Annotated in this window: 57 protein-coding genes, 1 rRNA gene, 2 pseudogenes and 1 other annotated feature (1 of these 61 only partly in view); of the genes and pseudogenes, 8 read left to right on the forward strand and 52 right to left on the reverse strand. The window is 57.4% G+C overall.

The annotated features are described in order from the left end of the window. The 8 genes from ACKXF7_RS00005 to ACKXF7_RS00040 all read right to left on the reverse strand — a co-directional run bounded on the left by ACKXF7_RS00005 (position 1) and on the right by ACKXF7_RS00040 (position 10,076). Positions 1 to 1,223, reverse strand: a 16S ribosomal RNA gene (locus ACKXF7_RS00005). Between the two features lie 439 nt (positions 1,224 to 1,662). Next, positions 1,663 to 2,337: a sigma-70 family RNA polymerase sigma factor gene (locus ACKXF7_RS00010; RefSeq protein ID WP_249238206.1), complete on the reverse strand. Its 675-nt coding sequence runs from the start codon at positions 2,335 to 2,337 to the stop codon at positions 1,663 to 1,665. Between the two features lie 28 nt (positions 2,338 to 2,365). Continuing rightward, positions 2,366 to 2,800 (reverse strand): anti-sigma F factor, encoded by a 435-nt coding sequence (gene spoIIAB / locus ACKXF7_RS00015; RefSeq protein WP_339395299.1) that lies wholly within the window; start codon positions 2,798 to 2,800, stop codon positions 2,366 to 2,368. A 4-nt stretch (positions 2,801 to 2,804) separates the two neighbouring features. Then, entirely contained in the window at positions 2,805 to 3,122 is a 318-nt protein-coding gene (locus ACKXF7_RS00020) for an STAS domain-containing protein (RefSeq protein WP_249238204.1), read from the reverse strand. Between the two features lie 93 nt (positions 3,123 to 3,215). Next, positions 3,216 to 4,481 (reverse strand): folylpolyglutamate synthase, encoded by a 1,266-nt coding sequence (locus ACKXF7_RS00025; protein WP_423741806.1) that lies wholly within the window; start codon positions 4,479 to 4,481, stop codon positions 3,216 to 3,218. Positions 4,482 to 4,484: 3 nt separating this feature from the next. Beyond that, positions 4,485 to 4,997, reverse strand: coding sequence for a VanZ family protein (locus tag ACKXF7_RS00030; RefSeq protein WP_423741807.1), 513 nt, complete (start codon positions 4,995 to 4,997; stop codon positions 4,485 to 4,487). A gap of 1 nt (position 4,998) precedes the next feature. Beyond that, positions 4,999 to 7,704: a valine--tRNA ligase gene (locus tag ACKXF7_RS00035; RefSeq protein WP_423741808.1), complete on the reverse strand. Its 2,706-nt coding sequence runs from the start codon at positions 7,702 to 7,704 to the stop codon at positions 4,999 to 5,001. A 60-nt stretch (positions 7,705 to 7,764) separates the two neighbouring features. After that, positions 7,765 to 7,986: a binding site (T-box leader), on the reverse strand. A gap of 302 nt (positions 7,987 to 8,288) precedes the next feature. Further along, positions 8,289 to 10,076 carry a bifunctional homocysteine S-methyltransferase/methylenetetrahydrofolate reductase gene (locus ACKXF7_RS00040; RefSeq protein ID WP_423741809.1) on the reverse strand — a complete coding sequence of 596 codons (1,788 nt, stop codon included), beginning with the start codon at positions 10,074 to 10,076 and terminating at the stop codon, positions 8,289 to 8,291. A gap of 149 nt (positions 10,077 to 10,225) precedes the next feature. Between ACKXF7_RS00040 and ACKXF7_RS00045 the strand changes: the two genes are divergently transcribed. The 5 genes from ACKXF7_RS00045 to ACKXF7_RS00065 all read left to right on the forward strand — a co-directional run bounded on the left by ACKXF7_RS00045 (position 10,226) and on the right by ACKXF7_RS00065 (position 14,959). Then, positions 10,226 to 10,825, forward strand: coding sequence for a GNAT family N-acetyltransferase (locus ACKXF7_RS00045; RefSeq protein WP_423741810.1), 600 nt, complete (start codon positions 10,226 to 10,228; stop codon positions 10,823 to 10,825). 89 nt (positions 10,826 to 10,914) lie between these two features. Continuing rightward, entirely contained in the window at positions 10,915 to 12,180 is a 1,266-nt protein-coding gene (hflX, locus tag ACKXF7_RS00050) for a GTPase HflX (protein ID WP_423741811.1), read from the forward strand. 529 nt (positions 12,181 to 12,709) lie between these two features. Continuing rightward, positions 12,710 to 13,150: an Lrp/AsnC family transcriptional regulator gene (locus ACKXF7_RS00055; RefSeq protein WP_249238197.1), complete on the forward strand. Its 441-nt coding sequence runs from the start codon at positions 12,710 to 12,712 to the stop codon at positions 13,148 to 13,150. A gap of 147 nt (positions 13,151 to 13,297) precedes the next feature. Continuing rightward, the gene (locus tag ACKXF7_RS00060) at positions 13,298 to 13,855 is read left to right on the forward strand and encodes a DUF4358 domain-containing protein (protein WP_423741812.1); all 558 of its coding nucleotides are present in this window, start codon (positions 13,298 to 13,300) and stop codon (positions 13,853 to 13,855) included. A 102-nt stretch (positions 13,856 to 13,957) separates the two neighbouring features. Next, positions 13,958 to 14,959, forward strand: a complete 1,002-nt coding sequence (locus tag ACKXF7_RS00065; protein WP_423741813.1) for a glycosyltransferase family 2 protein — start codon at positions 13,958 to 13,960, stop codon at positions 14,957 to 14,959. A 174-nt stretch (positions 14,960 to 15,133) separates the two neighbouring features. Here the strand turns inward: ACKXF7_RS00065 and ACKXF7_RS00070 are convergent, their stop codons facing one another. Together ACKXF7_RS00070 and ACKXF7_RS00075 are read right to left on the reverse strand one after the other, a co-directional pair. Continuing rightward, on the reverse strand, positions 15,134 to 16,039 hold the full coding sequence (locus ACKXF7_RS00070; protein WP_423741814.1) for an Ice-structuring protein: 906 nt from the start codon (positions 16,037 to 16,039) through the stop codon (positions 15,134 to 15,136). A 131-nt stretch (positions 16,040 to 16,170) separates the two neighbouring features. Next, positions 16,171 to 16,512 (reverse strand): arsenate reductase family protein, encoded by a 342-nt coding sequence (locus tag ACKXF7_RS00075; RefSeq protein WP_249238193.1) that lies wholly within the window; start codon positions 16,510 to 16,512, stop codon positions 16,171 to 16,173. Positions 16,513 to 16,627: 115 nt separating this feature from the next. Here ACKXF7_RS00075 and ACKXF7_RS00080 point away from each other — a divergent pair, with 115 nt between their 5' ends. From ACKXF7_RS00080 to tsaD, 3 genes and pseudogenes are all read left to right on the forward strand, one after another. Continuing rightward, the gene (locus ACKXF7_RS00080; protein WP_423741815.1) at positions 16,628 to 16,792 is read left to right on the forward strand and encodes a ferredoxin; all 165 of its coding nucleotides are present in this window, start codon (positions 16,628 to 16,630) and stop codon (positions 16,790 to 16,792) included. Positions 16,793 to 17,068: 276 nt separating this feature from the next. Then, positions 17,069 to 19,643, forward strand: a pseudogene (gene polA / locus ACKXF7_RS00085) (DNA polymerase I). A gap of 3 nt (positions 19,644 to 19,646) precedes the next feature. Continuing rightward, positions 19,647 to 20,654: a tRNA (adenosine(37)-N6)-threonylcarbamoyltransferase complex transferase subunit TsaD gene (tsaD, locus tag ACKXF7_RS00090; RefSeq protein ID WP_418265612.1), complete on the forward strand. Its 1,008-nt coding sequence runs from the start codon at positions 19,647 to 19,649 to the stop codon at positions 20,652 to 20,654. A gap of 63 nt (positions 20,655 to 20,717) precedes the next feature. Here tsaD and ribF read toward each other — a convergent pair whose 3' ends face one another. The 42 genes and pseudogenes from ribF to ACKXF7_RS00300 all read right to left on the reverse strand — a co-directional run. Then, positions 20,718 to 21,635 carry a bifunctional riboflavin kinase/FMN adenylyltransferase gene (gene ribF, locus ACKXF7_RS00095; protein WP_423741816.1) on the reverse strand — a complete coding sequence of 306 codons (918 nt, stop codon included), beginning with the start codon at positions 21,633 to 21,635 and terminating at the stop codon, positions 20,718 to 20,720. Between the two features lie 67 nt (positions 21,636 to 21,702). Further along, the gene (truB, locus tag ACKXF7_RS00100; protein ID WP_423741817.1) at positions 21,703 to 22,587 is read right to left on the reverse strand and encodes a tRNA pseudouridine(55) synthase TruB; all 885 of its coding nucleotides are present in this window, start codon (positions 22,585 to 22,587) and stop codon (positions 21,703 to 21,705) included. Continuing rightward, positions 22,588 to 23,577, reverse strand: a complete 990-nt coding sequence (locus tag ACKXF7_RS00105; RefSeq protein WP_423741818.1) for a DHH family phosphoesterase — start codon at positions 23,575 to 23,577, stop codon at positions 22,588 to 22,590. It abuts the gene before it with no gap. Between the two features lie 19 nt (positions 23,578 to 23,596). Beyond that, positions 23,597 to 23,989, reverse strand: a complete 393-nt coding sequence (gene rbfA, locus ACKXF7_RS00110) for a 30S ribosome-binding factor RbfA (RefSeq protein ID WP_249238187.1) — start codon at positions 23,987 to 23,989, stop codon at positions 23,597 to 23,599. A 168-nt stretch (positions 23,990 to 24,157) separates the two neighbouring features. After that, positions 24,158 to 26,620, reverse strand: coding sequence for a translation initiation factor IF-2 (infB, locus tag ACKXF7_RS00115; RefSeq protein WP_423741819.1), 2,463 nt, complete (start codon positions 26,618 to 26,620; stop codon positions 24,158 to 24,160). Continuing rightward, positions 26,617 to 26,994, reverse strand: coding sequence for a L7Ae/L30e/S12e/Gadd45 family ribosomal protein (locus ACKXF7_RS00120; RefSeq protein WP_249238185.1), 378 nt, complete (start codon positions 26,992 to 26,994; stop codon positions 26,617 to 26,619). Before ACKXF7_RS00120 ends, infB begins: the two co-directional genes overlap by 4 nt. Continuing rightward, positions 26,978 to 27,278 (reverse strand): annotated as a pseudogene (gene rnpM, locus ACKXF7_RS00125) (RNase P modulator RnpM). Before rnpM ends, ACKXF7_RS00120 begins: the two are co-directional and overlap by 17 nt. 33 nt (positions 27,279 to 27,311) lie before the next feature. Beyond that, positions 27,312 to 28,418: a transcription termination factor NusA gene (nusA, locus tag ACKXF7_RS00130; protein ID WP_249238183.1), complete on the reverse strand. Its 1,107-nt coding sequence runs from the start codon at positions 28,416 to 28,418 to the stop codon at positions 27,312 to 27,314. 38 nt (positions 28,419 to 28,456) lie between these two features. Continuing rightward, a complete protein-coding gene (gene rimP / locus ACKXF7_RS00135) occupies positions 28,457 to 28,942 on the reverse strand; it encodes a ribosome maturation factor RimP (protein WP_339395314.1) in 486 nt (161 codons plus the stop codon). 137 nt (positions 28,943 to 29,079) lie between these two features. Then, positions 29,080 to 30,321, reverse strand: a complete 1,242-nt coding sequence (locus ACKXF7_RS00140; RefSeq protein ID WP_423741820.1) for an aminopeptidase — start codon at positions 30,319 to 30,321, stop codon at positions 29,080 to 29,082. A gap of 506 nt (positions 30,322 to 30,827) precedes the next feature. Further along, positions 30,828 to 32,249, reverse strand: coding sequence for a glycine--tRNA ligase (locus tag ACKXF7_RS00145; protein WP_097773884.1), 1,422 nt, complete (start codon positions 32,247 to 32,249; stop codon positions 30,828 to 30,830). Between the two features lie 310 nt (positions 32,250 to 32,559). Continuing rightward, the gene (locus ACKXF7_RS00150) at positions 32,560 to 33,618 is read right to left on the reverse strand and encodes an IS30 family transposase (RefSeq protein WP_112148824.1); all 1,059 of its coding nucleotides are present in this window, start codon (positions 33,616 to 33,618) and stop codon (positions 32,560 to 32,562) included. Positions 33,619 to 33,796: 178 nt separating this feature from the next. After that, positions 33,797 to 34,114 carry a hypothetical protein gene (locus tag ACKXF7_RS00155; RefSeq protein WP_005940900.1) on the reverse strand — a complete coding sequence of 106 codons (318 nt, stop codon included), beginning with the start codon at positions 34,112 to 34,114 and terminating at the stop codon, positions 33,797 to 33,799. Next, entirely contained in the window at positions 34,107 to 34,502 is a 396-nt protein-coding gene (locus ACKXF7_RS00160; RefSeq protein WP_112148822.1) for a hypothetical protein, read from the reverse strand. The genes ACKXF7_RS00155 and ACKXF7_RS00160 overlap by 8 nt, the downstream gene beginning before the upstream one ends. A gap of 18 nt (positions 34,503 to 34,520) precedes the next feature. Further along, positions 34,521 to 34,934, reverse strand: coding sequence for a YcbK family protein (locus ACKXF7_RS00165; protein WP_112148821.1), 414 nt, complete (start codon positions 34,932 to 34,934; stop codon positions 34,521 to 34,523). Then, the gene (locus ACKXF7_RS00170) at positions 34,924 to 35,088 is read right to left on the reverse strand and encodes a hypothetical protein (protein WP_165852605.1); all 165 of its coding nucleotides are present in this window, start codon (positions 35,086 to 35,088) and stop codon (positions 34,924 to 34,926) included. The genes ACKXF7_RS00165 and ACKXF7_RS00170 overlap by 11 nt, the downstream gene beginning before the upstream one ends. Then, positions 35,075 to 35,245: an XkdX family protein gene (locus tag ACKXF7_RS00175; protein WP_158401313.1), complete on the reverse strand. Its 171-nt coding sequence runs from the start codon at positions 35,243 to 35,245 to the stop codon at positions 35,075 to 35,077. Before ACKXF7_RS00175 ends, ACKXF7_RS00170 begins: the two co-directional genes overlap by 14 nt. 12 nt (positions 35,246 to 35,257) lie before the next feature. Beyond that, positions 35,258 to 35,461 (reverse strand): hypothetical protein, encoded by a 204-nt coding sequence (locus ACKXF7_RS00180; protein ID WP_423741821.1) that lies wholly within the window; start codon positions 35,459 to 35,461, stop codon positions 35,258 to 35,260. A gap of 14 nt (positions 35,462 to 35,475) precedes the next feature. Next, positions 35,476 to 36,735 carry a DUF6273 domain-containing protein gene (locus ACKXF7_RS00185; RefSeq protein ID WP_423741822.1) on the reverse strand — a complete coding sequence of 420 codons (1,260 nt, stop codon included), beginning with the start codon at positions 36,733 to 36,735 and terminating at the stop codon, positions 35,476 to 35,478. A 20-nt stretch (positions 36,736 to 36,755) separates the two neighbouring features. Beyond that, on the reverse strand, positions 36,756 to 37,985 hold the full coding sequence (locus ACKXF7_RS00190; RefSeq protein WP_423741823.1) for a reverse transcriptase/maturase family protein: 1,230 nt from the start codon (positions 37,983 to 37,985) through the stop codon (positions 36,756 to 36,758). Positions 37,986 to 38,132: 147 nt separating this feature from the next. Continuing rightward, positions 38,133 to 38,285 (reverse strand): DUF6273 domain-containing protein, encoded by a 153-nt coding sequence (locus ACKXF7_RS00195; RefSeq protein ID WP_005940875.1) that lies wholly within the window; start codon positions 38,283 to 38,285, stop codon positions 38,133 to 38,135. Between the two features lie 42 nt (positions 38,286 to 38,327). Then, positions 38,328 to 38,903 (reverse strand): hypothetical protein, encoded by a 576-nt coding sequence (locus tag ACKXF7_RS00200; protein ID WP_097777979.1) that lies wholly within the window; start codon positions 38,901 to 38,903, stop codon positions 38,328 to 38,330. Positions 38,904 to 38,905: 2 nt separating this feature from the next. Next, the gene (locus ACKXF7_RS00205; protein WP_423741824.1) at positions 38,906 to 39,292 is read right to left on the reverse strand and encodes a hypothetical protein; all 387 of its coding nucleotides are present in this window, start codon (positions 39,290 to 39,292) and stop codon (positions 38,906 to 38,908) included. Next, positions 39,293 to 39,742 carry a hypothetical protein gene (locus ACKXF7_RS00210; RefSeq protein ID WP_097777981.1) on the reverse strand — a complete coding sequence of 150 codons (450 nt, stop codon included), beginning with the start codon at positions 39,740 to 39,742 and terminating at the stop codon, positions 39,293 to 39,295. A gap of 20 nt (positions 39,743 to 39,762) precedes the next feature. Beyond that, entirely contained in the window at positions 39,763 to 40,632 is an 870-nt protein-coding gene (locus ACKXF7_RS00215; protein ID WP_423741825.1) for a hypothetical protein, read from the reverse strand. A gap of 18 nt (positions 40,633 to 40,650) precedes the next feature. Next, a complete protein-coding gene (locus ACKXF7_RS00220; protein WP_423741826.1) occupies positions 40,651 to 41,778 on the reverse strand; it encodes a hypothetical protein in 1,128 nt (375 codons plus the stop codon). Further along, positions 41,775 to 42,542 (reverse strand): phage tail protein I, encoded by a 768-nt coding sequence (locus tag ACKXF7_RS00225; RefSeq protein WP_112148814.1) that lies wholly within the window; start codon positions 42,540 to 42,542, stop codon positions 41,775 to 41,777. The genes ACKXF7_RS00220 and ACKXF7_RS00225 overlap by 4 nt, the downstream gene beginning before the upstream one ends. Continuing rightward, a complete protein-coding gene (locus ACKXF7_RS00230) occupies positions 42,535 to 43,680 on the reverse strand; it encodes a baseplate J/gp47 family protein (protein WP_112148813.1) in 1,146 nt (381 codons plus the stop codon). Before ACKXF7_RS00230 ends, ACKXF7_RS00225 begins: the two co-directional genes overlap by 8 nt. Further along, positions 43,673 to 43,990, reverse strand: a complete 318-nt coding sequence (locus ACKXF7_RS00235) for a hypothetical protein (protein ID WP_112148812.1) — start codon at positions 43,988 to 43,990, stop codon at positions 43,673 to 43,675. Before ACKXF7_RS00235 ends, ACKXF7_RS00230 begins: the two co-directional genes overlap by 8 nt. Further along, complete coding sequence (locus ACKXF7_RS00240) at positions 43,987 to 44,379, reverse strand: phage tail protein (RefSeq protein WP_112148811.1); 393 nt, start codon at positions 44,377 to 44,379, stop codon at positions 43,987 to 43,989. The genes ACKXF7_RS00235 and ACKXF7_RS00240 overlap by 4 nt, the downstream gene beginning before the upstream one ends. A 12-nt stretch (positions 44,380 to 44,391) precedes the next feature. Beyond that, positions 44,392 to 45,000, reverse strand: coding sequence for a phage baseplate protein (locus tag ACKXF7_RS00245; protein ID WP_112148810.1), 609 nt, complete (start codon positions 44,998 to 45,000; stop codon positions 44,392 to 44,394). Next, positions 44,997 to 46,070, reverse strand: a complete 1,074-nt coding sequence (locus ACKXF7_RS00250; RefSeq protein WP_423741827.1) for a phage late control D family protein — start codon at positions 46,068 to 46,070, stop codon at positions 44,997 to 44,999. Before ACKXF7_RS00250 ends, ACKXF7_RS00245 begins: the two co-directional genes overlap by 4 nt. Further along, complete coding sequence (locus ACKXF7_RS00255; RefSeq protein WP_112148809.1) at positions 46,067 to 46,276, reverse strand: tail protein X; 210 nt, start codon at positions 46,274 to 46,276, stop codon at positions 46,067 to 46,069. The genes ACKXF7_RS00250 and ACKXF7_RS00255 overlap by 4 nt, the downstream gene beginning before the upstream one ends. Continuing rightward, positions 46,266 to 50,258, reverse strand: a complete 3,993-nt coding sequence (locus ACKXF7_RS00260; RefSeq protein ID WP_423741828.1) for a phage tail tape measure protein — start codon at positions 50,256 to 50,258, stop codon at positions 46,266 to 46,268. Before ACKXF7_RS00260 ends, ACKXF7_RS00255 begins: the two co-directional genes overlap by 11 nt. Positions 50,259 to 50,385: 127 nt before the next feature. Continuing rightward, complete coding sequence (locus ACKXF7_RS00265; protein ID WP_112148807.1) at positions 50,386 to 51,009, reverse strand: phage tail assembly protein; 624 nt, start codon at positions 51,007 to 51,009, stop codon at positions 50,386 to 50,388. Positions 51,010 to 51,080: 71 nt separating this feature from the next. Beyond that, on the reverse strand, positions 51,081 to 51,614 hold the full coding sequence (locus tag ACKXF7_RS00270) for a phage major tail tube protein (protein ID WP_423741829.1): 534 nt from the start codon (positions 51,612 to 51,614) through the stop codon (positions 51,081 to 51,083). A 16-nt stretch (positions 51,615 to 51,630) separates the two neighbouring features. Next, the gene (locus tag ACKXF7_RS00275; protein WP_423741830.1) at positions 51,631 to 53,088 is read right to left on the reverse strand and encodes a phage tail sheath family protein; all 1,458 of its coding nucleotides are present in this window, start codon (positions 53,086 to 53,088) and stop codon (positions 51,631 to 51,633) included. A 14-nt stretch (positions 53,089 to 53,102) separates the two neighbouring features. After that, positions 53,103 to 53,396 carry a hypothetical protein gene (locus ACKXF7_RS00280; protein ID WP_112148804.1) on the reverse strand — a complete coding sequence of 98 codons (294 nt, stop codon included), beginning with the start codon at positions 53,394 to 53,396 and terminating at the stop codon, positions 53,103 to 53,105. Then, positions 53,393 to 53,899, reverse strand: a complete 507-nt coding sequence (locus ACKXF7_RS00285; protein WP_112148803.1) for a hypothetical protein — start codon at positions 53,897 to 53,899, stop codon at positions 53,393 to 53,395. Before ACKXF7_RS00285 ends, ACKXF7_RS00280 begins: the two co-directional genes overlap by 4 nt. A 1-nt stretch (position 53,900) precedes the next feature. Then, positions 53,901 to 54,605, reverse strand: coding sequence for a hypothetical protein (locus tag ACKXF7_RS00290; RefSeq protein WP_117504305.1), 705 nt, complete (start codon positions 54,603 to 54,605; stop codon positions 53,901 to 53,903). Position 54,606: 1 nt separating this feature from the next. After that, positions 54,607 to 54,996, reverse strand: coding sequence for a hypothetical protein (locus ACKXF7_RS00295; RefSeq protein ID WP_117504307.1), 390 nt, complete (start codon positions 54,994 to 54,996; stop codon positions 54,607 to 54,609). 19 nt (positions 54,997 to 55,015) lie between these two features. Beyond that, positions 55,016 to 55,566, reverse strand: the 3' portion of a protein-coding gene (locus tag ACKXF7_RS00300) for a major capsid protein (RefSeq protein ID WP_417966721.1). Its footprint extends 499 nt past the window's final position; the window shows 551 of its 1,050 coding nt (coding positions 500-1,050); its start codon lies off the right edge, out of view — the gene reads right to left on this strand; its stop codon occupies positions 55,016 to 55,018.

Raw genomic sequence — 55,566 nt, forward strand, 5'->3', positions numbered from 1 at the left:
TCTTTGTTTAACGCCATTGTAGTACGTGTGTAGCCCAAGTCATAAAGGGCATGATGATTTGACGTCATCCCCACCTTCCTCCGTTTTGTCAACGGCAGTCTGGCCAGAGTCCTCTTGCGTAGTAACTGACCATAAGGGTTGCGCTCGTTGCGGGACTTAACCCAACATCTCACGACACGAGCTGACGACAACCATGCACCACCTGTCTCCTTGCTCCGAAGAGAAAACATATTTCTATGCCTGTCAAGGGATGTCAAGACTTGGTAAGGTTCTTCGCGTTGCGTCGAATTAAACCACATACTCCACTGCTTGTGCGGGCCCCCGTCAATTCCTTTGAGTTTCAACCTTGCGGTCGTACTCCCCAGGTGGATTACTTATTGTGTTAACTGCGGCACTGAAGGGGTCAATCCTCCAACACCTAGTAATCATCGTTTACGGTGTGGACTACCAGGGTATCTAATCCTGTTTGCTACCCACACTTTCGAGCCTCAGCGTCAGTTGGTGCCCAGTAGGCCGCCTTCGCCACTGGTGTTCCTCCCGATATCTACGCATTCCACCGCTACACCGGGAATTCCGCCTACCTCTGCACTACTCAAGAAAAACAGTTTTGAAAGCAGTTTATGGGTTGAGCCCATAGATTTCACTTCCAACTTGTCTTCCCGCCTGCGCTCCCTTTACACCCAGTAATTCCGGACAACGCTTGTGACCTACGTTTTACCGCGGCTGCTGGCACGTAGTTAGCCGTCACTTCCTTGTTGGGTACCGTCATTATCTTCCCCAACAACAGGAGTTTACAATCCGAAGACCTTCTTCCTCCACGCGGCGTCGCTGCATCAGGGTTTCCCCCATTGTGCAATATTCCCCACTGCTGCCTCCCGTAGGAGTCTGGGCCGTGTCTCAGTCCCAATGTGGCCGTTCAACCTCTCAGTCCGGCTACCGATCGTCGCCTTGGTGGGCCGTTACCTCACCAACTAGCTAATCGGACGCGAGGCCATCTCAAAGCGGATTGCTCCTTTTCCCTCTGCTCGATGCCGAGCCGTGGGCTTATGCGGTATTAGCAGTCGTTTCCAACTGTTGTCCCCCTCTTTGAGGCAGGTTCCTCACGCGTTACTCACCCGTTCGCCACTCGCTCGAGAAAGCAAGCTCTCTCTCGCTCGTTCGACTTGCATGTGTTAGGCGCGCCGCCAGCGTTCGTCCTGAGCCAGGATCAAACTCTTTATAAATGATATTTATCACTTAAAAGTGTTAAATCTTGTTCGCTCAGCACGCAATCGCTTGCGTCCTGTGTGAATTACTTTTGGAATTGTTTTAAGTGTTTTTCCAAACACATAAAGGTTCCTTACAAGTTTTTCGATATTGTTCAATTTTCAAGGTCCTGTAGCGCCTCAGCCTTGCGGCTGATAGCTTATTTATTTTATCACTTTCGTGATAAGTTGTCAAGCACTTTTTTGAATTATTTTTGAGTTTCTTGTCGAAGCTCATCGATTCTTCACGTTAGGACGTCTGTTCTAAACTGTTTCATTCTGTCGGACGTCCGCCTGACAGTAATGTATTTTAGCACAGCCCTTTACAAAAAGCAAGCTTTTTCTTCATATTTTTTTGAAAAATCCGGCTTTTTATATTTTGCCCAGTTTTTTCCTTTCAATCTGGAAATTATGACACCTAATCTTCCAAAAGGCGGCGCCGGAGCAGGGATAATATCCTGCGCTCCCGCCGGGAGATCTGCACCTGCGTGGTATGCAGCACCTTTGCGGTCTCGCTCTGAGTCTTATTGCCATAAAAGCGCAGCCGGATCAGCTGCTGGTCCTGTTCCGGCAGAGCCCTGAGCACCTCTTCCAGACTGATGCGCTCGGCCAGTGCTTCTTCCGGAGAATCCACCGGGATATCCAGCTGTCGGTCTCCATCCTCTGTATTTTCCGGGGTCAGGCTCATGGCAGGCTGTGCCGCCTGAATGGCAAGGGTGATGTTCTCCACCGGTTCATCCAGTTCTTCTGCCAGCTGTGAGAGAGTTGGTTCTGTGCCGCAGAGCTTCATGTGATGTTCCCGTGCCGCCTGCACCCGCATGCCAAGCTCCTTGAGAGACCGGCTCACCTTGACGGTGCCGCCGTCCCGGAACAGCTTTTTGATCTCGCCCAGGATCACCGGCACCGCATAGGTGGAAAAGCAGACACCGCGGTTTTCGTCGAAGTGATCGCAGGCTTTGACAAGACCCATGCATCCGGCACTGTACAGATCATCGTATTCCATGCCGCGCCCACGGAAGCGCCCCGCGCAGGCGTGTACCAGTCCAAGGTTCTGTTCAATGAATGCGTCCCTCCGGGTCTTATCGGATACCATGCTTCTGCCCGCCTTTCCTGTTTATGTATCATTCCCGCTGGGCCAGACGCTTGATGAGCAGCACCTTTGTTCCTTTGCCGGGTCTGGATGTCACCTTGACCTTATCCATAAAGCTCTGCATCACCGCAAAGCCCAGCCCGGAGCGTTCCTCCGGGTTGCCGGTGGTGAACAGCGGTTCCATGGCCTGCGGGATATCCGGGATGCCCACTCCCTTGTCCGACACCGTGATATGCACCTCCCGGCCGGGATAGACCGCGATGCTCATGACCACCGGCCCGATGTGATCCGGGTAGGCATGGACGATGCAGTTGGTCACCGCTTCGGACACTGCCGTTTTGATGTCGGCCAGCTGCGGCACGGTGGGGTCGTATCGGGCAAGAAAGGCTGCCGCAGCGCCCCGGGCGTAGCTTTCGTTCACGCTGAGGGAGTCGAACTGGAGCTTTGTCGTATTTTCCGCTTTCATAGAGTCATTCCTCCTTCTGTTCTGTGTCCGTACAGGGGATGCGGGCCAGCTGCAGCACCTTTGCCATCTGGGACGGCGTGTGCTGCACCCGCAGGGCCGTGCCCAGCGTGCGGGCAATGCGCTGACGGCCCAGGATCAGCCCCACGCCGGATGAATCCATAAATCCCACCCCGCCAAAGTCCAGGATCATGGTCTGCGGGGTACGGCTGACCAGTGCATCATCCAGCTGGATGCGCAGGCTCTGCGCTGCATCGTGGTCGATCTCGCCTGCAAGATAGGCGTAAAGCACTTCGCCCGCCGGGCTGAAGCTTACCGTTGCCATGGTTTGTCCATCTCCTTTGCAAAATAAAAGATCCCGTACACATAGTTCCAGTGTACGGGATCTTTCGTTTATTTTTTAGGGAAGCGTGTCGGCTCAGCTGTTTGCCAGCAGTTCGGCAGCTTCCAGTGCGGCAGCCTCACTGCCGCAGACCAGCAGTCCGCGGCGGGTGTTGGCATGCGCCAGTCTGACCGCTTCGGCCAGAGTGGCACACAGCTCCGCATCAAAGTGATACTTTGCCTTCTCGGTCAGACGCTCGGTAAGAGCAGTATCCGTGCCCTGCGGCGTGACGAGATACACCTTATCAAAGGGATTCTCGCTCATGCCGGGCATGGTGGACTTATCCTTCTTCTGTTCCTCCGGGGTCAGGCCGGTCTCCAGCGCGGAGAAGAATGCTTCGGCGCCTTCTTCTTCGGTCAGGCCGATGATGGCACTCATATGGCGCACCTTGGCCATGTTGAGCACCCGCAGCAGAGCTGCTGCCTGCTGCGGAGTGCGGCAGGCATCCAGAATGACCAGCGGGCGCTGCGAGACCACCCGGATGCTGCTGCGGTTTTCCACCGCCGCCAGACCCTCCAGAATGGCTTCATCTGTAATGTCGAAGTCCTTGCGGCAGAGCGCCAGCGAAAGCTCCACAGCCACAGCGGCGTTGCCTGCCGCGTGACGGCCCAGAAAGGCCAGCGGCACAGTGTACCCGCCGTAGTCCACCTTGCTGGCAAACTTTTCCGCTTCCAGAAAGGTGATATCCTCCGGGTCCGGCACCACCAGCTCACAGCCGCACTTTCCTGCGGCTACAATGAGCTCGCTCAGCACTGCCTTAGGCTGCTCCGGCGCGGTGACGCAGATACTGCCCTTGCGCATGACGCCTGCCGCCAGTGCGGCAAGGCGCTCCACCGAGCGGCTCACGCCGTCCGGGCCGACCGAGGTGACGGCGCACACCGGCATACCGGGCAGCGCTTCGGCAAGGCCCGCATCCGGCAGCTCCACCACGGCCAGCGTGCAGCCCGCTGCGCCAAAGCAGTTGGCCGCTGCTGCCAGCTCTGCTGCGTCCCGGGGCAGAGCCTCGGCGGCGGAAAAGGCTTCTGCCGTCAAGGCCAGCAGGCCCTCGTCCACCGGAGCGTCATCGATGCAGATACGCTCCGACAGCGGGCGGGAACCCGCATGATACAGGCCCGCATGGATGCCCTGTGCGTGCAGGATGGCCGCCAGCAGGCGGGCCACCACAGTCTTGCCCGCCGTGCCCGCCACGCCCACAAACTGCACCTTCTGCACCGGCGCGGTGAACGCGGTGCGCAGCTGTTCGGTAGAGGCAAAGCCGTCCGGCAGGGCGGCAAAATACTGATTTGCCTGTTCGATGGTCATTGGTTACTCCTTATTACGATGATGAAACAGCAGCCCGCACAACGCCATGAGCACCAGCGCTGCAAGGATGCCTGCCAGCACACCGGCAGAGTCCAGCCACACATCCGTGACCTGACTGCTGCGGCCCGGCGAGTAGATCTGGATGGTCTCATCAGCCAGTGCGGTGAGCACGCCGCCCAGCAGCGGCACGCTGATGTGCCAGATGTAGTTCCGGGTGTACACCTGCATGCACAGCATGAGCAGGAAGCCTTCCAGCGTATACTCGCAGAAATGCGCCAGCTTGCGCACGATGTGATCCGTCAGGCGCTGGGCAAGGGCCGGATGGCCCAGACGGCGCAGCACTCCCTGCAGCAGGGCAAGCACCCGACCGCTGGAGCCCTGAGAGACCTCGCCGATCTTCATGGAATTGGAAAAGATGAACACGATGCAGCCAAGGAGGGCAAGAGTAAAGAGTACCCGCCCTGCAGCGACCCACGGAAAAGCGCGCTGTGCGCTGCTATGACGACCCCCGCTCAAATCAGCCCAGAGCCTTGATGCTCTGTTCAATGTTGGCGAGCTTGTCCTGACTCTTGGCGTATTTATTGCGGATCTCCTCCACCAGTGCCGCCGGAGCGCGCTCCACAAACTTGGGGTTGTCCAGCTGATTTGCGAACATGGCCATTTCCTTTTCGGCCTTGGCCTTTTCCTTGTTCAGACGTGCCAGCTCCTTGTCGCGGTCGATGAGCTCCATCATGGGGATGAAGCCGCGTGCAGCGTGGGTGGACACCTGCACCATGCCGTCGGTGCTGCCCTCATACTTCTCGGTAAAGGTCACGTCGGTGGCAAAGGCGAACTTTGCCAGATAGACCTGTGCCTTCTGGAAGGGTGCTGCATCGGCAGTCTCGATGATCATGCTGGTCTTTTTGGCGGGGTGGACATTCATCTCGGTGCGCATGGTACGCACGGCCTTGATGTAGTCCATGACCTTTTCAAAGGCTTCCTCTTCGTCAGCCCAGTTGTGAGCTTCATCGAAGGTGGGCCAGCTCTGGGTCATGATGGTCTCGGCAGAGCCGGGCAGCGCCTGATACAGCTCCTCGGTGATGAAGGGCATGAAGGGATGCAGCAGCTTGAGGGCCTTATCCAGCACATACACCAGCACGCGGCGGGCAGTGTCGGCCTGCTGTGCGTCGCCGGAATTCAGGCGGGGCTTTGCGATCTCAATGAACCAGTCGCAGTAGACGTCCCAGATGAAGCTGTTGATCTTGGCAGCGGCCAGACCCATCTCGTAGTGGTCGAGGTTGTCGGTCATGGCACCGGCCACCTGATTCAGCTTGGTGAGCACCCACTTGTCGCTCATGTCCAGCATCTCCTCGCTGGGCAGGCCCGGCTCAAAGTCCTCGGGCAGGTTCATCAGCACAAAGCGGGTAGCGTTCCACAGCTTATTGGCAAAGTTGCGGGCAGCCTCCACCTTCTTTTCGATATAGCGCATGTCGTTGCCCGGGGTGGAGCCGTCCACCAGCATAAAGCGCAGGGCGTCTGCGCCGTACTGGGCAATGACCTCCAGCGGGTCGATGCCGTTGCCAAGGCTCTTGGACATCTTGCGGCCCTGACTGTCGCGCACGATGCCGTGGATGCAGACAGTGCTGAAGGGTGCCTTGCCGGTGTAGGCCAGACCGGAGAAGATCATGCGGCTGACCCAGAAGCCGATGATGTCGTAGCCGGTGACGAGGGTGTTGGTGGGGTAGAAATACTTGAGGTCTTCGCTCTCCTCATTGGGCCAGCCCAGCGTGCTGAAGGGCCACAGAGCGGAGGAGAACCAGGTATCCAGCGTATCGGGGTCCTGGGTCAGCTTTGCGCTGCCGCACTTGGGGCAGGCACAGGGAGCAGACTTTGCCACCACGGTCTCGCCGCAGTTGTCGCAGTACCATGCCGGGATCTGATGGCCCCACCACAGCTGACGGCTGATGCACCAGTCGCGGGTGTTCTTCATCCAGTTCATATAGTTCTTGGTGAAGCGCTCGGGCACGAACTTGATCTCGCCCTTCTCCACGCTCTCGATGGCGGGCTTTGCCAGCGGCTCCATCTTGACGAACCACTGCTTGGACACCATGGGCTCGATGGTGGAGTGGCAGCGGTAGCAGGTGCCCACCTCGTGCTTGAGGGGCTCGATCTCCTTCAGGAAGCCGCCTGCTTCCAGATCGGCCAGAATGGCCTTGCGGGCCTCGAGGGTGGTCATGCCGGCGTACTTGCCGCAGTCCAGCACCTCAGGCTCGTTGATGGTGTTCTTGCCGGCGGCGAACAGAGCATCGGCAGCAGCCTTGTCGGCAGCGCCGGTCATGTGACCGTCATAGGTGAACACACGCACGATGGGCAGGTTGTGGCGCAGGCCCACCTCAAAGTCGTTGGGGTCGTGGGCGGGGGCGATCTTGACCACACCGGTGCCCTTGGTCATGTCGGCGTGCTCATCGCAGACAATGGGGATCTCCTTGTTCAGCAGGGGCAGCACCACATGGCAGCCGTGCAGATGGGCATAGCGGGGGTCGTCACCGTTGATGGCAACAGCGGTATCGCCCAGCATGGTCTCGGGACGGGTGGTAGCCAGCTCCAGCATCTCGCCGGTCTCCTTGACCGGATACAGCAGGTGCCAGAAGCTGCCGTCCTTCTCCTCGTACTCCACCTCGGCGTCAGAAATGGAAGTGTTGCAGTGGGGGCACCAGTTGACCATGCGGTTGCCGCGGTAGATCAGGCCCTTGTCGTACAGGCGCACGAACACTTCCTTGACGGCTTCAGAGCAGCCCTCGTCCATGGTAAAGCGCTCGCGCTCCCAGTCGCAGCTGCTGCCCAGCTTCTTCAGCTGGCTGACGATGCGGTTGCCGAACTTGGTCTTCCATGCCCATGCACGGTCCAGAAAACCATCGCGGCCCACCATCTCCTTGGTCAGGCCCTCGGCACGCATGGCCTCCACCACCTTGGCCTCGGTGGCAATCGAGGCGTGGTCGGTACCGGGCACCCACAGGGCGGCATAGCCCTGCATCCGCTTGGTGCGGATGAGGATGTCCTGCATGGTGTTATCCACCGCATGGCCCATGTGCAGCTGACCGGTGACGTTCGGGGGCGGCATGACGATGGTGTAGGGTTTCTTGTCGGGGTCTGCCTTCGTGTGGAAGTAGCCGCCGTCCAGCCAGAACTGGTAGATGCGGTCTTCCACCTGGCTGGGATCGTACTGTTTTGCAAGTTCTTTCATAGGGTCCTCCCAGTAAAAAATGATGAAGTGGGACGAAAAAAAGCCGTCCCACGGAACGTTCCATGGGACGGCTGTAATAACCGCGGTACCACCCAAATTGCGCAGAACATCCTGCGCCCCTTGATGCCCCGGTAACGTGGGACAGCTCCGAGAGCGGCTTGCTCTTCAGCTCACCGCTCCTGCTCCAAAGTGACAGCACACCGCCCGACCGTACCGGATTCGCAGCATTCTCCGGCTCTCTGAACGGCAAATGCAGTGCGCACTCTTCTTCAACGCATTTATAAAAAGAATATAGCGTTTTTTGTGCGATTTGTCAATTACTTTTTCTTCAAAAGAATTTATCCTGCTGCCTCTTGCGGTTTGGGCCTTATTCGTGAAAACGCGTTTGGAGTGGCCCGCAGGCCACGACAAACGCAAATATAAAAAATATTTTTCCGCTGAAGATGCAACGACGACGACCGCTGCCTGTGGCAGAAACAGAGAGGAGTTGTTGGGGCCGTGGCCAGCAGAATGCAAGGCCCGCTCAAGGGCCGTAGCATACGCTGGGAGCCACAACCCGTCCCAGAGCGAACGCGTCGGCCATTTTAATCTGCAATTCCTTCCTCTTTCAGCCGGGCAATGAGCCGTTCCATCAGGGCGATGCGGTTGAAGGGGGTCATCAGGTAGAAGCCATCTGCATAGGGCGCTGCGGCCTGTGCAGCCTTTACCGAGACTTCCAGTCCCAGCTCTTCGCCCTGCGCACGGTCCAGCCCGGCAAAGCGCTCGATGATCTCAGCGTCCACATGGATGCCGTTGACCTCGTTCTCCATAAAGATGGCGTTGCGCTGGCTCACCACCGGCATGATACCCGCCAGGATCTTTGCCCTGCTGCCCAGCGCTTCCCGGGTCTTTTTCAGGTTTTCCACCGCCTGTGCCGAGAGCACCGGCTGGGTGAGGAAGCCGCTCATGCCATTCTCCAGCTTTTCCTGTGCACGGCGCAGCTCCACATCAAAGTTGCGGGCGTTCAGGTTCAGCGCACCGAACACGGTGAGGGGCGAGGGCATTTCCCGACCCTCGCCTGCCAGCGAGACGATGTACTGCGCCAGCTTGCGGGAGTTGAACTGGTACACGTTCTTCACCTCGTCCCGCTCTGCGGTGGGGATGGGGTCGCCGGTGATGGCCAGCACCTCCCGCACGCCCTCGGCATACAGGCCCAGCAGCAGGGCCTTGGTGGCGTTCAGGTTGCGGTCGCGGCAGGTCATGTGGGGCAGCACGTTCAGCCCCAGCTCCCGGTGCACCCGGCAGGCCACCAGCGAGGAATCCATCCGTGCCCGGGCAATGGGGCAGTCTGCAATGGTCAAAAGATCGGCTCCGGCAGCCTGCAGGCGGCGGGCCCCCTCCAGATAGTCCGTCAGGTCGGCGTCCTTGGGGGAGTCCAGCTCAATGGCAATCACCTTTTTGCCCGCGTTCAGCTTGCGCAGAAAGGCATCGTCCGTTTCCACTTTCGGCTTTACGGCAGCGGGTACCGGCGCTGCCGCTGCCTCCGGCAGCTGCTCCGGCAGCGCATCCAGCGCCGTGCGCAGGGCCGCAATGTGGGCGGGCGTAGTGCCGCAGCAGCCGCCCAGAATGCGCACACCCTCGGCAGCAAGGCCGACCAGCTCCCGGGCAAAATATTCCGGCCTGCCCTGATACTGTACCCGGGTGCGGGTGACCACCGGGTAGCCCGCATTGGGCATGACAGACAGGGGCAGCTCTGTTCTGCCCAGCTGCTGCACCAGTGTGCGCATGGCACCGGGAGCAGAAACACAGTTCAGGCCCACGGCATCCACTGCACCGCAGGCGGTCATGCTGCGCACCAGCTGGGTGCAGTGCCGTCCCTCACGGGTGTAACCGTCCGGCAGCACCGCAAAAGACACCAGCACAAAGGCGTCCGGCACTGCTTCTTTGATCTGCTTCGCGGCTTCGGCCACACCGGCGTCGCTGCTCAGCGTCTCAAACAAAAAGTTCTTTGCACCCAATGCGGCAAACCGCTCGGCAAGGGCCGTATAGATCTGTGCCGCCGGGAGCGATTCCGTATCCGGGGCCGGACCAAGATCGGCAAACACGGCAGCGCCGGTCTTTGCAGCGGCCTGTGCGGCCAGCCTCCATCCCTCGTCTGTCAGGGCCTCCCACAACGGATTTCCCGCCGCCGCCATCCGCGGCAGACCAAAGGTGTTGGTCTTGATGGCATCGGCGCCTGCTTCCAGATACGCACCATGCACGGCCAGAACTCCTTCCGGGTCCAGCAGGTTCGCCTGCTCACACTCCTGCCCGGGCTTTGCTTTATAATAGGTGCCCATGCCGCCATCGAACAGCAGCGGACGCTTTTTCAAGATCTCACGCACATCACTCATGGAGCGTTCTCCTTTTCCCACAAAAACACTTGGCTTTTAGTTTAATGCACAAAAGCAGTCTGGTCAAGCGTTTTTTCGCGGCGGCGCTTGCAGGAACGCCAAATTTGTGCTATCCTATGCATACTTTATAAAATAGGGAGGTGTGTGCCATGCGCCACGCCGGAACGCAGGAGCTTGAGACTGACCGGCTTTTTCTGCGCCGCCTGCTGCCGGAGGATGCCGGCATGATGTACGCAAACTGGGCGTCCGACCCGCAGGTGACCCGTTTTCTGCGGTGGGAGCCCCACAAAAACGCTCTGGAAACGCTGGGCCTGCTGGCGGCATGGGCCACGCTCTACCCGAACCCGGACTACTACCAGTGGGCCATTGTGGAAAAGGCCTCCGGACAGGTGTTCGGCAGCATCGGCATCTTCAACGCCGCGTTGGGAGATGCCGGTCAAAAAGCATTCTGGCCGGAGCTGGACCTCTCGGGCGGCATCTGGGAAGCAGGCTACTGCATCGGACGGAGCTGGTGGAACAGAGGTTTTGCCACCGAAGCGCTGAAGGCTGTGACCGCGTACTGGTTCAGCCATACTGACGGGGACTGGCTGACCTGCTGCCATGCCAAGGCAAACCCCGCCAGCGGCCGGGTGATGGAAAAAGCCGGTTTTGTGTACCACCACGACACCGTTGATCACAAGTTTGACGGCACACCGGTGGAATGCCGGTGCTATCTGTTAACAAGGGAACGATATAACAAAATTGACTAACGACCTTGCCACCTCCGTCATCGCTGATGCGCTGTCACCTCTCCCAGAGTGGGAGGGCGAACCATATCACCTAAAAGAAAGGACTTACCGTGAGCGAACTTTACGATATCTTAGTGGAAACACCCCCGACGAAGGTCATTCTGCTGGCGCTGGATCAGGGCCTGTGGGATTGTGAGCGCAGTCTGGCAGAGCTTTCTGCCCTGTGTGAGGCTAACCACATGGAAGCCGTGGCGCAGGTGACCCAGAAGCGCCAGACCCCGGAGACCGGCATCGTGCTGGGCAGCGGCAAACTGGAGGAAGCCAGCCTTGCCGCCGAAAGTCTGGGCGCGGAATGCGCCGTATTTGACGGCGAACTGACCGGCAGCCAGATCCGCAACATCTCCAATGCGCTGGGCGGGCTGGAAGTGATCGACCGCACCATGCTCATTCTGGAAATTTTCCGCAGCCGCGCCGTCACTAACGAGGGCAAGCTGCAGACCGAGCTGGCCCTTCTGCGCTACCGTCTGCCCCGTCTGCAGGGCATGGGCGAGGCGCTGAGCCGTCAGGGCGGCGGTGGTGGTGGCGGCGGCGGTGCCCGCCGTGGTGCCGGTGAGACCAAGCTGGAACTGGACCGCCGCCATGTGCACGCCCGCATCGATGCGCTGGCTGAAAAGCTGGCCGAAATGGAAAAGCGCCGGGGCGAGAGCCGCAAGGCCCGTGCCAAGACCGGTATGCCGGTGGTCAGCCTTGTAGGCTATACCAACGTGGGCAAATCCAGCCTGATGAATGCTCTGTGCGGCCCCAGCGTAGCCGAAGCGGACATGCTGTTCGCCACACTGGACCCCACCAGCCGCAAGCTGGTGCTGCCCAGCGGCATGGCCGTGCTGCTGGTGGATACGGTGGGCTTTGTGTCCCGCCTGCCCCACAATCTGGTGGAGGCCTTCAAGTCCACGCTGGAAGAAGCCGCATGGTCGGACGTCATCATCCGGGTGGCAGACGCAGGCGATGAGCAGCGGGAAGAGCAGCTGGCCGTCACCGACGAGGTTCTGGACGGGCTGGACTGTGCGGACATCCCCCGCCTGACCGTCTACAACAAATGCGACAAGCCGGGTGCCATGAGCTTTGACCCGGACATCCTGCTCACCAGCGCCAAGACCGGCTATGGTCTGGACACCCTGCTGGCAAAGCTGGACGAGGTGCTCAGCGACCGGGTGCACACCCTGCGGGTGCTGCTGCCCTACGATAAGCTGGGCCTTGCCGCCCCCATGCGGGAGCGGGGCAGCGTGCAGGTGGAAGAATACCGGGAGGACGGGCTGTATCTGGAGGGCATCGTCAAGACCGAGGACCTGCACTGCTTTGAAGGGTATCTGGTCTGATAGGCGTACACGATTTAAATCGCCTCCTCTGTGCTCCGGCTATCGTCAGCGGAATCATATTTTGAGATAGAGCAAGCCCGGAAAGTCTGCAGACTTTCCGGGCTTGCATTTTCACGGATGGGGTCGCAGCCGAAAGCAGCTGCTCTATGGGTCGAGTACATTGTCTGCCACTGCTTTTTTCAAAAAGAAAAATCCCCAGCAAACACAAAAACCCGCCTGGCAGCGGGTTTTTGTGTATAGAGGGGTGGGAAAGTATATAAAGTAGTGAATCTCAAATCCAATCGGCAGGCACATTGTGCATCGCGCCGCCTTGCATGATGTATTATACCCCTTTTTGTTTTCTTGTCAAACAGATTTTTCCGGTTTTGCTTTAAATTAAGTCTTTACTTTTCCATCAAAACTTTATATAATTAACACAAACCCAAGCAAAAGCAAACCTTTTCAGCATTTGTATGTTTGCACCAACAATAAAACTTTACTTTCAAAAAATTTTATACAATCCAACATATTTTCAAAAAGGAGTATTCCCATGGACGATCTGGATCGCAAGATTCTCTCCCTGCTTGCCAAGAATGCCCGTATGCCGGTCAAGGAGATCGCCGAGCAGATATCGCTGACCAGCCCTGCGGTGTCCAGCCGCATCCACAAGCTGGAGACGGACGGCATCATCAGCGGCTACACCGTCACCCTGAACCGCCCCGCCGACCGCGTGTACGTGGACGCCCTCATCAGCCTTTCGGTGGCACCGTCCAAGCAGGACGCCTTTCTGGAGCTGCTGCAGAACAGCAAGGAGGTACTGCAGTGCTACCACGTCACCGGTGCCTACACCTTCCTTGTCAAGGTGAGCTGCGGAAGCATGCCCCAGCTGGAGCATCTGATCCTGCAGTTCCAGAAGCTGGGCACCACCAGCACCCAGATCATTCTCTCCACGCCCGTGAACCATGGCGAGCTGGACGCCCTGATGCTGTGAGCCGTTCATAAAAAGGTTACGTTTGCGGTGCAATCCTGCCGGGATGTGGTTCGTATTACGGATAGCAGGCGCAAAACGGCACACACTAATGCCAAGCCGCCGCACCTGTTTTCAGAAGCTGTTTTTACACAGGAAAGGAATGCATTTATGAAACGTATCATCGCCGCACTGCTTGCCGGTCTGTGCCTGTTTGCCCTTGTGGGCTGCTCTGCCGGCAGCAAGGCCGACTCTGCCGCCCCCAAAGACTACTCCCAGATCATCCACGACGCCCGCACCGACGAGGACAACGAGTACGATATGATCTTTACCAAGGGGGAAGACGGCAAATTCACCGCCATCGACGGCTACAGCGCCGAGTACGAGGCCGACCAGCTGAACGACGAGCTGAAGGACATCGTTTTCCCCCTGCTGGGCCTTGAGGACGGTAGCTACGAGAGCTTTGCCGCCTCGGTTTCCTCCATGATGGTGCGCAGCTACGCCATAGCCATCGTGAAGCCCGCCGAGGGCAAGACCGACGCCGTGAAGGCCGCACTGGAAGCCTATGTTCAGAGCGAACAGCAGTCCATGGAGCACTACCTTGAGGACCAGTATCAGATCGCCAAGGCAGCCACCGTCACCGTAGCCCCCACCGGCGAGGTGATCCTGGTGTGTGCCGAGGATCACGACACAATTCTTTCCAACATCGAAAAAGCCCTTGCCGCGTGATTTCGCGTTCCGGAGACCGCATCCTGTCAGGATGCGGTTTCTTTTTGCGCCGGGATATGCTATACTGGCATTGTAATTGTGCACAGACTTAGGAGTGTCTTTATGTATAAAGCGACCATCGTGATCCCGAACATCAACGGCAAGGGCTGGCTCAAGGATTCCATCGAGTCGGTCTATGCCCAGACTGAGCAGAGCTTCCGGCTCATCGTAGTGGACAACGGCTCCACCGACGAAAGTCTGGAGCAGGCCCGCAGCTATTGCAGCCGCGAAAATTTCACCCTCATCGAAAACGACACCAACACCGGCTTTTCCCACGCGGTGAATCAGGGCATTGCTCTGGCCGACAGCGAGTATGTGGTGCTGTTCAACAACGATGCCTTTGCCGAGCCCCAGTGGCTGGCCGAGCTCATCCGCACCGCCGAGACCGACCCGAAAATTTTTGCAGTGCAGAGCCTGATGATCCGTCACTTTGACCGGGAGCTGGCCGACGACGCAGGCGATTATGTCACATGGATGGGCTTTGCCTGCAAGACCGGTGATGGCCGCCGCGCCAGCCGCTACACAAAGTGCAGGCGCATCTTTTCTGCCTGCGGCGGTGCGGCGCTCTACCGCAAGAGCATTCTGGACGAGATCGGCAATTTTGACGAGAACTTCTTTGCCTACTTTGAGGATGTAGATCTGAGCTGGCGTGCCAACAATGCAGGCTATAAGAACCTGCTCTGCCCTACTGCCAGATGCTACCACATCTGCGGTGCCAGCACCGGCGCGGTGCGGTACAACGCTTTCAAAAGCCAACAGAGCGGCCGCAACAGCATCCTTCTGCCCCTCAAGAATGAGCCGCTGCTGATGCTGGTGCTCAACTTTATCCCTCTGGCTGCAGGCTACCTGCTCAAGTGCTACAAGTTCCACAAGCAGGGCTTTGGGGAAAGCTGGGACAAGGGGATGCACGAGGCCTTTGCCCTGCTGAAAGCCGGCAAGCTGGGCAAGCGGCCCTTCCGCCTGAGAGACCTGCCCAACTACATTCTGATGGAGCTGTGGATGATCTGGAACATGGTGCCGTATCTGTGGTACCGGCTGGTGGTGGTCAGGTTCGATCTGAAATAACACACAGGCAAGAAGCCGTTTTCCGCTGTGCCCCTGCCGTAAAGAAGCACCCCGGGAAAATCCGCAGATTTTCCCGGGGAACAAATATAAATAGTATTTCCGCTGAATATGGTCAAAACGCAAAAGGGACCGCTGCACCAAAACTATGCAGCGGTCCCTTTTGTATTTGTGTTTTTACCCTGCGGTGCTGGCGGCATCGTCCGCAGCAGGGGCTTCGGCCACGGCGCTGTCTGCGCCGTTTTCTGCCTGTGCCTCCGGCTCAACGGCAGAAGCCGCCGAATCTGCTGCATCCGAACCGGCTGTGGCAAGGATGGCATCCTGCACATCGCTTTCTGCCATGGGCTCCGGCAGGCTTGCGGCAGATGTGCTGTCGGTGCTCTCGGCCTTGGTCTCGCTCTCGGTCAGGCCGGTGAGATACCAGCTGCCGCTCTGACGCTCGAACAGATAGTCCATGTACTTGGTGGGCGTATCCGAGGACACATTGATGATGCTGTCGTCATTGCTTGCCGTGGGGATGTAGCCCACGGTAACGTGCAGCTTGCCGCTGCGCTTGAACAGCTTGGTCACCACTGCACGGTAATAGCCCACGGTGCCGGTGACGGGGATCTTATAGCACTGGGTGGCATCGTCGAATTCGATGGTCATGTCCTCCATCTCAAAGCTGCGGTGGGTAAGCTTGAAGCCCGGGCCCAGCAGCTTTGCAAGGTAGGCGTCCACATCCAGCGAGGGCAGCAGCAGCTGTTCGGTGTCGGGGTCGGTATTGTAGTTGTCAAAGCCGCCCTGCGTTTCCTGGATGCTGTAGATGCAGCCCCACACCGCTGCCTCGCGCAGGGTCAGGTCGTCGATGTTCTCAATGCCGTCAAAGGGCATGGGGTCAAACAGCACCAGCCCTTCCAGCTTATCCTCATATTCCTGCTTCTGTGCCGTATCGTCGAACAGGTTGGCCACAGCGCCCACACCGGCCCGCAACACAGTAACAAAGCCCACGACCACCAGAATGGCGACCAGAAGGCCCAGTGCCTGACGCCCGCGGCGGCGCTGCACGCGTGCATGTTCTTCAGGGGTAATAGAATGTTTCATGTTTGTTGTATCTCCCAGGGTTGTCAAATGGTACAGTATTCAGTATACCACATACCGGCCCATTGTGCAAAACCATGCCCGTGGTTTTTTTGTGAAAGTACGCGGAGTGCGCCGAATGGACGCAGCTTGCATCATTCCCAGCTTTTCCAGACATCGGGCTGATAGCCCACGGTCGCCTGACGCCCATTGCGCACAATGGGCGTTAAAAACAGCTGCTGGTTTTCAAACAGCTTGTCCTCTTTCTGCCAGTCCACCAGTGCGTCCAGAAGCGCAAGGGTCTGCTTATCCTTGGCCTTGGGGTTCACCAGTTTTTCCCAGCCGCCCAGCGCCCGAGCCACGTTGTCGAACTCGCCGCGGCTCATTTCTTTTTCCTTCAGGTCGATCATCTGGAATTTGACCCCCCGCTCCTTGAAATAGCGCTGGGCCTTTTTGGTATCAAAGCACTTACTGGTGCCGAAGATCTGAATGTTCATGGTACTTCCCTCCTGAAAGTCTATTTTACCACAGCTGCGGGCCGTTGCATAGGCATAATTCGCAGCCAGCCGGGCCATACTGCCTGCAAGGCAAGATCACAAGGAGGTTTTTTCTATGAACGCATACGTTGATCCCGACCTTTGCATCGGCTGCACCCAGTGTGCCGGGCTGTGCCCCGCCGTGTTCCACATGGAGGGCGTTCTGGCAGTGGCCGAGCCCGGGCCGATCCGCCGGAGGAGGTGCCGCAGGCTGTGGATGCCGCCAATGCCTGCCCGGTGAGCGCTATCCGCATTGAGGAGTAAACGCTCGACGATCCGGCAATACGTTTTTACGTCCTCCCGACGCTTGCCGGAGGGAAGCATGACCACCTGCACTTGCAGATAGCACCTCAACTGCCGCCTTTCGAGACGGCAGTTTTCGTTTGACATCCTTTTTGCAAATTACAGGCAAAAGCGCCCGTGCTCCTGTTGCAGTTTTTTACGCAAAAATCCCCCGCTGGGTGCGGTTTTGTGCTATACTATAAGATGAGTAATAATGCAACGGAGGAACACGACTATGCGTTTACTGGTCATTGACGGCAACAGCATTGCCAACCGCGCCTTTTTCGGCATCAAGCTGCTGACCACCAAGGACGGACGATACACCAACGCCATCTATGGCTTTCTGAATATCCTGCTCTCCCTGCTCAAGGAGTGCGAACCCGACGAGGTGGCCGTGGCCTTTGACCTGAAGGCCCCCACCTTCCGCCACAAAATGTATGATGGCTACAAGGCCACCCGTCACGGCATGCCTGAAGAGCTGGCCCAGCAGATGCCGGTGCTCAAGGAGCTGCTGGCAGACCTTGGCTACCGCACCGTCACTGCCGAGGGCTGGGAGGCGGACGACATCCTTGGCACGCTGGCCGCTGCCTGTGCCGCCCGGAAGGACGACTGCTTCCTTGCCACGGGAGACCGGGACAGCCTGCAGCTGGTCAGTGACACCACCACTGTGCTGCTTGCCGCCACTGTCATGGGCCGCAGCAAAACGGTGACGATGGATGTGGACGCCATTCAGGAAAAATACGGCATCCAGCCCAGACAGCTCATTGAGGTGAAGAGCCTGATGGGCGATGCCTCCGATAATATCCCGGGCGTGCGGGGCATCGGTGAAAAGACCGCTCTGTCTCTGGTGCAGAACTTCGGTTCGCTGGAGGGTGTGTACGAGCACATCGACGACAAGCGCATCAAGCCCAAACAGCGGGAGCACCTTCTCGAATGCCGCGAAATGGCCGAGCTGAGCCACACGCTGGGCACCATCCGCACCGATGCGCCCATTGACACCGCCGAGGGCTCTTACAAGGTGGGCGAAGGCCGCAAGGCTGAGGCTGTGCGCCTTTTGCAGGAGCTGGAGAATCCACTCCCTCATTCCCCGCTTTGGGCTGGCCGGCGTTGTCCCTGCTGCACCGGAAGGCGAGGACGGCATCGAGCTTGCACAGGCAGAGCTGGAAGCCCTGCCGCTGGCTCCTTCCGGCACCTATCTGGTTGCCTCCCGCCCCGCCGTCATGGGCAAGCAGGGCACCCGCAACGTAGTGTTGCAGCCGGAAAGCTGGTACGCCGTGCAGGACTGCACCGTTTACCCGCTGGAGGACGCCGACCTTGTGCGCCTGCTGGACAACGCAGACGTAACCCTGGAGGTGTTCAACTCCGCGCCGCTGTACGCCAAAGCCATGGCCGCAGGCGGCTGGGGCAGCAGCATCGTGTGGGACGGCAAGCTTGCCGCCTACCTGCTGGACGCTTCTGCCTCCAAATATCAGATCAGTGAACTGGTGTCCAGCTACCGCGCCTCGGCCGCCTTTGCCTGCACCGATTACCCGGACGCAGGCCGCCTTGCCGATCTGTTCAGCAAGATGAAGGCCGAGATCACCGCCTGCGGAGAGGACGCCCTTTACAACGAGATCGAGTTCCCGCTGGCACAGGTGCTGGCCGATATGACCCGCACCGGCGTGCTGGTGGACAAAGACGGCATCGAGCAGTTCGGCGTAAAGCTGCGCACCGAGCTGGAGCAGGTGCTCACCCGCATCCACATGGAGACCGGCAGCGCCAGCTTCAACCCCAACAGCCCGAAGCAATTGGGCGAAATGCTGTTTGATACCATGGGCCTGCCCCACGGCAAAAAGACCCAGCGCGGCTGGTCCACCGATGCCGAAACGCTGGAAAGCCTGCGGGATTACCCGCTGGTGGAGGACATTCTGCAGTACCGCGCCTACCAGAAGCTGAACTCCACCTACGTGGAGGGCCTGCTCAAGGTGATCGGCGAGGACGGCCGCATCCACTCCACCTTCAACCAGACCGAGGCCCGCACCGGACGGCTCTCCTCCGACAACCCCAACCTGCAGAACATCCCCATCCGCACCGAGCTGGGCAGCCAACTGCGCGCCTACTTTGTGGCAAAGCCGGGCTGTGTGCTGGTGGATGCCGACTACAGCCAGATCGAGCTGCGCATTCTGGCCCACATTACCGGTGATGAGCACATGCAGCAGGCATTTTTGAACGGTGAGGACATCCACCGCAGCACCGCCGCAAAAATTTACGGCATCCCGCAGGAAGAGGTCACCTCCCGTCTGCGCTCTTCTGCCAAGGCCATCAACTTTGGCATCATGTACGGCAAGGGTGCCTACAGTTTGGCCAAGGACATCGGCGTGACCGTGAAGGAAGCAGACGCCTTCCTCAAGAACTATCTGGCCGCCTTCCCCAAGGTGAGCGGCTACATGGACAAGACCATCGCGGACGCCAAGGCCGTGGGCTATGTATCCACCCTGTTCGGCCGCCGCCGCGCCCTGCCGGAGCTTTCCAGCTCCAACTTCAACGTCCGTTCCAGCGGCGAGCGGATGGCCCGCAACACCCCCATTCAGGGCACTGCGGCCGACGTGATCAAGCTGGCCATGGTGCGGGTATGGAAGCGGCTGCGGGACGAAAAGATGGAAAGCCGCCTGATTCTGACCGTCCACGATGAACTGATCGTGGAGGCCCCGCAGGTCGAAGCCGAAAAGGCTGCGCAGATCCTGCGGGAGGAAATGGAAGGCTGCGTGCAGTACGCCGTGCCCCTGAGCACCGATGTGCACGCAGGCAAAAACTGGCTGGAGGCCCACTGAAAAATGATCATCTTAGGAATTGAATCCACCTGCGACGAGACCGCCGCAGCGCTTGTGGAGGACGGGCGGCATCTGCTGAGCAACGTCATCTCCACCAGCGTCAAAGAACAGGCTCTGTACGGCGGCGTCGTGCCGGAGATCGCCAGCCGCCGCCACTGTGAATTTATCAGCGCCACGGTCAAAAAAGCCCTGCTGGACGCAGGCAGGACCATCGACGATGTGGACGCCGTAGCCGTCACCTTTGCGCCGGGGCTCATCGGTGCAGTGCTGGTGGGTGTGAACTTTGCCAAGGGTCTGGCCTACTCAGCGGGCAAGCCGCTGGTACCGGTGCACCATCTGCGGGGACACATCGCCGCACTCTACCTGACCCACCCGGAGCTGAAGCCGCCCTTCCTCTGTCTGGTGGCCTCCGGCGGGCACAGCCACATCGTGGAGGTGCAGGACTATACTCACTACCACATCCTCGGCCACACGGTGGACGATGCCGCCGGTGAAGCCTTTGACAAGGTGGCCCGCACGCTGGGTCTGCCCTATCCCGGCGGCCCCAGCGTGGCCAACGCCGCCAAGACCGGCGACCCCAAGGCTTACCGCCTGCCGGTGCCCCATGTGGAGGGCAAATACAACGTGAGCTTTTCCGGCCTGAAGACCGCCGTGCTGAACGAGGTGAACAAGGCTCAGATGAAGGGCGAAGAAGTGAACGTACCCGACCTTGCCGCCAGCTTTCAGGAGCGCATTGCGGGCATTCTGGCCGAAAAGCTGCTGCTGGCCGCCGCGGATACCGGTGCAAAGCAGGTGTGTCTGGCAGGCGGCGTTGCCGCCAACGGACGGCTGCGCCAGCTGGTGAACGATGGCGCCCAGAAGCTGGGCGCCAAGGTCTACCTGCCGGAGCTGAAATTCTGCGGTGACAATGGCGCTATGATCGCGGCGCAGGGGTATTACCAGTACATTGCAGGGCACACCGCCGGGCTGGAGCTGAACGGCCTGCCTACTTTACCCATCGACTACGAATAAGCAGCAAAAAAAGACCTGCCTTTCCGGGTTCTCCGGAGGGACAGGTCTTTTTCTTATGCACACTTATGCAAAATATTCCTGCGCACGCTTTGCAGCGTTGTTGATGCAGGTCCGCAGCTCGTCCAGCGTATCAAACTTTTTGCTGGGGCTGAGGTAGGCGTGGAACTCCACCACCGGGTCGGTGCCGTAGAGGTCGCCGGAAAAGCCCGGAATGAAGGTCTCGCAGGTCACCTTGGTGGCGTCGTCGTTGACGGTGGGGCGGCTGCCAAGGCCGGTGGCCGAAGGATACCATTTGCCGCCGATGAAGGTGCGGGTGATATAGATGCCGCTGCGGGGCAGTTGAAAGCCCTCGGGGTACAGCTGGTTGATGGTGGGCACCCCCAGCGTATGGCCCAGACCCGCACCGTGCTGCACCTCGAACCGGATGGCGTAGGGCATCCCCAGCATGGCGTTTGCTGCCGGGATGTCGCCGCCTTCCAGCGCGGTGCGGATGCGGGTGGAAGACACCGGCTTTTCCTCAAACTGCGCCATGGGCACCACGATCACCTCCACGCCCAACGGAGCGCAGAGGGTGCGCAGCAGCTCCGGGTTGCCGGCCGCTTTGGCACCAAAGGTAAAGTTTTCGCCGCAGACCAGTGCCCGGGCGCGGCAGTCCCGCACGATGCCCAGCACGAACTGCTCCGGCGTCAGGCCCTTGATCTCCTCAAAGTCCGGCGTGAGGTAATACTCCACGCCAAGGCTTGCCACCAGTGCGTGTTTATCTGCTGTGGAGAGCAGCCGTTTGCCCTTCATCTTGTTCACCACCGGCAGCCTGAAGGTGAACAGTGCCGGCGCTGCATCGTTGGCTCCGGCCCACTGCACTGCCTCGTTGATCACTGCCCGGTGGCCGATGTGGATACCGTCAAAAAAGCCCATTGCCACTGCGGTGCCTTTTTCCGGCTGCGCCAGCGGCAGCGGCGCAAACTGTGAAATGATCTGCATGGGTCTTGTTTCCTTTTCTTTCGGGATACGCCCTCACCCGCCCTTGCGAAGCTGACCGGTGAGGGTGTCAATTTCGTTCTACGAACAGCTTTTCTACCCGGAGCACGCCCTGCACGATGTTGGCAAGGCCCAAAAACTGTCCTGCCGCATTGCGCACCCGGTAACGGCCATCTGCCGCCGGGTAGCGGCTGGTGGGGCAACCGTTGTACAAATGCTGCTCCACCCATGGCTCCACCACCAGCAGCGGCAGGCTCTCGAACACGCTCTCTACCGGCAGCATCAGTGCTTCCAGTGCAGGCAGACCCTGCTCTTTGACGGCAAGGATCTCTTCCAGCGTGTGGGCGTCGGCTTCGGTGTACACCCCGGCCGAGATGCGGCGCAGCGCGCTCATGGTGCCCTTCTGACCCATGGCGGCGGCGATATCCTCCAGCAGCGTGCGGATATAGGTGCCCTTGGAGCACTGCACATCCAGCACATATTCATTCTCCGCCGGGCTGCCGCCGTAGGTGATGCTGTAAATTTCAATGGGGCGCGCCCTGCGTTCCACGGTCACGCCCTCACGGGCCAGCTTATACAGCGGCTGGCCGTTCAGCTTGATGGCCGAATACATGGGCGGCACCTGCATCTGCGGGCCGATGAACTGCGGCAGCACCGCCAGCAGTTCCTGCTCCCCGGCGGTGACGGGTGCGGTCTCCAGCACGGTGCCGGTCACATCACCGGTATCCGTGCGTGCGCCCAGCCGGAGCACCGCGCGGTAACTCTTATCGTGGTTCAGCTGCAGGTCCACCGCCTTGCTGGCCCCGCCGCAGAACACCGGCAGAACACCGGTGGCCATGGGGTCCAGCGTGCCGCTGTGGCCCAGCTTGCGGGTGCCCAGCACGCCGCGCAGCTTTGCCACTACATCGAAGCTGGTCCAGTCCATGGGCTTGTCAACGATCAGGATGCCCTGCATTTATGCTTCCTCCTGCGGTGCGTCCAGCTCGGCTTCCACCTCTGCCAGAATTGCATTTTTTGCGTTTTCCAGATTGCCCAGCAGCTCACAGCCTGCAGCGCGGCTGTGACCGCCGCCGCCCAGACGCCGGGCGATGGCGCAGGCATCCACACCCTTTGCGGTGCGCACGCTGATACGGTAGCTGCCACCGGGCTGCTGCCGCAGGGTCAGGCCCACCTTGACCCCTTCGATGCTCACGGGCAGGCTGGTCAGCTCTTCCAGATCGGCCGGGTCCACCCCGCTCTGCTCGATCTCGTCCCGGGTGAGGTAGATGAGCGCGCACCGGCCGTCCAGATAGTACTCCAGATGGTTGCGTGCGATGCGCTCCGCTTCCATGCGCTCACGGGGCTTGGTATCGAACAGCAGGGTGTTCAGCTCCTCCACATGGCAGCCCGCCTCAATGAGCTTTGCCGCCACAAGGTGGGTGTTGGCCGTGGTGGAGGAAAAGCGGAAGCATCCCGTGTCGGTGGCAAGGCCGGTGTACAGGCAGTCCGCGATGTGTGGGGTGATGGCCACGCCCATGGCGCAGATGACCTCGTACAGCAGCTCTGCCGCCGCTGCGGCGCTGCCATCCAGCAAGGTGAAGTCGGCATAGCCGCTGTTGCCCGAATGATGATCGATACACAGGTCCACATGACGTGAATACTGCGGCACGCCGTTGTTTTCGCCAAACAGCTGTACGCCGGCAACATCCACAGCCACCACCGTTTTTGGCTCAAACTCTCCTTTGAACATGTGCGCATTGGTGAACGCATACCGGGTGGGAATGGCATCGGAGCAAAGCACCGCTGCCTCCTTATCCAGCATTTTCAGGGCACAGTACAGGGCACTGCCGCAGCCAATGGTATCGCCGTCCGGGTTTTTGTGACACAGAATCAAAATGTTGTCCGCAGTCATCAGGCGCTGGGCCATCTGCTGCACATTCAACTGCTCTGTCATTCCATGATCCATCCTTTCCGCACCGGCTGAATTATTCCTCGGTCTCCTCCGGTGCATCGGCTTCCGTATCAGCGTCGCCGTTCACGTTCAGCGTGCGGAGCAGCTCGTTGATGTGGGCCGCGTAGGCTGCGCCGTCATCCTCTACAAAGATAAAACGGGGAGCCTTGCGGATGTGCATTTTTTTGCTCACCTCGGTGCGCACATGACCGGCTGCGCGGTTCAGTGCCTCGATGGCGGGCTTAGGGCCGTCCTCGCGACCCATGACGCTCACATATACCTTGGCCACATCCAGGTCGGGGGTCACATCCAGACGGGTGACGGTCAAAAGACCGCCCTCCAGCCGGGGGTCCTTCAGTCGGCCGATGATGGCAATGACCTCGCGCTTCATGTCCTGCGCAAGGCGGCCCATATTTTTCTGAGACATAGTATTCTCCTTACAAAAGAAAACCCTCTCAGCCTCGCTTCGCTCGGCAGCTCTCCCGAGGGGCGAGCTTTTTGCGTAGATACGGCAAACGTTCCGTTTCTCAGCAAACCTCCCACCTCGGGGGAGGTGGCATTGCGCCAGCAATGACGGAGAGGGTTATTTCAGATCTTAGTCGCGGTACTCTTCCATCTTGAATGCCTCGTACACGTCGCCTTCCTTGACGTCGGCAAACTTTGCCAGAGTAACGCCGCATTCGTAGCCCTCGGCCACTTCCTTGACGTCGTCCTTGAAGCGCTTCAGGGATGCGATCTCGTCCTCGGTGACCACGATGCCGTCACGCACCACGCGCACCTTGCTGTCGCGGGTGATCTTGCCGCTGGTCACACGGCAGCCTGCAACGGTGCCCACGTTGGAGATCTTGTACACCTGACGCACCTGCAGCTCGCCCAGAGACACCTCACGGAACTTGGGAGCCAGCATGCCCTTCATAGCGTCGGTGACATCGTTGATGGCATCATAAATGACGCGGTACATACGCATTTCCACCTTGGTGGCAGCAGCTTCTTCCTTGGCCACGTTGTCGGGGCGGACGTTGAAGCCGATGATGATGGCGTTGGAGGCATCGGCCAGATCCACGTCGGACTTGCTGATGGCACCGACACCGGCATGGATGACACGCACGCGCACCTCGTCGTTGGAGATCTTCTCCAAACTCTGCTTCACAGCCTCGGCAGAGCCCTGCACATCGGCCTTGACCACGATGGCCAGTTCCTTCATGTCGTTCTGAGCCATCTGGCTGAACAGGTTATCCAGCGTGACCTTCTGGAAGGAGGAGAACTGCTTTTCCTTGGCGGCAGCAACGCGCTGTTCGGCCAGCTCACGGGCCAGACGCTCGTCCTCAACAGCCTCGAACAGATCGCCTGCTTCCGGCACTGCGGTCAGGCCGGTGATCTCCACAGGGGTAGAGGGGCCGGCATCGCTCAGCAGCTGGCCCTTGTCGCTGCGCATGGTACGCACGCGGCCCACAGCGGTACCGGCAATGATGACGTCGCCGGAGTGCAGGGTGCCGTTCTGCACCAGAATGGTGGCAATGGGGCCCTGGCCCTTGTCCAGACGGGCCTCGACGACCGCACCCTTGGCGCGGCGGTTGGGGTTTGCCTTCAGCTCCATGACCTCAGCTTCCAGAGCGATGCGCTCCAGCAGGTCGTTGATGCCCATGCCGGTCAGGGCAGACACCGGGATGCAGGCCACATCGCCGCCCCAGTCCTCGGTGATGATGCCGTACTTGGTCAGGCCTTCCATCACGCGCTCGGGGTTTGCGGTGGGCTTATCCATCTTGTTCATTGCCACGATAATCTTGACATTTGCAGCCTTGGCATGGTTGATGGACTCGATGGTCTGGGGCATGATGCCGTCGTCGGCAGCAACCACCAGAACGGCAATATCGGTCATGTTGGCACCGCGGGCACGCATGGAGGTGAACGCCTCATGGCCCGGGGTATCCAGGAAGGTGATGAGGCTGTCGTTGACCTTGACCTGATATGCACCGATGGCCTGCGTGATGCCGCCGGCCTCGCCTGCGGTGACGTTGGTCTTGCGGATGGCGTCCAGAATACTGGTCTTGCCGTGGTCAACGTGGCCCATGACGCAGACCACCGGGGGACGCTCCACCAGATCCTCCTGCGAATCCTCTTCCTGCGTGAACAGGCGCTCCTCGATGGTCACATGCACCTCGTGCTCGACCTTTGCATGGAACTCCTCTGCCAGCAGGGAAGCGGTATCGAAATCGATCACGTCGTTGATGGCGTGCATCTCGCCCATCTGCATGAACTTGGCAATGACCTTGCCGGCCTGCTGCTTCAGGCGGGCAGCCAGCTCGCCCACGGTGATCTCGTCGGGGATCATCACCTTCAGCTGTGCGCTGCGGGCCTTTTCCAGCTGGATGCGCTGCAGACGCTCGAACTCGGTCTCGCGCTTGCCCTTCTGGAACTGCTGGCGCTGGCGCTGGCCGCGCTGGGTGAACTTCTGCTTGTTGCCCTGCGGGGTGGGCTTGCGGCGGTTCTCGGTGTTCTTGGTGGAAGCCAGATCATCATAGCGGGCATCGAAGCGATCCACGTTCATGTCCACAGTACGGGTATCCACGGTCACCTGATTGTCCTCACGGCGCACAGAAACAGCCTGTGCCGGAGCATTTGCAGCCTTGGCACCGGTCTCGCGGGCCAGCTCGCTCAGGGAAACGGTCTTCTCCTCGCGCTTCTTGTGCTGCTCGGGCTTTTTATCGTTGTGCTTATTGTTATTGTTGTTTTTGTTCTGCTGGGCAGGCTCAGCCTTCTTGGCAGCGGGCTGCTCCGGCTTCTTTTCGGCCTTGGGGGCCTCGGGCTTCTTGTCTGCCTTCTTCTCGGCAGCTTTGGGCTCTTCCTTGGGAGCCTTGGCGCTGTTCAGGAACTCGTCCAGATCCTTCACGCTGCCGGCCTTGCTGAACTTCTCCAGCAGGTAATTCAGCTCGTTTTCTTCCAGATTGGAGCTGTTCTTCTTGCCGGTGCTGCCCATGGCGTTCAGCTCATCCAGGACCTTCTTGGCAGAAACGTTCAGGTCCTTTGCAAAGTCACTCACTTTATATTTTACGATCATTCGCTCATATCCTCCTCATTTTTGATTGCTCCGCAGTCCGACAGGCGGTCAAAGCAGAGCTTTGCGAGGTTGCGGTCGGTCACCGCATAAACAGCCACAGGCTTGCGGCTGATATCGGCCAGCTTATCCTGCGTAAGCGGCATGGTGATCACATCCACCAGATCGCCCACAGAATAGTTGAGGCGCTGCACGGTCTTGGCGCTGGCATCGGATGCCACCATCACCAGCCATGCCTTGCTCTTGACGCAGGCATCTTCCACGGCGTCAAAGCCCATGGTCAGTGCGCCTGCCTTGCGGCACAGGCTCAGTGCCTGAAACAGCGCTTCCTCCGGGGGCAGCTTGGGTTTTGCGGGGGTGTTATTCTTCTTTGCCATTGTCTGCTGCCTCCTTTGCGGCTTCGGCCAGCTGTGCGGCCAATGCCTCGTATACTTCGGCGGGAACCGGCTGCTCAAAGCAGCGCTCCAGCGCCTTTTTCTTTTTTGCCTTGGTCAGGCAGTCGGGGTTCGGGCAGAGATAGGCTCCGCGGCCCGGCTTTTTGCCGACCAGATCAATGCTCGATCTCTCCGCTGGGTGCACGCACCACACGCACCAGCTCCTTTTTGGGGCGGCTGGTCATGCAGCCGATGCACTGGCGGGAAGGGATCTTTTTCTGTGCCATCCGGTTTCCCTCCTTTGGCCATCTGCGCCGGAATTACTCGGCGTCGGTCTCGGCTTCCTTCTTGGGCTCTTCCTCACCGTAGTAGCCGCTCTCGGGGCGGATATCGATATTGTAGCCGGTCAGACGTGCGCACAGGCGGGCGTTCTGGCCCTTGTTGCCGATGGCAAGGCTCAGCTGCTGGTCGGGCACGGTGACGCGGCAGGAACGGGTCTCGCCGGGCAGCAGCTCCACCTTGACCACCTTGGCAGGGCTCAGGGCTGCGGAGATGAACTCGGAGATATCCTCGCTCCACTTCACGATATCGATCTTCTCGCCGCCCAGCTTCTCGACCACGGCAGCCACGCGGGCGCCGTGCTCACCGATGCAGGCAGAAACGGGGTTGACATTGGGGTCCTTGCTCCACACAGCCATCTTGGTGCGGGCACCGGCCTCGCGGCTGATGGCCTTGACCTCCACAGTGCCGTCAAAGATCTCGGGCACTTCCAGCTCGAACAGGCGCTTGACAAGGCCGGGGTGAGTGCGGCTGATCATGACGCGGGGGCCGCGCTCGGTGCTGACCACGTCCACAACGTAGACCTGCAGGGTCTCGCCCTCGGTATAGACCTCGCCGGGCACCTGCTCGTTGCGGGGCAGGACGGCCTCGCCGCCCTTGCCCAGATCCAGAGCAACGATGCCCTTCTCGGGGTCAACGCGGGTGACGGTGGCCTGCACGATGTCGTGTGCACGGGACTGGATCTCGCTGAGCTGCTGGCTGCGCTCGGCCTCGCGGATGCCCTGACGGATGACATGCTTTGCAGTCTGTGCAGCAATGCGGCCAAAGTCCTTGGTCTTGAGCGGGGTGATGATGCGGTCGCCCACCTCGTAGGTCTTGCGGATCTTCTGTGCCTCGGTGATGCCGATCTCAGAATGCTCGTCGTACCAGTCCTCATCAGCCACAACGTCCTGGATCAGGGCCACATCAAAGCGGCCTGCGGCGGGGTCGATATCCACCTTCACATGGTCTTCCTCCACCTCATAGTTCTTCTTGACGGCAATGATGATCGCCGCCTTGATCTTCTCGATCAGGTACTCTGCGGTGATGCCGCGCTCATGCTCCAGCATGGAGAGAGCTTCAAAAAATTCATTGTTCGCTGCTGCCATTTTTCGGGTTCCTCCTGTAATTTACTCTCTTATCTATGTTAATCAAACAGGTCTTCATCATCGCACAGGTTCACGCTGGCTGCGGCATTCACCTCAAAGGTGACGGGGCCGTTTTCGGTGTCCACTGTGACGGTGCTGCCCTCGCGGCCTGTCAGGATACCGGCAAACTCGCGCACGCCGTCGGCGTTCGGGCGAATGAGCTTTACCCGGACTTTCTGGCCCTTGAGGGCCTCGTAGTGCTCCGGGCGGGTGAGCTTACGGCCAAGGCCGGGGCTGCCAACCTCCAGATAATAGCTCTGGTCGATGGGGTCTGCCTCGTCAAGGATGGGGTCCAACGCATGGGAGACATCCGCGCAGGTGTCCGTATCCATGGTGCCGTCCTTGTCGATGAGCACGCGGAGATACCAGTCCGGACCTTCCTTTTCAAAAACCACGTCCCACAGGCGCAGGCCCATGCCCTCCACGGTGGGGCGGACAAGCGCTTCGACTCTCTGGGCGGTGTTGCCGCCAGACTGCTTCGCCATAAAAAACCTCCATACAAACAAGAAACGCGGACCTTGCGGCCCACGTTTCAGGTTAAACTATATCGTACTACTAGAATATATCATACATCCCGCGATTATGCAAGCATTTTCGCAGATTTTTTTCGCCGCAGAGTCTTTTACAGCACCCAGACGCCGTCCCGGAACAGCTCCACGGTGCGGCCATCGCGGCATTTGCCGGTGATATGGCTGTCCTCGGCACCGATCATCACATCCTCATGCAGATGCGACTGGTTCATGCCGCGGGCCAACAGCTCCTCTTTGGAAAGCGCCGTGCCGCCCTTCGTGGTGCCGGGATAGCTGGCACCAAAGGCGATATGACAGGCGGCGTTCTCGTCAAACAGAGTGCTGTAGAACAGCTTTCCGCTGCGGTTGATGGGGCTGCTTGCAGGCACCAGTGCCACCTCGCCGATGCTGCGGGAGCCTTCATCCCCGTCCAGCAGACGGCCCAGCAGCAGCTGTCCCTGCTCGGCGTGGTAGTCCACCACTCGGCCCTTCTCAAAGGTAACGCGGAAGTTCTTGATAAGCTGGCCGTTGAACACATAGGGCTTGGTGCCATAGACGACACCCTCCACCTTATCTTTATGGGGCGCAGTGAATACCTCTTCCGTCGGGATGTTGGGCAGGAACACCACACCCTTTTCGCTTTTGCTGGCGGCGCTTTCCCACACAGCCTGATCCGCAAGACCCACGGTCAGGTCGGTGCCGTTGCTGCTTTCAAAATGCACGCTTTCCAGATCCAGCGCATTCATTTTGTCGCGCAGGGCAGAGAGCCGCTCCATATGGGTCTTCCACTCGCCCACCGGGTCGCCGCCGGTGACCCGGCAGACGTCAAAGATCAGCTTCCACAAAGCTTCCATGGCGGCGTCTGCGTCCAGCTCCGGGAAGATCTTCTTTGCCCACGGCACGCTGGGCAGAGCCGCAATGGACCACTGCACTCGGTCGTTCATGGTGTATTCCTGCCACTCTTCCATAAAGGCGCGGCGGGCGGCATTTACCCGGCTGATCTTGTTGCCATCCAATCCGGCATACAGCTCCGGGTCGTCCGCAATGAGGTGCAGCACACACACGCCGCCCTCGCTTTCGGCATAGTCGAGATAGCGGCGCAGCTGCCACGGCTTGTGGTCGGTCAGCGCTTCCTCGCTGCCCAGCTCCATGCGGACACGGGACACAGCGTCATCGCTCCAGTTCACCTGCACATCCCGGGCACCAGCTTCGTAGGCGCTGCGCACGCACAGCCGCGCCAGCGGCGCGCCCTCCAGCGGGCAGTTGATGATGAGGGTCTGCCCGGGCTGCGGGTTCACCCCCACCCGGACGATGAAATCGGCATATTTTTTCAGCAGTTCGTCAAAGTTTTCCACGGTAAAACCTCCTGCGGTGTAAAAATCATGTTTTTCTGTTTTTCAGTATACCCGGTACAAGCCGTTCTGTCCAGTAAAAAGAAAACAGACACCTCCCGCTGTTGAAAAAGCAGGAAACGTCTGTTATACTGTCTTTTGAGAGTGCTGTCTACATACGGCAGGCGGTCTATGCCTTTTCGGCCCTGCGTCGGGAAGGCGAACATTTTTGTCGTACCCCGACGCTTTGCAGCGAAGGGGGTGATGCTTCATGACGCTTTTAGAAACTCTGGCTCTGCTCACATTGCTTGCAACCGTGAGCTTTGGCATTTTCGATATCGCGTGGAAGATCTTCAATAACAAAAAATGACCGCCCTCAGCGTCCAAACCTGAGCGGTCATCTTTTGATTATCGCGCCGGAAAGGTACTGACCGTTTGCCAGACAGCACTTTCTTTATTTGTATTATAGCACAGCCCCGCCGAAATTGCAACGGCGGGGCTGTTTTTTATCGCCTGAAAGCGAATTTTTCTCAGAACTCGATCTTGCTCTCGATATAAGCTTTCAGCTCGGAGATGGGCATACGCACCTGCTCCATGGTATCGCGGTCGCGGACGGTGACGCAGTTGTCGGCGGCAATGCCCTTGGCCTCGTCGCCCACGGTGTCAAAGTCCACGGTGATGCAGTACGGGGTGCCGATCTCGTCCTCGCGGCGGTAACGCTTGCCGATGGAACCGGTATCGTCGTAATCCACCATGAAGTACTTGCTCAGCTCGTTGCGGATCTCCATGGCCTTCTCGCCCAGCTTCTTGCTCAGGGGCAGCACGGCACACTTGTAGGGAGCCAGAGCCGGATGCAGATGCAGCACGGTGCGGATATCCTCCTTGCCCTTGCTGTCGGTCAGGTGCTCCTCGTCGTAGGCCTCGCACAGGAAAGCCAGAGCCACACGGTCGCAGCCCAGAGAGGGCTCGATGACGTAGGGGATGTAGTGCTCGTTGGTCTCGCTGTCGAAGTACTCCAGGCTCTTGCCGGAAGCTTCCTGATGGCGGGTCAGGTCGTAGTTGGTACGGTCTGCAATGCCCCACAGCTCACCCCAGTCGGTGAACGGGAAGGCGTACTCGATATCGGTAGTAGCGCGGCTGTAGAAAGCCAGCTCTGCAGGCTCGTGGTCACGCAGGCGCAGGTGCTCCTTCTTGATGCCAAGGCTCAGCAGCCAGTTCTCGCAGTAGTCCTTCCAGTAAGCGAACCATTCCAGATCGGTGCCGGGCTTGCAGAAGAACTCGCACTCCATCTGCTCGAACTCGCGGGTGCGGAAGGTGAAGTTGCCCGGGGTGATCTCATTGCGGAAGGCCTTACCCACCTGACACACGCCGAAGGGCAGCTTGCGGCGGGTGGTGCGCTGGATGTTGGCAAAGTTGACAAAGATGCCCTGTGCGGTCTCGGGACGCAGATAGCAGGTGGAAGAGCTGTCCTCGGTGACGCCGATGGCGGTCTTGAACATCAGGTTGAACTTGCGGATGGGGGTGAAGTCATGCTTGCCGCAGACGGGGCAGACAATGTCCTCATGCTCTGCGATGAAGGCATCCATCTCGTCAAAGCTCATGGCATCCACATTCACCTCGGGGTGCTCCTCACCGATCAGCTTGTCGGCGCGGTGGCGTGCCTTGCAGGCGCGGCAGTCCAGCAGGGGGTCCGAGAAGCTGGACACATGGCCGGTGGTCACCCAGGTCTGGGGGTTCATGATGATGGCCGCATCCAGCCCCACATTATAGGGGCTCTCCTGCACGAATTTCTTCAGCCATGCCTTTTTGACGTTGTTCTTGAACTCGACGCCCAGGGGGCCGTAGTCCCAGCTGTTGGCCAGACCGCCGTAGATCTCGGAACCGGGGAACACATAACCACGGTTCTTGCAGAGATTGACGATCATATCAAGGGTCTTTTCGCTCTGTTCCATTGTAGTACATCCTTTCCGTCCGCGGCTGGTTTGCCGTGTCGTTGTTGTATCGTTCCGGCAGCTTTCCCCACTGCCGGGCGTGCTTTTCAAAGGGAAAGCACAGTATCTTTACTGTACCATGTTTTGCGCCGCTTGTAAAGCCGAAAACCGGCCTGCTTTGGGGAATGAAAAGTAAAGCATTAAATGCAACAAATTTTCGGCTCTGTTTTTGTGGATTTTAGCGTAAAGCAAACAAGCCGCCAAGCGCACCCCGCTTGCGGTTATCCCTTATTGTTCATTTTTACCAGTGATTTTCTGCTTTCTATGTGCTTTATGCTGTCAAACCAAGTTCCCGCAGGCATTCGCGGAACATTGTGCCGGCGCTCTTATAGCCGAAAATTTTTCTGGGATAGCTGTTGATCCAGTTCTCCGTAGCCGCGATTTCCTCTGCCGTGACCTTTGAGAAGTCTGTGCCTTTCGGGTGCCTGCGGCGAATCATGCCGTTCACATTCTCATTGCTCCCGCGTTCCCAAGAAGAATACGGATGACAATAGTACACCTTCGTCCGCTTATCTCCGGTGATGCAGGACTGTTCCAGCTGGTCGGCCAATGCAAACTCACTGCCGTTGTCAACTGTGATGCTCTTATAGATAATGCCAAACTTCTCTGCACCTAACTTCCGTTCCAGTGCATTGATTGCCCGCACGGTCGTCTCTGCGCGGCGATCTGGCACCACTATAATATTTTCGTTCCGGGTCTTGCGCTCAGTCAGCACCAGCAGCGCAACCGTGCTTTTCTTCTTGCCAGAATACACCGTGTCCATTTCCCAGTGTCCAAATTCTTCACGGTCTTTTACTTCCGCCGGGCGTTTTTCGATGCTCTCACCGGCAGGCGCACGAGCAGGATCCTTTGTTTTCACCTTTTTATAGTCGCCCTTATGCACTCCATGTCTGGGCAGAGCCTTTTGCGTCAAGTTCAGGAACACGCCCTTTTTGATGTAGCTGTATATGGTAGGCACCGATATATGCGTTTTGAATGTCCGTCCTTCTTCCAAGGCATAACCGTACACAGCAGCCGGTGAACAATCCTTATCTATAATGGTCTGCTCGATATAGCTTGCAAGCTCATGATCCTTGCCAATCTTAAGGTTTGGTCCCTTCTCCCGAAGATGTGCCTGATACCTTTGTTCTGCAATATCCGGGCTATATGTAGGAATCAGCTTCCACGTCTTACCGTCCAACTTGTCGTAGCTACCGCGTTTCAGTTCCCGGTACACCGTGGACGGGTCAACCCGCAACCTGTCTGCGATTTCCTTTACTCTCAGCCCATCTTTCAACCACTTTTCAATACGGATTCGGTCTGTAAGCGTAAGCTGTTTGAACACTCGCACGCCGTTTTCCTCCTTTCGACTATGGCGTTTATTTTCGTTTTAAGCGTAAATTATACGGTATACCGTTGTCAATTCGCAATTTTTCCACACTTTGCACATTTCCTTTGTGCAAAACTTCCAGACAAACAAAAAATCCCCCGCCAGCAATCCATCAGGATGCCAGCGGGGGATTTTCATTTCAGTGCAGAAGCATCGTCAGTTCATATGCCACAAGGCCGGAAACCAACGCCGCAATCACAGCCCACCAAAGTTTGTTCCCAAATGTTCCGGGGGCTTTTTCCAGCGCGGTCAGGCGGTCGTCCTGCTTTTTGTTTTGAGCCGTTACAATTTCAAGGCTCTTGTTTGTGTTTTCGAGTTGCTGGATGGTCAACTTGATATTGGTGTTCATGCCGTTTACTGCATCGGTCAGCTTCCCCAGCTCGTCCAGCCGGTGGGTGTTGCTCTGTGCACGGTTTTCGACCGCTGTCAGGCGATGTTCCAGTTCCTCGTCAGTCATTACGCTTGTCCTCCCCCGCCTTACCGAAACGGGCCACAGTGGTGGTTTCCACGGATTTCTTTGCCATGTAATCTTCGAGCTTCTTCTTGGTAAAGTCGAACACAAGCTGTACGATCCAATCCAGCGTCCGCTCATTGATTGCCCAGTCCAGCCAGTCCGGGGTGTAGCCGCGCAGCACCGCGATAACGTGCGCTTTCTTCTCTGCGCCTGCACCCGCGCCGAACTTTTCTTCCGCGTTGACGATCCACTTGTACACGGTCTTTGCGACCACAAGGCCGTAACCCAGACGTACCGCCGCCAGCGCCGTGACCACAAGGCCGACCACCATGAAGATGCAGGCCAGCCATTCAGGGAATGCCATCAGAAAAACTTTCAGAATGTTCTCCATACTGTTTTCCTCCTACTTTCAGCTTACCCACCGGCTCTTTGCCGCGCGGGTGTCGATATGTACCCAACCAGCAGGGCGGCCCGCCTTTACAGGATAGCGCCCGATGCCGCCACGATTCGGCAGTAGGGTCTCGGCATAGGCAGCCACAGCTTCAACACCCACGCCCTGCACCCGGATGTCCGCAGCCTTGCCGTAACAATGCTGGCTGTAGGTCGCCCCCTTCACCGCCTTGTTGTGGGCGGCGGTACGGTATGCGCTCGTGATCGTCACAGACTTCCCGAAATGATCCCGGATTTTCTGCAGCAGGGTCACAAGCTCATCGTCAATAAAGATCGGGTCACTCCCATCCTTGCAGCGGAACTCCTTCACCGCAAAATTTGCGGAGAGCTTTCTGTTCCCGTCCTTCGCATACGAATAGGCTTTAATCGCCATTGCTACCATCTCCCTTCATGCCCGGATCAGCCCCGCACCCGCGCATGGCACAGTCCACCATGAGCACCCCGAACTCTGCACGCTCGGTGCTCATGTTCTCGCCCTGCGCTTCAAGCCGGGTCAACAGCTTCTCACACAGCTCAGGCCACGTCATAGTCGTCACCGGTGATGCGCTTGTAATCCTCGGCGGTGATCTCGCCCTTGTTTACGCGCTCGGCCAGAACTTTCTTCACGCCTGCACGGCGGGATGCGGGCATCTCTGCCCAAGTCTTAGTGCCTGCAATCAGGCGGTTTGCCCAGATAATGTTCATGGTGATACCTCCTTATTCCTTGTTCAGCGCTGCGTCCAGCTCACACAGCGCGGTTTCGATGTCGGCCAAACGCTTCTCGTTGGCTGCGTCCTGTTCGCACAGGGCATCTTCCATTTCAGCCACACGGTCGGGCAACTGTTCGTGCTCCTGCCGCTTCTTGGCTGCGGCTTCCTTCTCCTGCCGGGTGGGCAGATTGTCCTTTTTCCACTGAATCATGGTGACTGTCCTCCTTACTGGAATGCGCCGGAGACGGCTTCGATGTAGCCGCCCTCGCCGGATTCGCCGCGCTCCACGCTGACGCGGAAGTTAAACGCCGCGCCGTTGGTGGCAGACTTATTCTCAAAGACGATGTTCACGCCTTTTTTTACCTCGGTCGTGGCATCCTGCCAGACCGGGGAGCTGTCGAGTGCGTTGTTGGTCACTTCGGCTTTGAACTTCGCATCATCGGGGATGGAGCCGGTCACCTGAAGCACGGCAACGGTAATGTCGCCCTCAACGGCCAACGGTTCAGCCAGCGTCACGCTTGCGGCGTGGACGGCCTTGGTAAAGGTCGCGGACGTGCTGACGGTTTCCTTGCCGTCGCTCACCTCAACGGTGATGGTGTGGTTGCCGTTCAGGATTTTCTGGAATCCGGCAGCGCTGGCCGTCTGCTCAAAGGTCAGGGCCGTACCGCTGGCAACGCCGGTGCGGGTCTTGGTGGTCTTGCCGTCCAGCTTTTCGGTGACGGTCAAGGCGTCGCCGTCGGCATCCCTGACGGTGTACTTCCACGCAAAGGCCGTGTTCTTCTGCCCCAGAGCTGCGCCGTCCGTGCTGACGGTAGGTGCAGTGTTGACACTGACCGTGCCATCGTCAGAGACCACGAGTGTAGAGGGAAGAATGAAAGCGGGGCGAACACCACAGGAGCTGCCGTACCAGCTGTAGTCGCTGGAGCCACCGGTGCTGACGTACCAGACGTTGCCGTCACTGAAGGTGTACGGAGAGCGCAGCCACCAAATGGCAGCGGAGCTACCATTGTATGCAATACGCTTGCTGTTACCGCCGGAGCTATTGCCAAAGTATGCCAGCCTCACACCGTCCTTCGGGAAATAGCCGTTGTCGCTGGTCGTCCAGCCGACCTCATAACCAGACAGCAGGAACACTTTGGTGCTCAGGCCGTTGGAGCCGGTGGCAAGGTTGCCGCCGGAACCAGTGCCGTTCTGGTACGGGATTTTCACCTGCTTAATAGCTGCCCGGATGTTGCTGTCGATGAGGTTGTAGAACGTTCCGTTCAGGTATGTGTGGATGCTGGAATCCTTGTAGGAGTTATTGTTGCCGAACGTGGACGTTGTGTAGATATCCTTCATCAACAGCCACGTTCCGTTGCAACTCGAATCATAGGTGCCGGTGTTCGGGTTGCCCTGCTGCACAACAATAAAATCTTTGGACGCGCCGTTGACTTTGATTTTGACAATGCTGCCAACGGCTTTCGTGCCCAGTTTTACGTTTGCCATTGTTACCTCCTTGTTTTCGTTCAGGCCCACGGCATGATCTCCGCAGGCCGCGTGTTCTGCGATACAGAGAGGGACAGGGCTTTGTGCTGCACCTTGTAGATGCAGCGGCATTGCCGCGCCCGCCGTCTGTCACGCGCGAGTTTGTTCGAGTTGATTTTTCGATGGATAGGGATTTTGCAGTCAAGCAATTTTTCGAGCCGGTCAGCGTACTTGCGGCGTAAAGAGTAGGTTTCACCATGGGCGGCATGGGCATCCCACGCATCAAAGCTCCGCAGGATTTCCTGCTTGGTTACTTCGCCTGCGGGGTATGCCGTCTCCCAATACTTGATCTTGTTCTTCATCCGCTTGGAGCTATCCCGGCGCAGCTTTTGGATGACCGCGCCGGTGTCGGTCAGGTAGGAGTGAAAGCCCAGAAAATCAATACCGTTCCTCAACGGGAAGATGGCGGTTTTCTGGTTCAGCTCAAGGCCGTAACTGTCCATGAGCGCCCGCACATCCCGGAGAATGCACTGCAATTTCCGCTTGTCCGAACAGATGATGTAGAAATCATCCATGTATCGGCCATAGTATTTGATGCGGTACTTTTCTTTGATGATGTGGTCGAACTCGTCCAAAAACATGAGGGCGAAAAGCTGGCTCGTCTGGTAGCCCAGCGGCAAGCCGTCCTCCATCACGTCGATGTAGATGCAAAGCAGCTCATAGACACGCGGGTCAACGCCGCGCTTATCCAGCACGGCTTTGAGCTTGCGTTTTAGCTTCCGGTGGTCGATGCTGGCGAAGAAATGCCGCACGTCGCCTTTCAGCACCCAGCCGTCCGCGCCGTGGCCCTCACGGCGGTAATAGTCCACCATGTGGGTTTTCAGGCGCATCAGGCCGTCGTCTGTGCCTTTGCCGGTCTGGCTGGCGTGGCTGTCCCGGATAAAGCTCTTTGTCAGGGCGTCATACAGGATGTTATCGACCAGAGCGTGCAGCACCACCTTGTCCACAAATGCGGGGGCGTGTACCATGCGGCGCTTCGGCTCGTAGACGGCAAAGACCTCAAACTTACTTGGCACATAGCGTATCTGCTGCCGGATGCTCCCGTCTGGCTGCCGCACATTGCAGACAGCCAGCTTACGGGAGAGCTTTTCCGTGCAAGCCAATGCATGGGATTCATACTCGATTGTTTTGCTCTTGCTGCGTTTTCCCTTCCGGGCTTCGAGGTAGGCTTTGTAAAGCACCTCAAAGCTGCACAGTTCTTCGTATGTCAAAATGACCCTCCGCTGGTTCGCTGCTGCGGTAGTGGGCTGCATCCGGCAGGGATGGCCCACCTCAGCGGGATGTATTTATCACTTGCCTGCATCGGCAAGCGACAGGATGCGGTTTCCTTTGATGGGCGCACTGCTTTCAGCTTATGCCTACTCGTCACACGGTTCCATCAGAGCGGGGCGAACACCATAGGAGTTGTTGTACCAGTTGTTGTTGTTGGAGCCATCGGTGTTGACGTTCCAGACGTTGTTGTTATTGTTGGTGTTCGGAGAGCGCAGCCACCAAATGGCAGCGTCAGACAAACAAACCGCGCCCTTTATGCAAAGCGGTTGCCCGCTGTGCGTTTACGGTTCCGGGTAAAGGACAGCTTTCAGGGCGGCAGCCTGTTCGGTCAGCCGCTTCCGTTCCGCTTCTGCCCGGAGTTTTTCGGCACGTCCGCGTTCCGACGTGAGCCACTTCATCGCCGGGTATTTTACGTCCGTGACCTTCTTTGTCCAGATACCGGCTTTCTTCGCGCTGATGATACCTTCCTCCGTGCAGATGGTCAGGTATTCCAGCAGCAGAGAGCAGCCGTCCACGACTGCGCCGATCTTCTCAACGCGCTTGTCGTAGTCGGTCTGGAAATTGACGTTATTCGCCGCGTGTGCATCCAGCAGGATTTGCCGGGCGGTCAGCCGGATGCCCTCGCCATACAGCCGGAACGTGCTCTTGGAAAAGCCCTCCCTGTCCCGTGTGTCGAGTGCATGGACGGCAGTGCCGCACACCTTCTGGATGTCGCGCACATCTTCGAGCGCTGCGACTTTCTGGATGATCTTCCGGGCATCGCTCCGGCTGATGTCGTCGGTGACAATGCGGGTTGCCCTCTGAGTGTAGCGCAACAGCTCCCGCGCATTCGCGCCGACCTTGAACATTTCAGCCATCGTCAGAACTCCACCCTTGCCTGCTCGGCGTTCCACGCGCCGGTCACGGTCAGGCCGTCCAGACTGCCGAACGTGGCAGAAAACGGGTTTTTCGTGACGTTCGTGCCGAACTTCAGCTCAATGGCCTTGATGCTGGCGTTCATAGCTGCCACACTGGCACGGATGTCGCCGTGGGCGTTGGTCGCTTCGTTGTGGGCATCTACCGCCGCGCTGATGCGCTGGTCGGTCTCGGCCTTTTTGTAGCCATCCACTTCCCACCGCTGGCTCTCGGTCAGGTGGCCGTCTGCATCCAGCGTAGCAATGCCGCCCGGCACGCCGATCTGGTCAGTGCGGACAACATCTTCGTCCGGCGCCTTGCCGGGGCCTGCGTTAAAAGAACCGTATGCCATTTAGGTCCCCCCTTCCTGTGCATCCGTGTATTTCACGGTGCTTGTAATGTGATACTGTGCAGAAATTTTCTCGGTCGGAGCTTTGGCGGCCCTCAGCCGCAGCTTTCCTTCGAGGCTTTCGGTTGCAATAAAGCCCACCGCACCCGCCACATCGTAAAATTCCGGCAGTACCGTAACATCCACAATGTCGGTAGCCAACAGGCCCGCAATAGGGATGTCACAATAAAAATAGCCGGGGGAAGAATCATCTTCGCCCCAGCCATCGACCGGAATCGTAAAAGACACCGCAGCCGTGACATCCTGCTTTTCGTGCAGGATGTCATCGGTTTCCTCGAATCCGTTTGCAGTTGCTTCGGAAAGGTCTCCGAGTGCGGTGTTGCACTGCTTGATGTGGCTGCAAAGCGCGGCAAGCCCTGTGCCCAAAAGCGTTTTGATCTTCGCTTTTGCCATAGAGCTTACCTCCTCATGTCTTAGTCAGCCAGCAGAGCGGCGATCTCCTCTGCGGAGAAGTCCTCCACGTCCTCGTCGTGCAGAACATTCTCCGGCTCGGTGTACACGACGACTTCCTTGCCGTCGATGTTCACATTGCCGTTGGTGGAGCTGGCGGCAGTCTTGGTTGCGCCCTCAGAGACACCGGCCAGCTTTTCGCCCTCGGCATCGGTCATCAGGCGCTTACCGGTCTCAGCAGCCACGAAGTCGGCAGGCTTCTTACCGCTGTCGGTCGGATTGCCCTCGCCATCCAGTGCAGCAAAGTTGCCGGTGGTGGCACCGGTGACCTTATCGGCCTTGCCGGAGACGTCCACTTCCTCAGGGGTGGGAACATACAGACCATCATCCTTCAGAATCAGGGCGTTGCCGGCAGCAGCGGAAACATTGACCTTGACATCCACCTCATAACCAGCGATGGTAACGGTGGTGGATGCATCCTTGCCGGTGGTCTTTGCGGCGTAGGTATCGACCAGAGCAGCCATGTTCAGGAAAGAGTAGGTGCAGTTGTCGGGGTTCTCACCCTTGACGGCCAGAACCATGACCGGCTTGCCGTCCAGCTTGGGGTCGGTGGCGCCGGGATAGGTGGTGTCGGAGAACTTGAACTTGCCGACGAACTCGGTCTTGGTCTGGTCGAGGAACATCTCGGTCGGGAAGTCCATGGAGAAAGCAGCTGCGCCGGTCATGCCGGTGTTGGTGTAGAAGTTGACGGTGTTACCGGTCACCTTCAGGGCCTTAATGGCGGCGTTGGCAGCGGCCTCGACCGGGGTGAAAGCGTCCTTCTTGACGAAAGTCTTCTTGATCTCGGCGGTCAGGTTGCGGATGGTGGTCTTGGTAGAAATCTGCTTAGACATAGTAGTGTCCTCCTAAAATTATTTCAGCATATCAACGATTTCCTGCTGCGTTTCTTCCTCGTTCAGCAGGTCTTCGCTCGTCATAACGGTTTCTTTGCGGACAGTCAGCGCGTTTGCGCTGTCAAAGTCAAGGCCTTCGCCAATGCGGACGGCAATAGCGCCGCTCGCGTCACGCTTCAAGCCCTGACCGATGCTTACGCTACCGGTTTCACCCGAACCACCTCCTTTCCCGAACAGGGTTACGGTCGCCTGAATGTCTGCTTTCGGGATGCGCTGAGAAAAGAATCTGATGAAACCATCATGCGTTTCGCACCCGTTCAGGACACCCGCTTTGGTCGTAGTATAGAAGCTGCCGGGAGATACAACGCCAACGGGTACAAGCTCACTGGTGCTGTCCGACAGTTCTGCATCATAGATACACTGGTAGTAATCCATACCACCGGCATTTTCGTAATCATCCTCGCTGCGGGCGGGCTTCCACCCGTCCGCTGCAAGAGTGAGTTCGTAGGAGCCATAGTAGCCGCCGCCCGTACCGCCGTCCACCTGCTCCTTGATAAGGGCCTTGACTTGTTCTTCGTTCAGGATTTCCCCGGATTCAGACAGGTTCTTCACGGCAGCGCTGACCGCTGCCGTGATGGTCGCTGCATGGGCATCAGCGGCGGCGTTGTGCTTCTCAATTTCGGCCTTGACCATTTTTGCGAGAGCCTGCATCTGCGGGTCAACGGTAATGCTGATATTGGCCTTGTTCGACACAGCAAGCAGCGCCGACAGCTCAATCTCAAAATCGCCGTTCACTTTCGTGGACGGGACCTCCACTCCGCGTGCATCCTGCATAATAAACAGGAGTGTTTCGGCATCGTCGTTCAGCCTGCCGTAAACGCCCACCTGATGCATGATGTACGTTTCATCTGCACCGGTGATCTGGATTTTTACCCGCCGAGCCGTCTCACCGCCGCTTTCAACGGTTTCGATGTCCAGCAATTTCAGGTCATGTGTTTCGCCGCTTACCCCGGTTTCCCCCGAAAGGTCTGCGTCAGCCGTACCGGTGCCGCTCACAGCGCGGGTGATTACCAGCGCACCACCGGAGAGAGATTCCGACAGCAGGGCGGCACCGGCGGCGGTGTAGCTAGATTTTTCCCAACTCACGTTGTCTGTCCTCCAATAACAATGTTTATCGCCGTGTGCGACCGTTCAACGGTGCCCGCCGTAAAGGCTCGTGCTTTCACTGCCTTTGCTTCAACGGCACCGGGCAGCGCCACGGCAACCTGCATTTTCGATCTTCCGACCGCACCGGCAACATACGCCTTTGCGCCGATTTCCCGCGGCTTGATCCTACCGGGGACCTTTACGGTGCAGGATGTCGCCATGCCGCAGGGTGCGGCGGCGATATAAGCGGGCGACCGTTCATGCGGTTCAACGATGTAGATGATGTGTTCAAGGTGAGCGGTACAGCGCCGGGCATAACCAAGGCGCTTTTCAATTTCTTCCGGTGTGTAGTAAATGACACCATCATCGGTAATGTCTACGTTCATTCGCCAGTAGCCCGGCCTTCCTCCGTAGTCATACCATTCACTTATCTTCACATTCGGATAAATCGAGGACAGCGCCTTTTGGACTGCCCACTCCGTTCCGCAGTACCGACGGACTTCCAGCGCAGTTTTGATGATCCTGCGCTTTGTTTCAATCGGATAGCTGGTGTCGTACCAGTCAACGCGGAACTGAACCGCAAGAATATCCAGAACTGCCTCATCTGCACGGTCAATATCCGTGTAGATTTTCAAGCGTTCGGCAGCTTCCAGTTCCTTCTTGCGCCGCTCCCTGAAAACTGCATCAAGGATCTGTACCCATGGCTCTTTGGCAACATCAGGCGGTAGCCCTTCGACTAGGCCAACTTCGTGGAGTTCAATCATCTTCGATTCCTCCGTATGTCACCTTGCAGCTTCGGAGCTTTGCCACCTGAATTTCGGAGACAGTTGTTTCGACCGGTGTCAACAGACGTGGGCGTTTCGCACCAGCTTCCCGTACACGCATAATCAGCTCCGCCGGTTCGATGTCCCGGCCGATTTTTCTCTGCCAGGTTTCATACTCCTTCACAGCTGCTTCCACATTTTCCTGAATCGTCGATGCATTCTTGACATTGCTCAAGGCAATATGGTAAGTAAGCTCGATGTCATACGGGATTTCTTCCGGCGCATGGCAAAGAACCAGATCACCCATCGGGCGCTTTACCGTGTCGAAATATTCCTGCATTCCGGTACATTCTTCCCTTGTCGGAACTCTGCCTCCGGCCATCAGAAAGTAAACGTGGATCGTGTATCCTTCCTTGCAAACGATCTTCGTATCTGCCACATCGGACCGCCAGCTCGATGCAAAGTATTCATAGGCATCCACCGGACCGGCCACGGAGAAAATCGAAGGTGCATAGTTGATACGTCTGGTAAATGAATCGTCACCTTCCGTATCCGTACCGCCCGTGCTTGCCGAAACACTTTTTGCCCCGGACACATACGGGATAGGATCCACCAGCACATTGATTTCGCCTTCGGCAATCCCATCGCTGTTGCTTCCTGCCTCATCCGCCACGGCAACTACGTCCACGGTCAGTTCGCCGGGTAAGATCTCCGCATACTTTTCGGTTTTGAAATACCGTTTGTCTGCCGTTCTCACCTGTGTTCCTTCCGGGATTCCGGTTGCACTCGTTCTCGGCGCAGACAGTGTGAATCGAATAACCGCCGTGGCTTTTCCGGCTTCCAGGCGTTCCACTCCAACAAGCGGAGCAAGGTTGTCCAAATTCGGCCCCGTGCTCGTAGGCAGCAGTTCCGCTTTCAGACACGCCGTGCTGTACTCCATGTTGTGATGCGAACGATGTGCCAGTGTCAAAAGGACAAGCCGTGCTTCAGAACACCGTTCCAACGATACCTCACCGTTGAAAAGTTCTTTGTTGTACTTGCCAAACAGCGCCTTGCAATCGGCCACAGCTTCTTCCAGCGTTTCTTCGCCTTCAATGTCGATGTCCGGGATGTTCTCAAACTCTTTTATTTTAGACAAGCTCGTACACCACCTTTGGAATTACAACGCCATGCAGCACATCACTGTCCAGCCAGTCCACCCGCACCACTCTTGCCCGCGGCTCAAACGATGCGGTTTTCTCTGTTACCTCAGCCACATATAATCCCTTTGCCACCGGAAGTGGCTTATCGACAAATATGTTTGGATTGATTCCGAGTTCTCTGTCGCCCTCTTGGCTCCCGATTGGTGTGGAATACAGTGTGCGAAGGCACTTTGCAATGTCCTGCACTTCTTTTTGTTTTTCGCTGTCACCGGACAGCTCAACCACCGTGCTGCTGAAGTCGATCATATGTACTCCTTTATGGTCAGGCTCACCTTGCACTGCATCAAAAGCCCGTGTTTTATCACCGAATCCCAGCTGTCGCTTATTTCAGTGACCCGAAACTTGTTTTGCGATACCGGTGCAAACCCGATAATCAGGTAATGAATCTCTCCGTTCTCTGACATTTCTGTCAGACGGTTCAGCATCTTGCGAGGATTCACGCCGAGTGCTGCATCCAGAAGAATATCAAAGGTGTACTCTCTCAGTTTCGGTGATAAATACTCTGCTCGTGCTTTTCCTCCCAGAACTTCATGTTCCGCCCAGTTTGCGCCGGTCGTTCCCTTGAAGTTTGACGGGGTGAGCACACGCAGGTGTCCCACGGAGAAAATCACATCGCCGAAAATTCCAACATACATTCCAAAACCTCCTTACAGGGGTGCGGATGTTTTCTTGCCAAGGTTTCCGGTGTGCGTATGCGATACCAGCGATTTGCCGGACACAACAACATCGCCACCTCCGCCCTGGATGTTCACTGTTCCAGCGGTCGCATTGATGGTCGATGCCGTCATTTTCAATTCGCCGGATGCTGCAAGCGTGATCCCCGCCGGGGATGTCACCTTGATTTCTCCGCCCTCGCTGATGGTCACGGTTGCACCGCCTACCTGGATCTCAAGACTTTTCGCCTTCAGGATTTTCTTTCCGTCCACATAGTCGGTCAGTTCTTTTGCATTTGCATCAAACTTCCGATATGCCTTTCCTCGTGAGTTGGCATAATCCTTTCGGTAGACTTTTTCTTTTCCTTCAGGCGGTTTGTTCTTTTCATTCCAGACGGTGCCCACCACAACAGCATCCTCCGGGCTTTCTCCTGGATGCAGGACAAGCACAAGATCATCAACTTCCGGTGTCTGGTACTCGCCATTGGACAGAAACGGCACCATTTCCGTAACGGTGTCGTCCCTGTCTGGGTAAGTAACTTCGCACTTTCCAGCCTCATAGTCGATAGAACTCACATTGCCGAATCTCACTTCACTGCTCATGCGAAATCCTCCTTTTCCACTTTGCTGGCCTTGACCTGTGTTTTGTAGCCGCTGGATGGAGATATGCTGTGTTCCATCTGATCAACGAAATACTTTCCGTCCATCTTTCCATAGCCAACTAGGTTAAAGCACTGCGCTGAAGCGCCGGCCGGATAGCCCAACATCGTAAAACTGATCTGGGTTGCTCCGTGGTTGGCATTCTTGATGGCCGCTATCAGGCGGGCTTTTGCGTCTGCCTCGCTGCTTACCTTTCCAGTAAGTTTAAGCTGGCGTTCGTCCGTGCCCACCTTGACGTTGATATTGATTTTTTTCTGTTTGTTGGTGTAGGTATAAAGGCCGCCCGTGTATGTTCCAGTCAGCTTTGTGTTCCACTTGAAACTTCCCCGCTCTACGCACAGGGCCGTCGGATTTCCAACGGGCCGGCTCTCATATACCGTCCATACAGGATCTTTCGCCTTGTACTTTTCCCGGTCGTACACCCAGAGCTTTGAAGTGTAGACTTTGATAACCAGTGCATAGGTGCTGCACAGATCTTGCAGAAAGGCACTATCTGTTCCGTCCTGTTCCTTTGCATCAATGCCGTGGTCGTCTCCCTCAAACTTCAGCTCCAATTTGTAACGGCCTGCAATGGTTTCAGCGATTTTCTTTACGCTGGTGTTCTTCCATGTAAAGGTCCGGTTTCTCTCGCTGAAGCTGGTGTCGTTCGGCTTTGCCACGCCGCCCATCGTCAGCGAATCAGGTGCACCGGCAAAACTAAGATCATCCAGCACGAATGCCCCGCACTCGGCGCTGTAATCTCTGTAGCCGCTCTCAATGCCCCCGATATTCCAGTCCTTTACAACAATAGCCGGGTAGAGCTTCACGCCCTTTTCCGGCATCCAGTCATTTTTCCATTTGGCAGCTTTGGCATTGACTGTAATGCTCACACTGTCGCTTTTGGATTCAGCCACATCCGTGTACTTGAAACTTTCCAGATCAGGTGCGATTTCTTCCGAAATATCGGTTTTCTCGTAGGTCAGAAGAACCGCAGCCTGCCTTCCTTTGGGTCTCGCTGCTGTCAGTACCATCATGCACCTGCCTTCCAGGGCGGAAGGTCTCCGCTCTTTTCAGCCGGCAGAGCTGGTGTTGACAGCACCGTGCCGGAATCGAACCGGACGATATGGATATATCTGGGGTTGTTCTGCATCAGCCAATCGGCTTTCAGCTCGCTTCCGTACACGTTCAGGGCAATCAGATCCCAGGTGTCACCGGACTTTGTGGTGTAATCAAGTGCCATACTGCGTGCGCCTCTTTTCGCGTTCGTACCGTTCCACATACTCGCAGAACTTCTCGTAACCTTCGTCCATAATGGAACGTAGATCTTCGGCATTCATGCTGCCGTAGATGGTGAAGTTTGGTGCATAAACATATGTGTTTCCGCTGGAACTCGTATAGGTACGCTGGTAGCTGTTGCTCGATCCACCGCGCTGGTTCCCGGTGCTGCCACCAGAAGCATCTTCGCTCCCGCCGATGGGCTTCAGCTCTACTTCCTGCTGGTAGTTCTGAAGGTCTGCCAGCATCGACAGATTTTGCCTTGTCAGTTCGCTGTTTCCAGCCGTCGGGAAGAAGTTTACATTGCTCAGATCGTAGTTGTCCGGGTTTGCAGCGTATTCCAGCTTTGCCTTTTCCGCATCTGCTCCCCGGATAAACCGGATTGCCTTCTGAGTATTTTCGTTTGCAAGAACAGACTGGGCACCAGCAATCACTTTCCCGATTCCGGTGTTCAGCAGCTGTTGGGCTTTGCCCTGGTCATCCGACACGGTAGGTGTCGGCATTGCCGCCAGAGTTTCCAGCCCATCTACTGCATAGTTGGCGATCTCCGTGATACGGCTGAACGCCACACCAGCGTCGGACCCCAGTACCAATGCCGCTGCAACAGGCTGAACCATAGTGTCAAAACTTTGAGCCACCTGGTTGTAATACTGCTGGCGACGTGCTCTGTTGAAGTCGATCAGGTTAGAATCTTCTTCTGTAAAACCACCGTCCGCGAACATCTTCGGTTTTCTGCCGGGCAACCCCAGCAGATCACCCAGACCAACGCCCAGCAGCTTACCAGCGGTCAGCCAGGTATCAATGTTCTTTTCACGAACGCCGCGCCGGAAGCTGATAACGGCTTCCGGGCCAGCCTCACCAGCAATAGACGGTCCCTGCGTCATGCCGCCGTTGGCAAATGCCGGGACAGACACGGGTGACAGGTTGAATCCGAACGACTTACCGCCGATCACCGGAACCGGAATGCCGAACAGTGTTTCCGGTATTGTGAGCTGAATTTTGTTCAGCGCCCCAATGATGAAGTTGACCGCTTTCACGCCGATGGTTGCAACCTGCTTCAGGAAGCCGATGATGCCCAGAATCACAGGCTCTACCACAGGAAGCACCTTACCCACCAGATCCACCGCCACCTTGATGGCGTTGACCAGTGTGGTGCCTACCAGGCTTACCACCGTAGACAGCAGCGGCATGACCGCCGGAATGCCTTCATTCACGATAAAGCCGAAGATCTCAGTCAGCACCGGCTTGATGTGGTTTACTCCCAGATCTACAATCTGAGAGAACACACCGGCGAACGATTCAATCAACGGCATAACCGTCTGGATAGCAGGGGTCATAGCTCCGAACACGTCACCCAGATTTAGCCCTCCGATACTGAAGTCGGATAGCTTTTCCTGGATGCTCTGCAAGCCCTCCGGGGTGGTGAGTTGCCCGAACACCTGCTTCACGGTGTCGCCGATACCCGCTATCTTTCCGGTGAATTTGTCAAAGACGGCAAGCCCGCCTTCGCCAAATACTGTTCCGACGATGTTGCGGATGTCCTCGAAGTGATCTCCCAGCAGTGAAACCGCCGCAACGATCGTACCGATACCGGTAATAACGGGGCCGAATGTGCCAAGCAGCGACATAAAACCGCCGCCCAGTTTTGCGGCCACTGGGCCTACCGTCGTACCCAGTACGTTCAGCCCTGCGCCGCCGACATTCAAAGCACCCTTCACCGTGCTCAAAGCGCCGCCGCCGATTTTGGATGCTGCACCCGCCACCTTGCTGCCGACACCGAGGACGGTAGAACCCACTTTGGACTGGCTGACGGTCTGCCATGCATTGGACAGCCCATTTCCAATGACCGTCTTTCCTGCACCGAGGAAATTTTTCACTCCACCGGCCATACCTCCAAGGTCAAGACCGTTCGGTCCTGCAATGCCGGAAAGAATCTGTCCCGCAACACCGCCGGTCTTGGCGATAAATCGTCCAACCGGATTGCCGCTTCCGAACCCCACCAGAGCATTTTTCAGGCCGCCCAGCGATTGCCCGACATTGGAAACATACCTACCGGAGCCGGAGTTTTTCAGCACGCCCAGCAGGCCACCGTTCGTGCTAGCTTCCAGCACATCATTTACAAAACCGGTGTTTCCTTTCTTGGTTCCGCTTCGCAGGCCCTTGAAATTTTTCAGTGTTGCCCAGATGCCGACACCAGCGCCGTCCAACGTCTGCCCAATTTTTCCAAGGCGCGTTGTGGGCTGCTGCGCTCCGACACCGGCCATCTGAACGCCGTACTTTGCATTTTCAGCAAACATTCCGGCATTCGATTTTACAAAGGATGCGCCACCAACTGCCCGTTGGATCAGGCTTGTGGGTGTCAGTGCGCCCATCAGATTTCGGACAGTGATGCCTCCGAATGTTCCGCCTGGGGCACCGCTCGGTTTTCCGCCGATTGCAATGTTCCCGATGGTGTTCAGCAGCGAGGATCCTGTGCTATAAGCCGTCGGTGCAAAGCTCATAGCTCCGAACGCCGCGACTATGGCAGCAATGGCCCCTGCCACTTCCGGCCCATGCTCTGCAGTGTAGTCGATGCCCTTCTGGATCCACGGCAATGCCGCCTGCGCCGCATTGCCAATTCCAAGCAGCGCGGAGTGCAACATCGGCAGAATGCCATTGACGATGTTGGACAGATCTGGCAAGCTCTCGGTGATACCGTTTGCTATGTCGATCCACATGGATGTCAGTTCTTTCTTTGCCGGAAGGAACTGATTGCCCACATTGATAAGCAGGCGGTCTGTCGCATTACTTGCCATCTGGCTTACCGCTTCGCTGGTGTCCAGACGAACAAGCAATTCTTTCTCCATGCTGCCGCTGTATGCGCTGGTATCACCAGCCATAAGCAAGGCATTCTGGAACGCAGGCAAGTTGCCCACAATTTTTGAAACGCCCTCAATGGCCCACTGTCCAAACAGTGTCTTGATGGTCGCAGTCTGCTGGTACTTGTCCTGTTTCGAGATTGCCTCAAAGACTTTGTACAGAGTGCTTGCTGCACCATCTTCTCCGTTCGGCCCGGTGGACTGCATATCCTTTGCAATCTGCACAGGATCAAAACCGAGTTTGTTCCATGCGCCCACCTGCGCATCCGTTGCACTGTTGCCAAGGGTGATGTTTGTAAACACACGGTTCAGGCTTGTTCCAGCCTTTCCCTCATTAACGCCCATAGCCAGCATGGTGGCTGCCAGCGCAGAGGTCGTGTGCAGGTCAACGCCGGCTGTCTGGCCGACACCGCCGGACGTATTCACCACGCTGGCGATTTCCGCCGCCGTGGTAGCCATGTGGCCGCCCAGATAGTTGATGGAATCTGCAATGTCGATAATCTGGTTGTGGGTCTTACCAAAAGCGGTTTCCCACTTTGCCATATAATCGGCCGCAGACTTTGCATCAATGTCCCACGCGGCAGCTAGCCGGGCCGTATCGTACAGGTAGCTTTTTTCTCCGGTTTGCTGGTTATCCAGAAAGATTTGCTCATAGCTCTTACCGGACTGTCCCAGCGATGCGGCGATCTGCGCCATCTCGTCCCGTTTGATTGGGACCTGCGTGGTCATCTTGAGGATCGCGTCCTCCATGGTGGCACGCTTTTCCGGGTCAATGCTGCCGTCATCGTTCATGATGCCGCCAACATACTTGACTGCATCTGCCGCCTGGGCTTGGTATTCCTCTGCCATGGAGGTTGTCTTTTTAATCATGACAGCGGACGCAGTTGTCAGCGTCGCCATGATTCCAAGCCCAGTCTTTCCGATTACGCCCAGAGTGTTTGCTACCGTGCTGCCCAGCGACTTTGTTCCCGTCAGTGCGCTCGCCAGATCACCGGTCAGCCCCTTCGTCTGCTTTATTGCAGTTACAAGGGATGGGTCCACCTTGCCCATGATGCGGATGCTGAGGTCTAGTGCTCCATTTCCCGCCATACGTCTGCCACCTCGTTACACAGATCCACCAGCTCCCGCCGGGGCAGGTGCAGCAGATCCGTCATGTTGGAATGCGTGGCAATGGATAGCTGGATAGCCGCTTTCCGAAGTCCTTTTGCCCCGCCTTTTACTCGAAAAAATCAGAGTTTACAGCATCACGCAGCTTAACCGCCTCGCACAGTGGCAGACCAGCAAAGAAGTCCACCGGGTAGCCGGTGCCCATGCTGGCGATGATGCAGCAGTACAGGTAGTTGCGATGCGTATTCACCGGTGCAAATCCGCCCGCAGCCATACGGTTTTCTGCCATGGATTCGCTCATAGTGTTCAGTTCGCCCACGCCGGACAGGTCGATGCCGTCAAAGGTCTTGCCCTTCAGTTCCGCCTTTTCGCTGCCCTCGTAGGTGTAGGGCGCTGCAAACTTCAGGGTGTGAGATTCCAGCTGCTTTTTCACTTCATCGGCGTTCTCGCTGTTATCCATGCCCTTGATAACCGCCGCCTGCACTTTCTTGATCTTGCCGCGGGGCATGAGCTTGAAGAACTCCACCGGCTTTCCAGTAGCCTTAACAGCCATTTCCTGTGCAAAGGAAGTGGTCATTTCCATCGCGTACATGGCCGCCGTCTCGTTGCCGATGCTTTTCTGAATGTCGATCAAGTCCTGCACGGTCATCTTCTCCATACCGGACAGATCCAGGCTGTCGTACTCCTTGCCCTCGAACTTATAGGGTTTATCGAACTTCACGATATTGTCCATTGCTGTTTCCTTTCTCAAAAGAGAATCAGCCGCCCCACGTCCGGGACGGCTGACTTCTTCATGTATCGGGTTTAGATAAGAGCGTTGATCTCGGCACGCATATCTTCACCATCAACATAGTAGCGGCCTGCAAACTTGTCGATGTCGATAACGGTAGTGCCGTCAACCTCCATCAGGTAACGGGTAACTTCCAGCGTGGTGGTGCTGCCCATGGTGTCAGCACGCTTCAGCTTGCCGGGGTCCAGCTCCTTGGGGCGACCACCCAGAACAACGCGCAGACCCTTGTAGGTATAGCCGCCGTTCTTGTTGTCGTTCTGCATGGCAGCACGCAGAGTGATCTGGATGTTCTTGTTGGGGTTCATCATCTTGGTGGCGAAGCTGTACATGGTGTTCCAGTTCAGAGTTGCCTCCATGGATTCAAACTGACCGGGCACGGGAGAATCGACTTCGCCTGCAATGCCCATGCCGGACACGGAGGTGGTCTTGTTCTTGATCTTGGGCAGGGTGACTTCATCTGCCAGACCAATCAGCAGGTCATCTTCCGTATACGCATTGTAGTCATTGATGACCTGGGGAACCAGGTCGCTGGAAATATTCAGAGCCATATGTCATTCCTCCTGCTTACAGAGACAGAGCGGAGGTCAGCGCGCCGGCCTCGTACTCCATGGTGTTATTGATCTGCTTAAAAGGCGGGAACGGCGTGCAGAACTGATAGAAGGAGTAGTGGCCTGCAATCAGTTCAGCGGTCGTGTTGCGGTCAGGGTCTGCCTTCATGCTGTAGCTGGCGCATACCTCGGTAGAGACATAAACACTGCCCTTCATGTTCTCGCTGTCAATGATGGACTGAAGGCGCTTCTTGTTCATCGGCTTGTCCAGCTTGCTCATGTTATCCAGAACAAAGCTGGTCCAGGAGTGGTTGAAGAAGCGGCGGACGCAAAGAAAAGCATCCTTCGGGTCAGTGTTTTTCGGGTAGCAGCAGGTTTCATTGCCCCACACAACAAAGTCGCCGGAGCGGATGAAGGTTGCCACACCCTGCTCATTCAGCACATTGCCCTGCTCCTGATCCATCAGGACTTCGGTGCCATCTTCCAGGCAGGCGGAAGAAATGGGCACGCTGACATTGGACGGGCTGGCATTGGGCGTGTCGTTATACAGGCTGTCGTTGTAGACTGCCGCAGCAGCAGCCAGAGAGCTGCCGCTGTAGATGGTGCTGCCGATCTTGCCGTACAGCCACAGGGCATATGCTTCACGAGAAGTTGCGCCCTGCTTGACCTTCTGGTTTGCCACGTCGGTGTACTTGCGTGCACCGGAAGCGGAACTGTCGATGTCAACAAAGCACACTGCATCGAAAACGCCATTGATCTTGCGGCACTTTGCCTGGAGCGCTGCGCACACCATGGGATCCTTGGAGAAGCGGGGTGCCAGCAGAATGCCGGGAACCATGCCCAGCTTGGGGAACACCTGTCTTACCACTTCCAGTCCGGTCTCTGCACCGGTGGCCGCATTCACGCCGCCCACGATGTCGGCAGCGGTGATTTTGGTCGGGTCAAGAATGGAGCCGGAAATGGTCAGAGCCGTTGCGCCGTCGCCTTTGCCGCCGTTGACCAGGGCGATGCTCACAGTGCCATCATCATTGAAGCTGGCCGAATAGTCCTCGTCCGCCGTGAGCACGGTCTGCTCCTTCTTCACGACCAGCTTTTTCAGCAGGATGCCGGTCTCGTCGATCTCTGCAATGCCGTCATTCACCTGAACGGTCTTGTTGGACAGTTCAGTGATGTGCTTTGCATTCGCAGGATCCAGGACGTTGACCACGACGATAGGGGAAATGCCCATCACCTGAAAACTGGCGCTCACCGCCTCACACAGGGTATACTTTGCAAAATCGTCGGAATAGCCCACTGCGGCGGCAGCTTCTTTGAAGGTATTCACCAGCATCGGCGTATTCACCGCTGCTTCCGGGTCATCCAGCATATTAACGGGGGCCGTACCCACAACGATCTGCAGGCCGGAGTTGACCGTTACCGGAGCGGTGACGCTGGTCGCTGCTTCGGTCTTGTTAAAGCCATGAGAAATAGCCATTTGTCATATCCTCCTTACTTCATCAGGTCGGTGGCCTTCTTGTAGAGAATGTTCTCTCTGGTGCCGTCCTGTTCGATCTTCACGCGCATTTCTGCGAGCTTGTCCAGCGGAACGATCAGCGCCTTCAGGAACGGCACCTGCTCCACTTTTTCTTTCAGCTTTTCGGGCAGGCCATCCACGAATACGGTGTACTGCGGGGCAATGCCCTTGACGGTCGGCCCGCAGTACGCCGCAGCGCCGGTGGTTTCCGTCACAGGCTGTGCTTCTTTCACAGCCTCGGTTTTCTTTTCGGTCTTTTCGATGCTCATATCAAAGCCTCCACTTCTTCGTTTTTCAGGGTGTTGGGCGTTTCGCAGATCAGGTTGACAATGCCCCAGTAGTAGAAGTCCATGTCATCATCCGAAAGATCCCATTTGCGTGGATATCCCACTTTGAAAGCCTCGCCAAACACAGGCTTCCGCTTGAAGTGCTGCATGATGGCTTCGATGATGTTTCCGGTGTCCTCATATCCCTGCCGGTCTGTTTTCGGGTCATAACAGCAGATGATAAGCTGCAAAAGGACCAATTGCGGATCCTTTTCGTTCACCACCTCGCCACTCGTTCTTGATACGATGATGCACGGGAAGTTGGATCTATTGGTATCCACATCGTCGTCATCATCGGTCGGGGACGGGATAAACTGCTTGAAGATCTTCAGCGGTTTTTCGCCTTCCTGCCCCGTGAACTTCATATCCCGGAACAGTTCCTTCAACTCGTCAATCATGGCCTGCTGGCACATTTCGCTGGTATAGCCGGTGATTTTTTCAGCCATATCAGATCACACCCTTTCGTTTTGCATTGGCGATCAGTTGCCGGACGCGCCGTTCCGTGTTCTGCTGCAGCATCTGCTCCACCGTCTGCTCCTGCATCTCCCACACGGTATGGTGCATTGCAGAGCCGGAAGGACTGGACAGTGTTGCCAGCTTCTCATTCGGCTTCCAGCGTTTCTTGCCGCTCTCCGTGTAGTCCTTATCCGCAGGTACTCCGAGTTGACGTTGTACCATGCCGATGTGCTTCGACTTGAACTGCACCAAGAAACCCTTGCTCTTATCGCTGGTGCCGCCCAGAGCAATCATCGGACTGCCTTTCAGGACGTGCGCCCGAAAAACGGGCGGCGCATTGCGGACAGACGGACCCATGAAGGGCTTTGTGGGGCTGGTTCTGAAATAGCCCAGGTCTGCCCGGAATGCGCCGGGGTCGTTCTTCATAATGGCAAGGATAGCGGTAGGCCGCCGGTTGGTGGCCTTCTGGCGCTGGCGCAGATCTTCGATCATGCGTCTACCCGCCGCATTCAGGTCGTAGCGCTTCTTCACTTCTGTCAGCATCAGCTTGCGCGTCTGCCGTGCCGTGGTGTTTACGGCCACTTTCAACGCCGCCGGGGTTTTGTTTCCCAGTACGCCAAGAGCGCGGGTCACTTCCGCGTCATCAACGGAGACCGTCAGGTTGGAAGCGTCATAGTTGGTATGGAAGTATGCCAACTTACCTCACCCTTTCCAGTTCCATGCGATACATACCCGCTTTCAGGGAGCAGGATTTGATGTTGTAGATTCGTTTCTTGTCCAAGGTGATCTGCTTGCCGCTTTTCGGCATGGGGCCGTAGTCTTTCTGCTTCACAAAAAGCAGCAGGTCGGCCTTGTACATACCTTGGTCAAAGGACTGTTTTGCTCCGCCTTCCCAGTGCGCCGGACGTTCAAGTACGCCGGGGTGCTGCGTGATGCAGAGCATCAGCTTATCATCTATGTACCGTTCTTCCGCGAACTCATTCGGGTTGAAGATTACGTTCTGCACATCCTGTGCAACGCAGTCTTTGAACGTAGGAAACGGTTTCGGGGTTTCCGGTGTGCCGTAGTTCTGGTCAACGTCCAGCATATCCGTGCTCCTTCCCGTATCAGCAGACGGTAGCAACCAGCCAGCTATCCACCTTGTCGGGAATGGTCAGCGGACGGGTCTGCAGCTCAAGGATCATGCGGTCAGGACCATGCTTCACATAGGTGCGCAGCAGACGGTTGGTCTGAGCGGTGATAGTGCGCTTGGCGTCGTCGATGTAGGAAGTCAGGCCGTAAGCACGCATGAAGTTCGGGTTGGAGGGCAGCAGAGCAATCTTATTGTCATCCACCAGCCGCTTGGTAACGGGAGCAGAGGGATTGGTCCAGTCGTCCAGATAAACCTCACCGTAGGTGTAGATGTCCAGACTGGGCTTGCTCAGGTGTCCGATATAGCGTGCGCCGTTGGGCAGGTCCTTGGGGTTGATGATGCCCAGTTCGATGCGGCGGTTGTCCAGCATATTCTGCACGTTGGTGTCGGCCAGGAAGTTGCGCAGAGCAGTCTTGCCCATGACAACATGATCCACGTTGGCAAAGCCATTTTCCAGTACCTGATCCACCCAGTCCTCCAGATCATCCAGAGGCTTAGCGGCAGATGCGCCCCATTTCTTCGTGC

It is taken from the genome of Faecalibacterium sp. 7 (assembly GCF_049562865.1).
In the GTDB taxonomy this organism is placed as follows: domain Bacteria; phylum Bacillota; class Clostridia; order Oscillospirales; family Ruminococcaceae; genus Faecalibacterium; species Faecalibacterium wellingii.

Bases quoted from the DNA above. Each gene is read 5' to 3' on its own strand.
- ACKXF7_RS00010 (WP_249238206.1), bottom strand. From the start codon at position 2,337: ATGGTATCCGATAAGACCCGGAGGGACGCATTCATTGAACAGAACCTT.
- spoIIAB (WP_339395299.1), bottom strand. From the start codon at position 2,800: ATGAAAGCGGAAAATACGACAAAGCTCCAGTTCGACTCCCTCAGCGTG.
- ACKXF7_RS00020 (WP_249238204.1), bottom strand. From the start codon at position 3,122: ATGGCAACGGTAAGCTTCAGCCCGGCGGGCGAAGTGCTTTACGCCTAT.
- ACKXF7_RS00025 (WP_423741806.1), bottom strand. From the start codon at position 4,481: ATGACCATCGAACAGGCAAATCAGTATTTTGCCGCCCTGCCGGACGGC.
- ACKXF7_RS00035 (WP_423741808.1), bottom strand. From the start codon at position 7,704: ATGAAAGAACTTGCAAAACAGTACGATCCCAGCCAGGTGGAAGACCGC.
- ACKXF7_RS00040 (WP_423741809.1), bottom strand. From the start codon at position 10,076: ATGAGTGATGTGCGTGAGATCTTGAAAAAGCGTCCGCTGCTGTTCGAT.
- ACKXF7_RS00045 (WP_423741810.1), top strand. From the start codon at position 10,226: ATGCGCCACGCCGGAACGCAGGAGCTTGAGACTGACCGGCTTTTTCTG.
- ACKXF7_RS00055 (WP_249238197.1), top strand. From the start codon at position 12,710: ATGGACGATCTGGATCGCAAGATTCTCTCCCTGCTTGCCAAGAATGCC.
- ACKXF7_RS00060 (WP_423741812.1), top strand. From the start codon at position 13,298: ATGAAACGTATCATCGCCGCACTGCTTGCCGGTCTGTGCCTGTTTGCC.
- ACKXF7_RS00065 (WP_423741813.1), top strand. From the start codon at position 13,958: ATGTATAAAGCGACCATCGTGATCCCGAACATCAACGGCAAGGGCTGG.
- ACKXF7_RS00070 (WP_423741814.1), bottom strand. From the start codon at position 16,039: ATGAAACATTCTATTACCCCTGAAGAACATGCACGCGTGCAGCGCCGC.
- ACKXF7_RS00075 (WP_249238193.1), bottom strand. From the start codon at position 16,512: ATGAACATTCAGATCTTCGGCACCAGTAAGTGCTTTGATACCAAAAAG.
- ACKXF7_RS00080 (WP_423741815.1), top strand. From the start codon at position 16,628: ATGAACGCATACGTTGATCCCGACCTTTGCATCGGCTGCACCCAGTGT.
- tsaD (WP_418265612.1), top strand. From the start codon at position 19,647: ATGATCATCTTAGGAATTGAATCCACCTGCGACGAGACCGCCGCAGCG.
- ribF (WP_423741816.1), bottom strand. From the start codon at position 21,635: ATGCAGATCATTTCACAGTTTGCGCCGCTGCCGCTGGCGCAGCCGGAA.
- truB (WP_423741817.1), bottom strand. From the start codon at position 22,587: ATGCAGGGCATCCTGATCGTTGACAAGCCCATGGACTGGACCAGCTTC.
- ACKXF7_RS00105 (WP_423741818.1), bottom strand. From the start codon at position 23,577: ATGGATCATGGAATGACAGAGCAGTTGAATGTGCAGCAGATGGCCCAG.
- rbfA (WP_249238187.1), bottom strand. From the start codon at position 23,989: ATGTCTCAGAAAAATATGGGCCGCCTTGCGCAGGACATGAAGCGCGAG.
- infB (WP_423741819.1), bottom strand. From the start codon at position 26,620: ATGATCGTAAAATATAAAGTGAGTGACTTTGCAAAGGACCTGAACGTT.
- ACKXF7_RS00120 (WP_249238185.1), bottom strand. From the start codon at position 26,994: ATGGCAAAGAAGAATAACACCCCCGCAAAACCCAAGCTGCCCCCGGAG.
- nusA (WP_249238183.1), bottom strand. From the start codon at position 28,418: ATGGCAGCAGCGAACAATGAATTTTTTGAAGCTCTCTCCATGCTGGAG.
- rimP (WP_339395314.1), bottom strand. From the start codon at position 28,942: ATGGCGAAGCAGTCTGGCGGCAACACCGCCCAGAGAGTCGAAGCGCTT.
- ACKXF7_RS00145 (WP_097773884.1), bottom strand. From the start codon at position 32,249: ATGGAACAGAGCGAAAAGACCCTTGATATGATCGTCAATCTCTGCAAG.
- ACKXF7_RS00155 (WP_005940900.1), bottom strand. From the start codon at position 34,114: ATGACTGACGAGGAACTGGAACATCGCCTGACAGCGGTCGAAAACCGT.
- ACKXF7_RS00160 (WP_112148822.1), bottom strand. From the start codon at position 34,502: ATGGAGAACATTCTGAAAGTTTTTCTGATGGCATTCCCTGAATGGCTG.
- ACKXF7_RS00165 (WP_112148821.1), bottom strand. From the start codon at position 34,934: ATGGCGATTAAAGCCTATTCGTATGCGAAGGACGGGAACAGAAAGCTC.
- ACKXF7_RS00170 (WP_165852605.1), bottom strand. From the start codon at position 35,088: ATGACGTGGCCTGAGCTGTGTGAGAAGCTGTTGACCCGGCTTGAAGCG.
- ACKXF7_RS00175 (WP_158401313.1), bottom strand. From the start codon at position 35,245: ATGAACATTATCTGGGCAAACCGCCTGATTGCAGGCACTAAGACTTGG.
- ACKXF7_RS00180 (WP_423741821.1), bottom strand. From the start codon at position 35,461: ATGATTCAGTGGAAAAAGGACAATCTGCCCACCCGGCAGGAGAAGGAA.
- ACKXF7_RS00185 (WP_423741822.1), bottom strand. From the start codon at position 36,735: ATGGCAAACGTAAAACTGGGCACGAAAGCCGTTGGCAGCATTGTCAAA.
- ACKXF7_RS00200 (WP_097777979.1), bottom strand. From the start codon at position 38,903: ATGGCTGAAATGTTCAAGGTCGGCGCGAATGCGCGGGAGCTGTTGCGC.
- ACKXF7_RS00205 (WP_423741824.1), bottom strand. From the start codon at position 39,292: ATGGCATACGGTTCTTTTAACGCAGGCCCCGGCAAGGCGCCGGACGAA.
- ACKXF7_RS00210 (WP_097777981.1), bottom strand. From the start codon at position 39,742: ATGGCAAAAGCGAAGATCAAAACGCTTTTGGGCACAGGGCTTGCCGCG.
- ACKXF7_RS00215 (WP_423741825.1), bottom strand. From the start codon at position 40,632: ATGTCTAAGCAGATTTCTACCAAGACCACCATCCGCAACCTGACCGCC.
- ACKXF7_RS00225 (WP_112148814.1), bottom strand. From the start codon at position 42,542: ATGATTGAACTCCACGAAGTTGGCCTAGTCGAAGGGCTACCGCCTGAT.
- ACKXF7_RS00235 (WP_112148812.1), bottom strand. From the start codon at position 43,990: ATGATCGACTTCAGCAGCACGGTGGTTGAGCTGTCCGGTGACAGCGAA.
- ACKXF7_RS00240 (WP_112148811.1), bottom strand. From the start codon at position 44,379: ATGTATGTTGGAATTTTCGGCGATGTGATTTTCTCCGTGGGACACCTG.
- ACKXF7_RS00245 (WP_112148810.1), bottom strand. From the start codon at position 45,000: ATGAGCAGTGAAGTGAGATTCGGCAATGTGAGTTCTATCGACTATGAG.
- ACKXF7_RS00250 (WP_423741827.1), bottom strand. From the start codon at position 46,070: ATGATGGTACTGACAGCAGCGAGACCCAAAGGAAGGCAGGCTGCGGTT.
- ACKXF7_RS00255 (WP_112148809.1), bottom strand. From the start codon at position 46,276: ATGGCACTTGATTACACCACAAAGTCCGGTGACACCTGGGATCTGATT.
- ACKXF7_RS00260 (WP_423741828.1), bottom strand. From the start codon at position 50,258: ATGGCGGGAAATGGAGCACTAGACCTCAGCATCCGCATCATGGGCAAG.
- ACKXF7_RS00265 (WP_112148807.1), bottom strand. From the start codon at position 51,009: ATGGACAATATCGTGAAGTTCGATAAACCCTATAAGTTCGAGGGCAAG.
- ACKXF7_RS00270 (WP_423741829.1), bottom strand. From the start codon at position 51,614: ATGGCTCTGAATATTTCCAGCGACCTGGTTCCCCAGGTCATCAATGAC.
- ACKXF7_RS00275 (WP_423741830.1), bottom strand. From the start codon at position 53,088: ATGGCTATTTCTCATGGCTTTAACAAGACCGAAGCAGCGACCAGCGTC.
- ACKXF7_RS00280 (WP_112148804.1), bottom strand. From the start codon at position 53,396: ATGAGCATCGAAAAGACCGAAAAGAAAACCGAGGCTGTGAAAGAAGCA.
- ACKXF7_RS00285 (WP_112148803.1), bottom strand. From the start codon at position 53,899: ATGGCTGAAAAAATCACCGGCTATACCAGCGAAATGTGCCAGCAGGCC.
- ACKXF7_RS00295 (WP_117504307.1), bottom strand. From the start codon at position 54,996: ATGCTGGACGTTGACCAGAACTACGGCACACCGGAAACCCCGAAACCG.